This window comes from Qipengyuania sp. SM2512 (assembly GCF_054954005.1).
In genome coordinates this window covers 612,286-667,992 of sequence record NZ_CM143134.1, presented here as the reverse complement: position 1 = coordinate 667,992, position 55,707 = coordinate 612,286, and the positions used below count along the sequence as shown (strand labels likewise).

48 protein-coding genes, 4 tRNA genes, 3 rRNA genes and 4 pseudogenes (2 of these 59 cut by a window edge) are annotated in these 55,707 nt (G+C 62.2%); 32 read left to right on the top strand and 27 right to left on the bottom strand.

Annotation, left to right across the window (positions count from 1 at the left end; translation table 11 throughout):
* Positions 1-108: the beginning of an NAD(P)H-dependent flavin oxidoreductase gene (locus ACQ5J0_RS03430; RefSeq protein WP_462569124.1), read on the bottom strand. It extends 1,035 nt beyond the left edge of the window; the window shows 108 of its 1,143 coding nt (coding positions 1-108); it begins with the start codon at positions 106-108; the stop codon falls past the left edge of the window.
* Positions 109-150: 42 nt separating this feature from the next.
* A complete protein-coding gene (locus ACQ5J0_RS03425) occupies positions 151-891 on the bottom strand; it encodes a FadR/GntR family transcriptional regulator (RefSeq protein ID WP_305930731.1) in 741 nt (246 codons plus the stop codon).
* A gap of 182 nt (positions 892-1,073) precedes the next feature.
* On the opposite strand from ACQ5J0_RS03425, the gene ACQ5J0_RS03420 reads away from it, so the two are divergent.
* Positions 1,074-2,336 (top strand): cytochrome P450, encoded by a 1,263-nt coding sequence (locus tag ACQ5J0_RS03420; RefSeq protein WP_462569123.1) that lies wholly within the window; start codon positions 1,074-1,076, stop codon positions 2,334-2,336.
* A 36-nt stretch (positions 2,337-2,372) separates the two neighbouring features.
* The gene (locus tag ACQ5J0_RS03415) at positions 2,373-2,699 is read left to right on the top strand and encodes a 2Fe-2S iron-sulfur cluster-binding protein (RefSeq protein ID WP_462569122.1); all 327 of its coding nucleotides are present in this window, start codon (positions 2,373-2,375) and stop codon (positions 2,697-2,699) included.
* Positions 2,700-2,790: 91 nt separating this feature from the next.
* On the opposite strand, the gene ACQ5J0_RS03410 is transcribed toward ACQ5J0_RS03415, so the two are convergent.
* The 4 genes from ACQ5J0_RS03410 to ACQ5J0_RS03395 all read right to left on the bottom strand — a co-directional run bounded on the left by ACQ5J0_RS03410 (position 2,791) and on the right by ACQ5J0_RS03395 (position 6,841).
* On the bottom strand, positions 2,791-3,561 hold the full coding sequence (locus tag ACQ5J0_RS03410; RefSeq protein WP_462569121.1) for an NUDIX hydrolase: 771 nt from the start codon (positions 3,559-3,561) through the stop codon (positions 2,791-2,793).
* Between the two features lie 129 nt (positions 3,562-3,690).
* A complete protein-coding gene (locus ACQ5J0_RS03405; protein ID WP_462569120.1) occupies positions 3,691-4,476 on the bottom strand; it encodes a MipA/OmpV family protein in 786 nt (261 codons plus the stop codon).
* Between the two features lie 391 nt (positions 4,477-4,867).
* Positions 4,868-6,454, bottom strand: coding sequence for an ABC1 kinase family protein (locus ACQ5J0_RS03400; RefSeq protein ID WP_462569119.1), 1,587 nt, complete (start codon positions 6,452-6,454; stop codon positions 4,868-4,870).
* Positions 6,455-6,460: 6 nt separating this feature from the next.
* Entirely contained in the window at positions 6,461-6,841 is a 381-nt protein-coding gene (locus ACQ5J0_RS03395; RefSeq protein ID WP_462569118.1) for a MarR family winged helix-turn-helix transcriptional regulator, read from the bottom strand.
* Positions 6,842-7,076: 235 nt separating this feature from the next.
* Here ACQ5J0_RS03395 and ACQ5J0_RS03390 point away from each other — a divergent pair, with 235 nt between their 5' ends.
* Genes ACQ5J0_RS03390 through ACQ5J0_RS03380 form a run of 3 tightly spaced genes read left to right on the top strand, consistent with a single transcriptional unit; the run spans position 7,077 to position 11,258 of the window.
* The gene (locus ACQ5J0_RS03390) at positions 7,077-8,204 is read left to right on the top strand and encodes an HlyD family secretion protein (protein ID WP_462569117.1); all 1,128 of its coding nucleotides are present in this window, start codon (positions 7,077-7,079) and stop codon (positions 8,202-8,204) included.
* Positions 8,201-9,772, top strand: coding sequence for an MDR family MFS transporter (locus tag ACQ5J0_RS03385; protein ID WP_462569116.1), 1,572 nt, complete (start codon positions 8,201-8,203; stop codon positions 9,770-9,772). Before ACQ5J0_RS03390 ends, ACQ5J0_RS03385 begins: the two co-directional genes overlap by 4 nt.
* A gap of 7 nt (positions 9,773-9,779) precedes the next feature.
* Positions 9,780-11,258, top strand: coding sequence for an efflux transporter outer membrane subunit (locus ACQ5J0_RS03380; protein ID WP_462569114.1), 1,479 nt, complete (start codon positions 9,780-9,782; stop codon positions 11,256-11,258).
* 14 nt (positions 11,259-11,272) lie between these two features.
* Here the strand turns inward: ACQ5J0_RS03380 and ACQ5J0_RS03375 are convergent, their stop codons facing one another.
* Together ACQ5J0_RS03375 and ACQ5J0_RS03370 are read right to left on the bottom strand one after the other, a co-directional pair.
* Positions 11,273-11,668 carry a hotdog fold thioesterase gene (locus ACQ5J0_RS03375; protein ID WP_462569113.1) on the bottom strand — a complete coding sequence of 132 codons (396 nt, stop codon included), beginning with the start codon at positions 11,666-11,668 and terminating at the stop codon, positions 11,273-11,275.
* Positions 11,665-12,435 (bottom strand): alpha/beta fold hydrolase, encoded by a 771-nt coding sequence (locus ACQ5J0_RS03370; RefSeq protein WP_462569112.1) that lies wholly within the window; start codon positions 12,433-12,435, stop codon positions 11,665-11,667. Before ACQ5J0_RS03370 ends, ACQ5J0_RS03375 begins: the two co-directional genes overlap by 4 nt.
* Here ACQ5J0_RS03370 and ACQ5J0_RS03365 point away from each other — a divergent pair.
* On the top strand, positions 12,379-12,549 hold the full coding sequence (locus tag ACQ5J0_RS03365; protein ID WP_462570159.1) for a hypothetical protein: 171 nt from the start codon (positions 12,379-12,381) through the stop codon (positions 12,547-12,549). The genes ACQ5J0_RS03370 and ACQ5J0_RS03365 overlap by 57 nt on opposite strands.
* Before the next feature lie 164 nt (positions 12,550-12,713).
* Here the strand turns inward: ACQ5J0_RS03365 and ACQ5J0_RS03360 are convergent, their stop codons facing one another.
* Complete coding sequence (locus ACQ5J0_RS03360) at positions 12,714-13,322, bottom strand: TetR/AcrR family transcriptional regulator (RefSeq protein WP_462569111.1); 609 nt, start codon at positions 13,320-13,322, stop codon at positions 12,714-12,716.
* Positions 13,323-13,539: 217 nt separating this feature from the next.
* On the bottom strand, positions 13,540-16,491 hold the full coding sequence (locus ACQ5J0_RS03355) for a TonB-dependent receptor (RefSeq protein WP_462569110.1): 2,952 nt from the start codon (positions 16,489-16,491) through the stop codon (positions 13,540-13,542).
* A 393-nt stretch (positions 16,492-16,884) separates the two neighbouring features.
* On the opposite strand from ACQ5J0_RS03355, the gene ACQ5J0_RS03350 reads away from it, so the two are divergent.
* Both ACQ5J0_RS03350 and ACQ5J0_RS03345 read left to right on the top strand, forming a co-directional pair.
* Positions 16,885-17,373 (top strand): VTT domain-containing protein, encoded by a 489-nt coding sequence (locus tag ACQ5J0_RS03350; protein ID WP_462569109.1) that lies wholly within the window; start codon positions 16,885-16,887, stop codon positions 17,371-17,373.
* Between the two features lie 174 nt (positions 17,374-17,547).
* Positions 17,548-18,300 (top strand): class I SAM-dependent methyltransferase, encoded by a 753-nt coding sequence (locus tag ACQ5J0_RS03345; protein WP_462569108.1) that lies wholly within the window; start codon positions 17,548-17,550, stop codon positions 18,298-18,300.
* 299 nt (positions 18,301-18,599) lie between these two features.
* On the opposite strand, the pseudogene ACQ5J0_RS03340 reads toward ACQ5J0_RS03345, so the two are convergent.
* Positions 18,600-19,421 (bottom strand): annotated as a pseudogene (locus ACQ5J0_RS03340) (IS110 family RNA-guided transposase); the annotation flags it as partial.
* A gap of 36 nt (positions 19,422-19,457) precedes the next feature.
* Here ACQ5J0_RS03340 and ACQ5J0_RS03335 point away from each other — a divergent pair.
* The 3 genes and pseudogenes from ACQ5J0_RS03335 to ACQ5J0_RS03325 all read left to right on the top strand — a co-directional run bounded on the left by ACQ5J0_RS03335 (position 19,458) and on the right by ACQ5J0_RS03325 (position 23,696).
* Positions 19,458-20,006, top strand: coding sequence for an exopolysaccharide biosynthesis protein (locus ACQ5J0_RS03335; RefSeq protein WP_462569107.1), 549 nt, complete (start codon positions 19,458-19,460; stop codon positions 20,004-20,006).
* A gap of 81 nt (positions 20,007-20,087) precedes the next feature.
* Positions 20,088-20,852: pseudogene (locus ACQ5J0_RS03330) on the top strand ([protein-PII] uridylyltransferase); the annotation flags it as partial.
* 99 nt (positions 20,853-20,951) lie between these two features.
* Positions 20,952-23,696 carry a TonB-dependent receptor gene (locus ACQ5J0_RS03325; protein ID WP_462569106.1) on the top strand — a complete coding sequence of 915 codons (2,745 nt, stop codon included), beginning with the start codon at positions 20,952-20,954 and terminating at the stop codon, positions 23,694-23,696.
* An 84-nt stretch (positions 23,697-23,780) separates the two neighbouring features.
* Here ACQ5J0_RS03325 and ACQ5J0_RS03320 read toward each other — a convergent pair.
* A pseudogene (locus tag ACQ5J0_RS03320) lies at positions 23,781-24,386 on the bottom strand (YggS family pyridoxal phosphate-dependent enzyme); the annotation flags it as partial.
* A gap of 50 nt (positions 24,387-24,436) precedes the next feature.
* On the bottom strand, positions 24,437-24,715 hold the full coding sequence (locus ACQ5J0_RS03315) for a site-specific integrase (protein WP_462569105.1): 279 nt from the start codon (positions 24,713-24,715) through the stop codon (positions 24,437-24,439).
* A gap of 64 nt (positions 24,716-24,779) precedes the next feature.
* Between ACQ5J0_RS03315 and ACQ5J0_RS03310 the strand changes: the two are divergent.
* Positions 24,780-24,926, top strand: a pseudogene (locus ACQ5J0_RS03310) (IS3 family transposase); the annotation flags it as partial.
* A gap of 254 nt (positions 24,927-25,180) precedes the next feature.
* Here ACQ5J0_RS03310 and ACQ5J0_RS03305 read toward each other — a convergent pair.
* The gene (locus tag ACQ5J0_RS03305; protein ID WP_462569104.1) at positions 25,181-25,486 is read right to left on the bottom strand and encodes a hypothetical protein; all 306 of its coding nucleotides are present in this window, start codon (positions 25,484-25,486) and stop codon (positions 25,181-25,183) included.
* Between the two features lie 169 nt (positions 25,487-25,655).
* On the opposite strand from ACQ5J0_RS03305, the gene ACQ5J0_RS03300 reads away from it, so the two are divergent.
* Entirely contained in the window at positions 25,656-25,829 is a 174-nt protein-coding gene (locus ACQ5J0_RS03300) for a helix-turn-helix transcriptional regulator (RefSeq protein ID WP_462569103.1), read from the top strand.
* On the opposite strand, the gene ACQ5J0_RS03295 is transcribed toward ACQ5J0_RS03300, so the two are convergent.
* Positions 25,826-27,139: a tyrosine-type recombinase/integrase gene (locus tag ACQ5J0_RS03295; RefSeq protein WP_462569101.1), complete on the bottom strand. Its 1,314-nt coding sequence runs from the start codon at positions 27,137-27,139 to the stop codon at positions 25,826-25,828. The genes ACQ5J0_RS03300 and ACQ5J0_RS03295 overlap by 4 nt on opposite strands.
* Positions 27,140-27,297: 158 nt before the next feature.
* A tRNA-Ser gene (locus ACQ5J0_RS03290) sits at positions 27,298-27,388 on the bottom strand.
* A gap of 215 nt (positions 27,389-27,603) precedes the next feature.
* Here ACQ5J0_RS03290 and ACQ5J0_RS03285 point away from each other — a divergent pair.
* Together ACQ5J0_RS03285 and ACQ5J0_RS03280 are read left to right on the top strand one after the other, a co-directional pair.
* On the top strand, positions 27,604-28,458 hold the full coding sequence (locus ACQ5J0_RS03285; protein ID WP_462569099.1) for a DUF1134 domain-containing protein: 855 nt from the start codon (positions 27,604-27,606) through the stop codon (positions 28,456-28,458).
* A gap of 104 nt (positions 28,459-28,562) precedes the next feature.
* Positions 28,563-29,744, top strand: a complete 1,182-nt coding sequence (locus tag ACQ5J0_RS03280; RefSeq protein WP_462569098.1) for an amino acid aminotransferase — start codon at positions 28,563-28,565, stop codon at positions 29,742-29,744.
* A 189-nt stretch (positions 29,745-29,933) separates the two neighbouring features.
* Here the strand turns inward: ACQ5J0_RS03280 and ACQ5J0_RS03275 are convergent, their stop codons facing one another.
* The 6 genes from ACQ5J0_RS03275 to ACQ5J0_RS03250 form a co-directional block, all read right to left on the bottom strand.
* Complete coding sequence (locus tag ACQ5J0_RS03275; protein ID WP_462569097.1) at positions 29,934-30,551, bottom strand: riboflavin synthase; 618 nt, start codon at positions 30,549-30,551, stop codon at positions 29,934-29,936.
* A gap of 129 nt (positions 30,552-30,680) precedes the next feature.
* On the bottom strand, positions 30,681-31,652 hold the full coding sequence (gene ribD, locus ACQ5J0_RS03270; protein WP_462569095.1) for a bifunctional diaminohydroxyphosphoribosylaminopyrimidine deaminase/5-amino-6-(5-phosphoribosylamino)uracil reductase RibD: 972 nt from the start codon (positions 31,650-31,652) through the stop codon (positions 30,681-30,683).
* Positions 31,633-32,115 (bottom strand): hypothetical protein, encoded by a 483-nt coding sequence (locus ACQ5J0_RS03265; protein ID WP_462569094.1) that lies wholly within the window; start codon positions 32,113-32,115, stop codon positions 31,633-31,635. The genes ribD and ACQ5J0_RS03265 overlap by 20 nt, the downstream gene beginning before the upstream one ends.
* Positions 32,116-32,188: 73 nt before the next feature.
* Complete coding sequence (locus ACQ5J0_RS03260) at positions 32,189-32,932, bottom strand: M48 family metallopeptidase (RefSeq protein WP_462569093.1); 744 nt, start codon at positions 32,930-32,932, stop codon at positions 32,189-32,191.
* On the bottom strand, positions 32,929-33,399 hold the full coding sequence (locus tag ACQ5J0_RS03255) for a YcgN family cysteine cluster protein (protein ID WP_462569091.1): 471 nt from the start codon (positions 33,397-33,399) through the stop codon (positions 32,929-32,931). Before ACQ5J0_RS03255 ends, ACQ5J0_RS03260 begins: the two co-directional genes overlap by 4 nt.
* Complete coding sequence (locus ACQ5J0_RS03250) at positions 33,387-34,001, bottom strand: SCO family protein (protein ID WP_462569089.1); 615 nt, start codon at positions 33,999-34,001, stop codon at positions 33,387-33,389. The genes ACQ5J0_RS03255 and ACQ5J0_RS03250 overlap by 13 nt, the downstream gene beginning before the upstream one ends.
* Before the next feature lie 114 nt (positions 34,002-34,115).
* On the opposite strand from ACQ5J0_RS03250, the gene ACQ5J0_RS03245 reads away from it, so the two are divergent.
* The 5 genes from ACQ5J0_RS03245 to ssb all read left to right on the top strand — a co-directional run bounded on the left by ACQ5J0_RS03245 (position 34,116) and on the right by ssb (position 38,235).
* Positions 34,116-34,706, top strand: a complete 591-nt coding sequence (locus tag ACQ5J0_RS03245; RefSeq protein ID WP_462569087.1) for an ankyrin repeat domain-containing protein — start codon at positions 34,116-34,118, stop codon at positions 34,704-34,706.
* Positions 34,707-34,750: 44 nt separating this feature from the next.
* The gene (locus tag ACQ5J0_RS03240; protein WP_462569085.1) at positions 34,751-35,392 is read left to right on the top strand and encodes a COQ9 family protein; all 642 of its coding nucleotides are present in this window, start codon (positions 34,751-34,753) and stop codon (positions 35,390-35,392) included.
* A gap of 63 nt (positions 35,393-35,455) precedes the next feature.
* Complete coding sequence (locus ACQ5J0_RS03235; protein ID WP_462569084.1) at positions 35,456-35,722, top strand: FeoA family protein; 267 nt, start codon at positions 35,456-35,458, stop codon at positions 35,720-35,722.
* Complete coding sequence (gene feoB, locus ACQ5J0_RS03230; protein WP_462569083.1) at positions 35,719-37,566, top strand: ferrous iron transporter B; 1,848 nt, start codon at positions 35,719-35,721, stop codon at positions 37,564-37,566. Before ACQ5J0_RS03235 ends, feoB begins: the two co-directional genes overlap by 4 nt.
* Before the next feature lie 117 nt (positions 37,567-37,683).
* A complete protein-coding gene (gene ssb / locus ACQ5J0_RS03225; RefSeq protein ID WP_462569082.1) occupies positions 37,684-38,235 on the top strand; it encodes a single-stranded DNA-binding protein in 552 nt (183 codons plus the stop codon).
* Positions 38,236-38,257: 22 nt separating this feature from the next.
* On the opposite strand, the gene ACQ5J0_RS03220 is transcribed toward ssb, so the two are convergent.
* Both ACQ5J0_RS03220 and ACQ5J0_RS03215 read right to left on the bottom strand, forming a co-directional pair.
* Positions 38,258-38,794, bottom strand: coding sequence for a YceD family protein (locus ACQ5J0_RS03220; protein ID WP_462569081.1), 537 nt, complete (start codon positions 38,792-38,794; stop codon positions 38,258-38,260).
* Positions 38,791-39,315: a ubiquinol-cytochrome C chaperone family protein gene (locus tag ACQ5J0_RS03215; RefSeq protein WP_462569080.1), complete on the bottom strand. Its 525-nt coding sequence runs from the start codon at positions 39,313-39,315 to the stop codon at positions 38,791-38,793. Before ACQ5J0_RS03215 ends, ACQ5J0_RS03220 begins: the two co-directional genes overlap by 4 nt.
* A 215-nt stretch (positions 39,316-39,530) precedes the next feature.
* Between ACQ5J0_RS03215 and ACQ5J0_RS03210 the strand changes: the two genes are divergently transcribed.
* From ACQ5J0_RS03210 to ACQ5J0_RS03190, 5 genes are all read left to right on the top strand, one after another.
* Complete coding sequence (locus ACQ5J0_RS03210; protein WP_462569079.1) at positions 39,531-40,010, top strand: outer membrane protein assembly factor BamE; 480 nt, start codon at positions 39,531-39,533, stop codon at positions 40,008-40,010.
* 82 nt (positions 40,011-40,092) lie between these two features.
* Entirely contained in the window at positions 40,093-40,668 is a 576-nt protein-coding gene (gene hslV, locus ACQ5J0_RS03205) for an ATP-dependent protease subunit HslV (protein ID WP_462569078.1), read from the top strand.
* A 70-nt stretch (positions 40,669-40,738) separates the two neighbouring features.
* Complete coding sequence (gene hslU, locus ACQ5J0_RS03200; protein ID WP_462569077.1) at positions 40,739-42,040, top strand: ATP-dependent protease ATPase subunit HslU; 1,302 nt, start codon at positions 40,739-40,741, stop codon at positions 42,038-42,040.
* A 644-nt stretch (positions 42,041-42,684) separates the two neighbouring features.
* Positions 42,685-43,005: a DUF6968 family protein gene (locus ACQ5J0_RS03195; RefSeq protein WP_462569076.1), complete on the top strand. Its 321-nt coding sequence runs from the start codon at positions 42,685-42,687 to the stop codon at positions 43,003-43,005.
* 182 nt (positions 43,006-43,187) lie between these two features.
* Positions 43,188-44,153: a hypothetical protein gene (locus ACQ5J0_RS03190; protein ID WP_462569075.1), complete on the top strand. Its 966-nt coding sequence runs from the start codon at positions 43,188-43,190 to the stop codon at positions 44,151-44,153.
* Between the two features lie 108 nt (positions 44,154-44,261).
* Here ACQ5J0_RS03190 and ACQ5J0_RS03185 read toward each other — a convergent pair whose 3' ends face one another.
* Positions 44,262-46,082, bottom strand: a complete 1,821-nt coding sequence (locus ACQ5J0_RS03185) for an ABCB family ABC transporter ATP-binding protein/permease (RefSeq protein WP_462569074.1) — start codon at positions 46,080-46,082, stop codon at positions 44,262-44,264.
* 72 nt (positions 46,083-46,154) lie between these two features.
* Positions 46,155-47,168 carry a retropepsin-like aspartic protease gene (locus tag ACQ5J0_RS03180; protein WP_462569073.1) on the bottom strand — a complete coding sequence of 338 codons (1,014 nt, stop codon included), beginning with the start codon at positions 47,166-47,168 and terminating at the stop codon, positions 46,155-46,157.
* A gap of 132 nt (positions 47,169-47,300) precedes the next feature.
* Between ACQ5J0_RS03180 and ACQ5J0_RS03175 the strand changes: the two genes are divergently transcribed.
* On the top strand, positions 47,301-48,137 hold the full coding sequence (locus ACQ5J0_RS03175; protein WP_462569072.1) for a glycosyltransferase: 837 nt from the start codon (positions 47,301-47,303) through the stop codon (positions 48,135-48,137).
* On the opposite strand, the gene ACQ5J0_RS03170 is transcribed toward ACQ5J0_RS03175, so the two are convergent.
* The gene (locus ACQ5J0_RS03170) at positions 48,076-49,635 is read right to left on the bottom strand and encodes a lipopolysaccharide biosynthesis protein (RefSeq protein ID WP_462569071.1); all 1,560 of its coding nucleotides are present in this window, start codon (positions 49,633-49,635) and stop codon (positions 48,076-48,078) included. The two genes, ACQ5J0_RS03175 and ACQ5J0_RS03170, sit on opposite strands and share 62 nt — an antisense overlap.
* Before the next feature lie 658 nt (positions 49,636-50,293).
* Here ACQ5J0_RS03170 and ACQ5J0_RS03165 point away from each other — a divergent pair.
* From ACQ5J0_RS03165 to ACQ5J0_RS03140, 6 genes are all read left to right on the top strand, one after another.
* Positions 50,294-51,782, top strand: a 16S ribosomal RNA gene (locus ACQ5J0_RS03165).
* Positions 51,783-51,977: 195 nt separating this feature from the next.
* Positions 51,978-52,054: transfer RNA gene (locus ACQ5J0_RS03160), tRNA-Ile, on the top strand.
* A 15-nt stretch (positions 52,055-52,069) separates the two neighbouring features.
* A tRNA-Ala gene (locus tag ACQ5J0_RS03155) sits at positions 52,070-52,145 on the top strand.
* Positions 52,146-52,428: 283 nt separating this feature from the next.
* Positions 52,429-55,222, top strand: a 23S ribosomal RNA gene (locus tag ACQ5J0_RS03150).
* Between the two features lie 144 nt (positions 55,223-55,366).
* Positions 55,367-55,481 (top strand): 5S ribosomal RNA (gene rrf, locus ACQ5J0_RS03145).
* The 16S, 23S and 5S rRNA genes sit together here with 3 tRNA genes alongside, the layout of an rRNA operon.
* Before the next feature lie 208 nt (positions 55,482-55,689).
* A tRNA-Met gene (locus ACQ5J0_RS03140) sits at positions 55,690-55,707 on the top strand (it continues 59 nt past the right edge of the window).

Genomic DNA, 55,707 nt, shown 5'->3' with positions numbered 1-55,707 from the left:
ATTCGAAACGGCAGCCGCGAGCGCGGGAACGCTCGCCCCGCCCATGCCGGCGAGGAGGATCGGATATTCGATCCCGAGAATTTCGCAAATGCGGCTCTTGAGTGCCATCGTTGTCTTCCTCTCCATCCCGCGACCGTCCCGGACGCGTAGCTAAATGTGTCCCCACCGGACCTTCTGGCTCACCAGTTCCGGGCTTCTCTCCGCGAGATAGGCGGCGGACCCCGACACAAGACGGGCCATGGAGTTCCGCGCAGCTTCGCTATCGCCGGTGCGAACGGCCTCAAGAACGCGGCGCAGAAATCGCAATTGAACAGCTCGTTCCTGCGCCGAATAGCCCAGCGAGTGCGAGAATTCGCGGGTCAGCAAATGCATCGCCGAAGTCAGCAGGCCGAATAGGGGATTGCCGCTGGCCCAGCCCAAAAGGTCGTGAAAGCGGCGATTCAATTCCTCGAACCTGCTTCCTTCGACATTGCGCTCGAGCTCCTTGAGGCAATCCGCAAGGGCGCTCAGGTCGCCAGTGGTCGCTCGCTGGGCGGCGTAAGCGGCAACATCGGGCGCGATCGCTTCGCGCAGTTCGAGCAGCCCCCGCAGGTCTGCCTCCATGAAATGCAGGATAAGCGAAAGACTGTTAGCAAAATCGCCGGTTTGCGGACGTGCGACGACCGGACCGCCGCCGCGCCCCAGTTGCAGATGAATGACGCCCTGGAGTTCGAGGAAGCGCAGCGCCTCTCGCAAGGTTGCCCGGGCAACGTCATATCGCGCAAGCATTTCATCCTCGCGCGGCAACCGGTCCCCCGCAATATGGGCTCCAGCTTCGATATCGCGAACAATGTGCTGAGCGAGCGAGAGCGCGCGCTTGGTCTTCTTCGTGACATCGGCCCTCGGCCGCATCTGTCGATTAGCTCCCATCAAGAATGCTTATAAGACTTAAATCGCAACCCTGTCCACACTTCCTTCCGAAGGGTGTGGCACTGAGGGTCGAGAAATTAAAGATTATAAGGATTATTGACGACTAGGGATGGGCGGCCTACCTTTCGCCAATGCCGACGAGTAGCCACGACGAAGGATGGGACATGGAAACCGCCACGATTGAACTGGATTCGGCAGAAAAGATCGCGTCCATCCCGATCGACGAGATCGATGTTTCGCGACCAAGCCTGTTCCAGAAGGACACCATAGGTCTGTTCTTCGATCGCCTGCGGCGTGAAGACCCTGTCCACTACTGCCGGGCCAGCTACGTCGGGCCCTACTGGTCGATCACCAAGTTCGACGACATCATGGCGGTCGATACCAACCACAAGGTTTTTTCGTCGGAGGCGAAACTGGGCGGCATCGCAATCCAGGATATGCATTCCGTCGAAGGCGCGCTTGAACTCGAAATGTTCATCGCCATGGACCCGCCCAAGCACGACCAGCAGCGCAAGGCAGTCACTCCCGCGGTCGCGCCCTCCAACCTGCTGCTGCTCGAGCCGATTATTCGCGAGCGCGCAGGCGAAATTCTCGACACGCTACCCGTTGGCGAAGAATTCGACTGGGTCGACAAGGTCTCTATAGAATTAACCACGATGACCCTGGCGACCTTGTTCGATTTTCCGTGGGAAGAGCGACGCAAGCTCACACGATGGTCAGACGTGACAACGGCCGCGCCCGAAACTGGAATCGTGGAATCCTACGAGGCACGGCGAGCTGAGCTCATCGAATGCGCAATGTATTTCAAAGGCCTGTGGGAGCAGCGCATCAACGAAGAACCGAAGAACGATCTGATTTCGATGATGGCTCATTCGCCTGCGACTCAGGACATGCCCTTCCTGGAATTTCTCGGCAATCTCCTCCTGCTTATCGTTGGCGGCAACGACACCACGCGCAATTCCATCAGCGGGGGCGTCCTGGCGCTCAACCAGAACCCGGATGAATACCGCAAGCTGAACGAGGACCCTTCGCTGATCGCCAGCATGGTGCCCGAGATCATCCGCTGGCAGACCCCGCTGACCCATATGCGGCGCACTGCCGTTCAGGATTGGGAGATCGGTGGCAAGCAAATCAGGAAAGGCGACAAGGTCGTCATGTGGTACTTGTCGGGCAACCGGGACGAGACAGCGATCGACAGGGCCAGCCAGTTTATTGTCGACCGCAAGAACCCTCGTCATCACCTGTCCTTTGGTTATGGCATACATCGCTGCATGGGCAACCGCCTTGCCGAACTGCAACTGCGGATCATCTGGGAAGAGATTCACAAGCGGTTCGCGCAAGTCGAAGTAACCGGCGAGCCCGAACGCCTGTTTTCAAACCTCGTTCGGGGAATCACCAAGCTACCGGTTCGGCTGCACGCACGCTGACCGGCTGCCCCCGCGAGCAAATATACGGAGTTCAAGATGGTAAAGGTAACGTTCGTTTCCAGTAAGGGAACGCGGCGCGAGGTCGAGGTGGCCAAAGGCGAAACCGCGCGCGAAGCGGCGCTCTTCAACGATGTGCCAGGCATAGACGGCGATTGCGGCGGTGTCTGCGCCTGCGCGACATGTCACGTCCATGTCGATCCCGCGTGGATCGACAAGGTAGGTCGCCTGGCGGACGACAGTATGGAATTCGACCTCCTGCAGTTCGCCGAAGGGACGAGCGAATACAGCCGTCTTGCTTGCCAGATTCCAATAATGCCAGAGCTGGACGGCTTAGTTCTGCACGTCCCCGAGCAGCAATACTGACGGATCACTTTGAGATTTTCGATGAGGTCTCAGTAGCGGCCCCCGATGTACGGAGGCACCAGCAAAGCTCGGGCTTCTTGCAGGCCGGCTTTCAACCTACAAATTCGTAAGCGGCACCATATCCCGCGTTCTCCGGGATAGTGAGGACGTTCTTGCCGTCGCGCTCGACGATCTCAGGTAGGACCGTCACCATCTCGCGGGCTTCAGCCTGTGCAACGCAATCTTCCGCGCTCGTTGCTTCTGCCAGCAATTGCAGGTTCAGCCGGGTCGGGAAAATAACCGTTCGCTCTCCAGCTTCTCCCATTTGCAGCGCCCTGCGCGGCGAAAGCCATTCCGCGTCGACGGTTTCGTATCCGTCGCAGGCGGCAATCTGCCGGTCGGGAGCGCGGACAACGTAGAAATGGGTGTCGAAGCGCTTGTGCATGAATGCTGGCGTAACCCACCTTGCAAACTGAGTAAGCCGGTCGAGCCGCAGTCGCACGCCGGCGTCGCGCACGATGTCTAAAAATCCCTGAGTCCCTCGCTCTACCGCCTTGCGGCTTTCAAGGTCGCAGGCGCCCTCAAATGTCGTACCGTCGCTATTTTCGGCCAACAGGATTCCTGCTTCTTCATAAGCTTCACGGATGGCAGCGATCCGCAAGGTCCGTTGCGTGTGATCGAAGGAATCCCAACCACTGCAATGATCGATCCATTCAGGAACTGCATCGCCGGCTGAGGGCTTGCCACCGGGAAACACCAATGCGCCAGACGCAAAATCGATCTGGTGGTGCCGTTTTACCATGAGAACCTCGAACTTCGGATCGTCGCGCAGCAACAGCATGGTCGCGGCAGAAACCGGATCGACGGGCGTTCGCAAATTCATCCAATTCTCCTCGTGAAGCGTGCCTCTTCAAATTCCTTACGCGCCGGGATCGCTGCGGCAAAGGCTTACGGTGGTGCCGGCGGTCATACGGAGCGGCGACTGCTACCTGCCGCCCCTCATCATCGGGCGTTACGAGCCGGCTGCACCGAACGTATAGGTCAGGCCAAGCCCTCCAGAAATCTGATCTGGTGAACCAACTATTCGCACTACCGGCGAGTCGGCAGCGTCACCCACAAGTCGATCATACTTCGCGTAGCTATAGACTCCCCAACGTTTGGTGATTTGCTGCACATAGCCGAGTGTCGCCCCAACCGACAGAATCCCTCCACCCGCCGAGAACGCTGGCAGGCCGGATACCGAATCGGGAGCTACAGAGAAGTAAGCGCTGTTGTAGGTCTCGTCCGCGAAGGTAACACGAGGGCCGGCTGAAAGGAGCCAGTCGTCCCCCCGACGGGCCACGAAGTCGGCACCGATATTCCCGACCCACCCCTCGTGGCCTCCCAGGCCTTTTCGAAGCTCTGAGCGTAGCCTCACGTTTTCAGACAGATCGTATTGAAGGAACACACCCGGCTCGACCGTGAACCCCACTTTCGGGAGGTCCACGCTAACGTCCGCAGCAGACCGGCTGCCCTCAAAGTTCAGGGCGGGGCCGATGGTCAGTTGCTGAAATCTAACAAGAGGGAATCCGAAACTTTCATCCGGTGCTTCGAATTGAAAGGGATCGGTGCCGCGCGCGCGAGCGACATCGACAAGCGGACGAAAGCTCAGGTCATCGGAACCCGGATAGCTGGGCACAAGCTGACCGCCGAGCGCAATCCGCGTGCGGCGTGGTTTCTGATCATCCTGGGCAAGCGCAGGTTGAGCCGCTGCAAGGAGCAGGACTGCGGTAGCACCGCAAATAGAGACGAAGTTCATTAAAATGCTCCATAACAACATAACCCAAGATTGAGCCTGGAATATATCTGTCCAGTTGATGCCTTACAATAATCGCCGTCTTGGACCGGACGCCGAGCAACCTTATGTGAGTAGTGACCTCTATGTTTCTTAGCGCTGGGATAAGAACGGCGCCATTTTTTAACCATGAACGCGTTGAGCCAATCGGCTGCTCACCGATTTGTACTGGGTCTAAAGAAGCAGGCCCTTGCTTCCATTTGGGTTGCGTTCTCCTATCCAGGCGGTGGTCCCAAAACGGGTTTGGATCGTTTCAGCAAGAGTCTCTCCGTCACTTATCAGGTATGCGCCCGAGGCACTTGCCAAGCGCTGGCCAGTTCCGCCCTGTTCCTGCGGACTTGAAATAACGGCTGCGCTACCACCTCCAGAGAAGGACGAGACCGGCAACTGCCAGTGATGCACCAGCTAGCAGCCAAGACTGATCAACAAGCAGCGCGGAGGCAACGATCAATGCAGCGGCTACCGGCCCTTTGGCGGACTGATCTCGATGGTGGCTGGCCGCGAGCCGTTCGACACTGATCGGATCGAGTTGGACCGGCAGATAGCCAGATTTTGCGATTGAGCTCGCGTTCGCAAGTATACCGGGCAGGGACGCCGACAATCCCAGCAGTTGACGGCGGATTTTCTTCAGCCCTGACCGAGCACTGCCAAGTGAGAACCGCTCTGAGAGAAGCTCCATCATAATCGGCCGGGTTTCCTGGGCAATGTTGTACTCGGGTGCCAGCGATCGGACAAACCCTTCGGCCGTCAGCAAGGTCCGCAGAAGAATGGCTAGATCGGGCGGGAGGACCAGCTGGAAATCCCGTAACAAGTCGAATACTCGCGAGAAGATCTGCGAGAACTCGATACCGGAGAGCACCGCCCCCTTGAACTCTCCAATCAACTGATCGAGATCTAGCGCCAGTGCAGCGCGATCCACTTTAGGCTCTCCCGCCCATGCGAGAAGAACATCAGCGACCCCGCTGGTTTCCTCGCCGGCAATCGCGAGCACAAGCCGAACAATCTCGCCGCGTCTGGCCTTGGTGAGCGTCCCGACCGATCCAAAATCGATGAATCCGACATCCTGTTCGCCGATCAGGAAAACATTACCGGGATGCGGGTCGCCGTGGAATTCACCGTTCAGAATGATCATGCGCAGGACTGCGTCGGCATAGCTTTTGGCGAAACGAGCCACCTGTGGATCGCCAGAGGAGTTGGCCAGCGAAGAAGCCGGCCGGCCGTACAGGCGTTCCTGTACGTTGACCCGGAGCCCCGTTAGTTCCCAATGGATGGCCGGAGTCTTGACCCCAATGGTATCGAGATAGGCGCCAATCCGCTCGCACGCTCTGGATTCCGCAGCGAGGTCCATCTCCCAGGCGAGATTGCGGCCGAAGGTACGCAGAAACTCGGCTGGCCGGTAGCGAGCAATGTCTGGCGACCGTGCTTCCGCGATCCCGGCAAGGCGTACAAGGAGGCGCACATCAGCCTCCATCCGAGCGGCAGTGCCTGGCCGCCGAACCTTCACGATGACATCGCTTCCGTCCCGCAGTTTGGCGGAATAGGTCTGCGCTATGGAGGCGGAGGCCAAAGGCTGTTCGTCGAATTGCACAAAGTCGTTCCGCCAGTCCTCACCCCAGCTTGAAGCAAGAACGGGCTCGATATGCGCGAAAGGTACTGGCGACACCTGATCGTGCAGGGTTGAGAATGCCGTGATCCAGTTTTCGGCAAACAGATCGCTGCGCGTGGCGAGGAGCTGCCCCAGCTTTATACCCACCGGCCCGATGTCACGCAGGAACGCGACCACTGCGGCTGGGCGAAATTCGCGGGTGTCAATAACTGGGCTGGTAGAAGGAATAAACCCGAAGGCTCCCGCGAGGTTCTTGGCCCCGTGCCTTACAAGAATCTGGCCGATCTCCGCAGCGCGAGCCATACTGCTTATAGGCTTTTCAGGAAAAGAAGACATGTTTTTTTAATCTGCCTCGTTCCGTTGTTGGTCAAGATTTGCCGATACCCTCGCAAGAATGTCTCTCAATGTACGTTTCTCATCCGCGGCAATGTCGCGCCAGAGCAGGTCATGAAGCCGATCAGCGGAGCCCCTTAGTTCGGGCAGGAGGTCATCAAGCCGCTCAGTGAGAATGAGCTGCCACGCTCGCCGGTCCTTTTTGGCTCGAACCCTTTCCATTAGCCCTCTGCCACAAAGACTTGCGACCGCTTGGCCGATAGTCGCTGATTCCAGTTCCAGTTTCTTCGCTATTTCGGCCTGCGTGAGGACAGGGTCGCGAAGAAGTTGTCCGATGATCCGCCACTGTGTCTGATTGAGACCGATCCTGGCGACCCGTGCATCGTACATCCTTCGGGCTCCCCGACTGATCTCGTTCAAAAGATAGAGAATGCGGTCATCATCGGTTAATACCTTCCGCCGACGCTGAGACCGTGTCACGGTATCTGGGTTTTCGTCCATAGGACTGTGTAGTCCGATCGCCTCGGATGCCCAAACACAAACTGCTAAAACACTTTACTATATGACGCACGGCCTATAGGCGCGTGGCCCGTTCACCTCTTACTGAAGCTGCCGAAAGAGTCAGATGACCGATACCTCCAACGAACCGGAGCAGGAGGGCACAACCCCAACGAACCCGCGATCGCGACGTAGCTTGCGCGTCGTGTTAATCATTATTGGTCTTGCCGTCCTGCTTGGCGGGGGCTGGTGGTACTTCCGGCACGTTACCTACGGCCAGTACATGCAGTCGACCGACAATGCCTATGTCGCTGTCGACAGCGTCGTTATCTCTTCCAAGGTAGCGGGATACGTCGAGGAGGTCTTCGTGGGGGAGAACGAGCAGGTTGCTCGCGGCGGGGTCCTCGTACAACTGGATTTGCGGGATTATCAGGCGCAAGCTCAACAGGCACGCGCGCAGATTGCCGCGACGCTCGCCGGGGCAGACACAATCCGGTCTCAGGTTACCGAGCAGGACGCGGCCATCCGGCAGGCGCGAGCGCAGCTTGCCGGTGCCCGCGCCTCGGTCGACCTCGCGAACGACCAGGTGGCGCGGTATCGACCGTTGGCCGCCACCGGAGCCGAACCGCGGGAAAAGCTCGAACAGTATGAGGCGCAGGCGCGGCAGGCGCGCGCCGAACTCGCAGCTGCGCAGGCGGCGGTTTCTGCCGCGACGGCTCGCCGGGCGACCCTGTTCGAGCAGATTGGCCAGACCCGGGCGCAGGCCGACGCTGCGCGCGCGCAGCTAGAAACAGCCGACCTTACGGTTGAATCGACCTTGCTGCGCGCCAGCAAGGCAGGCCGGGTCGGCGATCTCTCGGTGAGGGTGGGCCAGTTCGTGCAGCCGGGTCAGCGTTTGATGACGGTGGTTCCGGTAAGCGCGATCTACGTGACCGCGAACTTCAAGGAGACGCAGGTCGGCCTGATCCGACCCGGCCAGAGCGTCCGGCTCGAGGTCGACGCCCTGCCCGACCTTGGAATTGCGGGACGTGTCGACAGCATATCGCCGGGAACGGGAGCGGAATTTTCAATCCTCCCCCCCGAGAATGCCACCGGCAATTTTACGAAGGTCGTTCAGCGGATACCCGTCCGCATAGCTATTAAGGCTCCTCTTGAAGTTCGGCGTCTGCTCGTTCCCGGCATGTCAGTCGTGGCGACCGTTGACACCCGGAATGCGGCAGGTGAACTGGAAGAAATCTCGAGCCGGACGCAATGACCGAGGGACTGGCAGCCCCTGGCACTCCCGGAAGTCCGGTCGCGGGCCGGAAAAACGCGGACGCGACCGCCTGGGTTGCTGTGGCCGCGGGCGCGCTCGGCGCCATGCTCGCGACGCTGGACATATCAATCGTCAATTCGGCTCTGCCTGTCATACAAGGTGAGATCGGTGCCACAGGCGCTGAGGGCACCTGGATCGCCACCTCCTTTCTCGTTGCCGAGATTGTCGTCATTCCTCTGAGCGCCTGGCTGGAACGCCTTTTCGGTCTGCGAACCCTCCTCATCATCGCGGTCAGCGCGTTCACCGCCTTTTCGGTGCTGTGCGGGATTGCAACCGACCTTACGACCATGATTATCGGCCGCACGGGCCAGGGCTTCATGGGCGGAGTGCTCATTCCAACGGCAATGACCATCGTCGCCAAAAGGCTGCCGCCGCATCAGCAGCCGATCGGGATGGCTTTGTTCGGCATGACCGTGATCCTCGGGCCCGTGATGGGGCCATTAATCGGCGGGTGGCTGACTGAAAATTTGAGCTGGCACTATGCCTTCTTCGTCAACGTGCCGGTTTGCGGTGTGCTGCTGCTCCTGCTGTTCGTTGGTCTGCCCCACGAGAAGCCGAAGTGGGAATATCTCACCGACGCGGATTGGGCGGGCATTCTCGGGCTCATCCTGGGGCTGGGCGGCCTCACGGTTGTCCTCGAGGAGGGCCACCGCGAGGAATGGTTCGATTCCTCGCTCATTCGCTGGCTCACGGTCATCACAATCGTCGGATTTGCCTCGCTAATCTACGGACAGGTGAAGGCACGCAAGCCGGTCTTGAAGCTGCAGCTCCTGTTCAATCGACAGTTCGCCAGCGTCGCGATCATGGCGCTCGCCCTGGGCATGGTGATGTATGGTTCGACCTACGTCATCCCGCAGTTCCTCGCGATCATTTCTGACTACAACGCGCTTCAGACTGGACTGGTCATCTTCTGGATGGGCGTCCCGGCCTTCCTGTTGATGCCTGTGCTTCCCTTGATGATCCGAAAGATCGACATTCGCATCGCCGTCGGCGCCGGCATGTTGCTGATGGCGGTCAGCTGCTTTGTCAGCACCAGCCTTACAGCCGAATCCGGGGGTGCCGTTTTCACCGAGAGCCAGCTCCTACGCGGTGTCGGCATGATCCTGTCGATGATGTTCCTGAACCAAGCGACAGTGGCTTCGGTTGCCAAGGAGGACGCTGGCGACGCTTCGGGGATTTTCAACGCGGCCCGCAATCTTGGTGGCTCTTTCGCTCTTTCAGCTCTGGCATCGTTCCAGGACCAACGAATCTGGCATCACAGCCGGCGAATGGAAGAGACGCTGAATGCGAACAGCGTTTCGCTGCAGGCCTATCTCGACGGGCTGGCGCGAAACTTCGGCGGCATGGAGGGGGCGATGGCCGTCCTGAGCCGCACCCTCCAACGCGAGGCGTTCATAATGACCTACAATGACGTCTTCCTGGTGATGGGGGTCCTGACCCTCGTGACGGTTCCGCTAGTCCTCTTCCTGAGGCCGCTTCCAAAAAATGTCTCCCTTTCGATGCACTGAGCCCAACATGATGCGCCGTTCAATACCATCGCTTCTACTCATCGCCTTGCTGGCTGGCTGTACGGCTGGGCCGGACTACGCAGGCCCTCCGAAAATATTGTCGGCGGATACGGGCCATGGGTTTGTCCGCGCTGGCGAGGACGTAGGCGTCTTGGACCCGGCCCTGGCCGAATGGTGGGTGCTGCTCGACGATCCTGAACTGACACGGCTGGTCGAAACTGCGTTGTCCGAAAATCCGTCGCTCCAGGCAGCGCAAGCGCGCATCGCGCAGGCCCGGGCATCGGTCAGGCAGGATCGGGCGGGCAGAATGCCAGCGCTGGGAACACAGGCCACCACTATTCAGGGCCGGCTTCCCGGCCTCGACATCCAAGGAGGGCCACCCCCCTCCTCACAGCAACCCGATCCGGAGGCGGGAAGCGACGACGCCCTCAGCTTTTACAATGTTGGTCTCAATGCCAACTGGGAGCTGGAGTTTGCGGGCGGCTCGCGGAGGCGTATCGAGGCCGGCAACGCGCAGGCTGCGGCAACGGTCGCCAATGCGGAGGACGCAAAGGTCCAGCTGACCGCCGAAGTTGCCAATAACTACGTCAACTTGCGGGAGGCTCAGTTCCGCGCCGACCAATACCGGACGCAGATCAAGCTGCAGGAAGAAATCCTGGCCCTGACTTATCAGCGGTATCAGCAGGGGGCGCTGCCGCTGTTCCCAGTGGGCAACGCGAACGCCGAGCTGGAGGTGCTCAAGTCCCAGTTCGCCGAGGCGGAGGCCGACATTGCGGTCCTGCTCGACGCGCTTGCCATACTGTCCGGCCGGATTCCCGGATCGACTGCCGAAGAACTCGGGACGCCGCGTGATATCCCTCTGCCACCGGAACAAGTCACTGTCGGCGAGCCGGCAAGTCTCGTGGCGCGTCGGCCCGACATCAGGGCAGCTGAGCGCACTCTCGCCGCTGCAACGGCCAGGATCGGGGTGGCCGAAGCGGCAAGGTTCCCGAAACTGTCCTTCATGGGGATTCTGGGTCTTGGCGGATCTTCCCCCGACGACATCTTCGATGTGGGTGAATTTTCGGCATTGGCGCTACCTCGCCTGGAATGGAACTTCCTCGATTTTGATAGGGTAGACGCGTCGGTCGATCGCGCCGGGGCTGTCCGCGACGAAGCTGTCGCCAACTACCGTCAAACCGTCCTCTCGGCGCTACAGGATGCCGAGCGAGCTCTGGCACGATTTGGCCAACAACGGGTCGCACTGGCAGCCCGCGCTCAGATCAAGAGCCAGGCCGATAGCGCCGCTGATCTGAATCGCCAGCGCTTTGCGGCAGGAGCGATCTCGAGGGCTGACCTCAATCGAGCGCTACGCGACCAGCAGCAGGCTTCGGCAGACCTCGCCCGGGCAAAAGGCGCCCTTACTCTGGCTTGGATCGCACTGCAGAAGTCGCTGGGCTTGGGGTGGCAAGGGCCTGTTTCGAGATCAACAGTTCCGCCGCGCTGATTAATTGATCCGGTTCACGAGAAGTAGGCGCCCCTGCCGCTGGCGACCAACTTGCCGTCGGGTCCGAGAATCTGGGTTTCCGCCACCGAAATCTGTCGCCCGATCTTCACGATCTGTCCGTGAGCAGTGAGAGGGCCTGTGGTTGCAGGACGGTGGTAATCGACGTGCAGATCGGCCGTCGCTTTCGCCGCGGAACCCCCCGCAATCAAAGTATAAAGCCCAGTGAGGTCGACCAGTGAAGCCAGGACCCCTCCATGCGCCGACCCAATCATAGGGTTCGACACGATCTCTTCGCGCCATGGCATGGTGATCGCGATTCCCTGGTCGGAGGATGTTGCAATCTCCAGCCCAAGCCATCGGTGAAACGGCGCGATATCCAGCATTTCCTGCAGGCGCTCTCGATCGATCATGGCTCCCTCGTCCCATGTGGCTGAGTCGTATCGGATGAGTGATGGCGCCCTAGGAAATCGACGATAGCGGCGGAAAAGGCATCGTTCGCATCGCCCACGACCATGTGCGTGGCATCGGCAATATCGGTGTATTCTGTATGAGGTACCAGTTGGCGCAGATGCGAAACGGCCTCTTTGGAAACAAGATCGCTCGAAGCGCCGCGGATGAGATGCAGCGGAAGTGCGAAATTCTTCGCGGCTAGGCTCAGCTGTGCCGACTGCCGGTCCTGATTGCCAGGATCGCTTCGTCTGGTAGCCGCGATATTGCGGATGAAAGCGGGGTCCCAATGCCAATAAAAGCGGCCATCCTCTTTTTGCCGCAGATAGCTTTTGAGGCCATCGCTTGCGCCGCGCCTGGCACGATGCGGCATATAGCGAGCGATCACGGCCGCCGCCTCCTGCGGTGAAGCGAAGCCGCTATCGACATGCTCTTCCATGAAGCCGATCACTCGCATCACGCCGTCGGACTCCATGCGCGGAAATATGTCGACCAAGGTTAGCGAGGCAAACGTGCCGGGTGCGAGTTCGCCTTCGGCGAGAATTCCTGCCATTCCGCCTAGCGAAGCCCCGACCAGGGCTGGGCGACGCCGCATAAGAGACGCGATGTTGACCAAGTCAGCCGCAAAATTTCGGACCTCGTAAGCGCCCTCAAGGGCCCAGTCGCTATCTCCATGCCCTCGAAGATCGACCGCAATCGTGCGAAAGCCTTCTTGAGCGAGATCGCACATTACGCGCCTCCACGCCCGCCGGGTCTGACCGCCCCCATGGGCGAGCAGGACAGGCATCGCGTTCTGGTCCCCGTAGGCTTCAGCGGCAAGACCAATTCCTGCCTCACCGTGTAAGATCATTGCTTCCGTCTGCACTAAAGCATCACCTTTTATGACTTAACGGCTCTTCCTCGACTGCGAACCGTGTATCCGGGATGGCGATCGCTTACTCGATCCACACGGCACGGTCCTAAATCGGCGGCATCTGGCTGCCCATCCGCCGTTATCCCCTCAGTCATTCAGGCACCATAGCGCGCCATGAAGGTGTCGTGAGCCGCGCGGGCGACACGCTCGCATTGGGCGACAGGCACTTTCTCATGCGAACCGAATAGGCGGTTGTCGAAAATAGACACTTTGCATAGTTCGACGAGCTGCTGTGCAGCGATTTGCTCATCCTCCACGGTCAGTTCGCCACGGCCGCACCATACACGCAGAAGCACCCTGACCTTTTCCGTCCCTCGGCGCGGACCGGCGTCCATAATCGCCGCTGTCGCGAGTGGGAAGCGTTCGAACCCCCCTACTGCAATACGACATAAATGCACGGCACTGTCGTGCCGTCCAAATAGATCAGTCAACTGATTTGCAACTACGAGCAAACCTTTTCGCGCAGACAATTCAGCCAGCCTTGGCTCGGCGATTTCGTTGCGAACACTTCTAAGGGCGTTTTCTACAGTCGCGACATAGAGAGCGCCCTTGTTTGGAAAGTGACTGTAAAGTGTAGGCTTGGCAACTTTTGCTTCTCGTGCCACCTGCTCCATGCTGGTGCCATCAAAGCCTTCCCTTACAAACACCCGGGTGGCGCCTGAGAGGATCGCCTCGTGCTTTCGGGCTTTGACGGCTCCATTCATCAGTCTGCTACCAGCCCAAATCGTTACGTTACTAATATCAGCACCCCGCGGTACGACGTTCGCAGCCGTTGACCAGCCCCGGTCGTTTGGTGGCTTGTCCGGGAATTTGCCAGCATGAACGGCAGAGATTTCCCGCTCATGCTGTACAATCGCACTATCCTGCTCCGCCGAAGCTAACATCCTACATTTACACGGCATTCCCGTAAGCTATCGGATTTCAGAATTTCGCTCCAACTGCGATTCCATAACGCCGCGGGTCTAGAGTATAGATGTTGGTAAAATTACCGGAAGATGCATCGGTCACATACAATCCGGTAATGGAATTACTATCAAAGATGTTTTGAACAAATCCCCGCAAAAACCAGCGATCATCAGCACTGTTCAGCTGAACCACGGCATTCGCTTGGACGAATGGTTCAATGCGATTGATTCTCCCGTTGAAAATGTTCCCGTACTGCTTGCCGGTTAAGGCCAGATCCATCCTGGGCACCAAAGTCATGCCGTTGCTGAGTTCGACTGTGTACTGCGCACCCATCGAAACCTTGAGGTTGGGGGCCTGAGGCAGGGTGTTGCCTTTGATATTCACCTCCACGCCCGGACTAAGAACCTGAATTCCGCTACTCTCAGGGATGGCATTTTCCAGGACGTCGCATATGCCGAATGCACCGCTGGAGGCGATATTGCCGTCAGCAGGAAACTCCTCGGGACCCCGGAGTCCCAAAGCTGCGTTGACTGCTGCGACGAACCCATCAGCAATACCGGGAGCAGGCCCCGTGACGGCGCAGTGCGCCCCATTGCTGATATCCTTGATTATCACCGCATTCGGATCCCCGCCTCCGGGATCACGCGGATTGGAGAAAAATTGATCGCCAGCGACCTCGGCGTTCAGGTAGCTGAAGTTCAAATTCACCAGCAGATTACGGTCCGGCCGCATGACAGTTTCCAGCTCTAACCCCCAAATATCGGCGTCGATTGTATCATTCACTGAAGTTCTGGCAACAATCCGGCTTAGCTGAAGTCCGCTATACTTGTAATAGAAAGCCGTGGCATTCAACTGCAGGGCCCCGTTCGCAAAGACGTTCTTGGAACCTATTTCAAATGCATCAATCGATTCGGACCCGAAGCTTTCGCTCACTTCAAAGATCGGAGAGAGTGGCGGATTTATGCCGCCCGATTTGTATCCCCTGGAATAGGAGGCGTAGACCGTATTATCTTGTGTGATCGCGAAGTCCAGAACGGCTCTTCCCGTAATGTCGTCAAAGCCGACTTCGCGAAACTGAGCCAGCTGAGGGCCAGGCTGGCCGGGGTCGGCGTCGAAAAGCCCTGAAGGGCTTACAAGAGGGGTTATTGGGCTCTCGAACGGATCGCCATTGTTCGAATAGGGATTCAGGAAACTTATCAAGGTGGTGCGTGCGGTGACATCTTTCTTGTCGTTGTTATAACGCAGGCCACCCGTAAGGGTGAGCCGATCGGTCAAGTCAATATATACTTCGCCGAAAATCCCGTAGCTATCAAGATTGGCTTCCAGAGAATTGTTCCGATACATCGAAGGCCCGAAATAGGAGGGTGGAAGCCCTCCCGACAAGGAGCCGAATGATCCCAGGATAGCGCTCGCATAATCCAGCGCAAAAGAATTAACGTAATAGCTGTTGTCGGTGGTTTTGGATTTCGCATAAATCCCACCGACCAGAAAATTGAATGGTCCATCAAAGTCGCTTGCGAGGATCAGCTCGCCACTCCAGGATTCTCGCTGTTCGGCAGAACGGTCGAAGGAGAGGGGAGTCTCGGAACAAAGCGAGTTTCCTTCGAAAGCACCACGGTTGCCGTCATCATTATCGGAAGTACATAGGGGCCCCTGCGGTCCGCCCGGAAAGAGTGCATCGACTATTGGCGAGAAATAGCCTGAAGACCCTGGAATGAATGCGGGAGCCGGAGGCGCAAGGCCAGTTGGCAGGCCATTGGCTCCGAAGAAGGCAAGTGTGTTCAATGCCGGTGCGAAGCCAGCCCGGTTCTGGATCCCGAGAAAGTAATCCTGCCGCGAATCCACCCGGGTATCCTGATACAGGCCTGTGGCAGTTAACGTCATTGCGCCAAAACTTTGTTCCAGTCGTGCCTGGATCTGCAGTTCATCCGCGAAGTAGAAAGGTGTATAGGCGGTGTTCACGGCCCTGACATCGTCGGGCTTGTCGAACCCGGCGAATGCATCAGGGCCATACAAACTCCCGAGCCCGAGCACTGCGGGAATGCCTTGAATAGCGAAGAATTCAGAGGAACTAAGCGTGGCCCCCACGGTGGAATTTGCATTGGTGATGTCGTAGTCGAGACGATTGTTAAGACAGCCCAGTACTCCCAGTGGATCTCGCTGGCAGGCCTGCTTCTGGTTCCTCAATCGCGTATCGTTCTCACGGAAGTAGTATCCCATGATATCGAAAGTTGTGTTCGGGCCGGGCTCCAAACGCAGGGACCCGCGCACAGCATACATGTCGCGATCATCGATGTCGGAACCGTCGTACAAGTTCGTGGTATAGCCATCTCGGTTCAGATATACTCCGGCCAGCCTGACGCCGATCGTATCTCCGATCGGAATGTTTACCATTCCCTCTGCTCTTATGCTGTTGAAGTTGCCATATTCGAATTCGGCTTCAGCGCCGAATCCTGACAGGTCGGGTTTTGCGGTAACCACGTTCACAACACCGGAGGTCGCGTTCCTGCCAAAGAGCGTTCCCTGGGGTCCGCGAAGGACTTCGATGCGTTCAAGGTCGAAATATTCCGTTTCGAACAATCGGGTTCCAAAGAGGGGCGATCCGTTGACATGTATGGCGGTCGCGGCGTCGCAGGTCACGCCGACGCATAAGTCGCCGATGCCGCGGATAGTGAAGGAGGCGGAGGTGAAATTGCCTTTCGAAAACGACACATTAGGCAGGGTCAACTGGAGATCGGACGCGTTTTCGATCTGCTGGCTTTCGAGCGCTTCGGCGTCGAACGCGCTGACTGCGATCGGCACCTCTTGCAAGCTCTGCGACTGGCGCTGGGCCGTCACGATAATGACGTTGCCCGTTACAACCTGCCCGTCATCGGCATCCTGGCCGGATGCAACCGGTTGAGCACTCAATACTTGTGGCAACACCAATAATGCGGCGCCCGCCAGCCAGTAGGTTTTTTTCTGCATGCTCGTTCCCCTCTCCATAGAAATTTACCCATTTTTGGGCCTGCTCCCTATTGCCCCAAAAGGGGGCAGCTCGGCGAGCTGCCCCTAGTCTGAGGAGAGGTTAAATGAGAAACAATCTCATCCGCCTCCGGGACAGAGGTTATGCTTTTCGGAAAATCTGGTAAAGTAGTTTATTGTCAGGCAAGGGAGAACGCGGAAGCGGACCAAAGTTGGGCAGTGAAAAATGCCAAGGCCGCGTTTGATCCGCGACATACGATGATACGGCAGTTTGATACCCGAGGATCGGTCTCTGGCACCCCGCTGCTTCACCGGTGCCCTCCACTGGGAAAGTTCCCCTATTCCCTCCACATGGATCCGTGGGAACGCTAAGCGATTTTCAGGCGAGTCTTGTTTATGGATTTTCACATCTCCCCCTTATTAACACTCGACAAGACCGAGATAATCCTCGCAATGCCCTTGTCAGAAGTCTGGCTGGCTATGGCATTCTTGGGCTTGGCAGCTTGTATTTACGCTACTGGCATACCCGGCGCACTCGTACCGGTTTCCTTTTCCTCGGGTGCGCTTCTAGGCGAGACGATTGCCATCGCAGCGGTCGCCGCAGGCGCGCTTTTTGGATCGGTCATCCTTTTCTGCGGGCTAGCGCGGGGAACGAGTTCTATCTCGCAGCATCGGTATGGCCGCCACATCAAGAGGTTGGATGACGCAGTTTCAAGGGGTGGGATTTTACCGATTATTGGACTTCGCCTGATTGGCATCCCGCATCTGGCCGTGACGGGAGTTTGCGCATTGGCCTCTATAAGCCTGCGGCGTTATGCCATTTCGACGCTCGTTGGAGTTCTTCCCGCGATTGCGATAGCGGCGACTGCCGGGGCTGCGCTCTAGTCGCACTGGACGATCGCCGAGCCTGAAAACCTGCGTATCAAATGCCAAACCAGGGGGCAATACACGCTGTCAGGCTGTATCGCCTCGATTCCGGCGCAGAATATCCATTTTCCACCTCGTATGAGAGGGGCGGCAGCCGCCAGGCGTCTGCTCAACCGATTCGGGACGCACAGAATGACGACAAAGCTTCTCACAGGTATTTTATCCAAGCCGGTCGCATCGAGTTCGCAAGCTCGGCTGACCCTTACCGAACGGGCATTCCAGATTGGCTTTGGGGCGATTCAATGGCCCTGGTTGCTCAAAAGCCTTTATGGCGGAACACGCCACTCCAAGTTCGCTCTCCTGGAACGACTTGGCCTTGACCCCGATGCACTTCCTCATCTTGGCAGCTGGAAGGCGGACACTCACTTCCTCCATCGCATTGTTGACCTGGCTGAAGAGCGCCAACCCGCAAATGTGGTCGAACTCGGCTCTGGAGCCACATCCCTTGTCATCGCAAGTGCGCTTAAGAAAAACGGGAAAGGGAGACTGCACAGCTACGATCAACACTTGCCGTTCGTTGGGGAAATGGCGAAATGGCTTTCAGGTTACGACTTGGATGCGGCCTTTCACCATGCACCCCTTTTTTACCGTAGCGACCGCTGGCCCGGATTATGGTATGCCCTTTCCCAGCTTCCAGATGAAATTGATCTGCTTGTAATCGATGGACCGCCTTGGTCTGTACATCCCTTTGCGCGAGGAATTGCAGACTGCCTCTTCGACAGGATTTCCCCAGGCGGCATAATAATGCTGGACGATGCTGCAAGGCCCGGTGAGCGCTTGATTGCCCGCCGGTGGCGTAGCGAGTGGCCTGAGTTCAGCTTCAACTTCGAAGGCGAAGGATCGAAAGGATTGCTCATCGGTCGCAAATCTTTCGAGAGAGGTTAAGCCGGCCAACGGTTTCGAGATACCGCCTGAAAGCTTCCGAGTTGCATGCGGATGCTTTTTTCCAGTTCCTTGCAGAAAAGGATGGTTGGCTGGTGTCCGCCGATCGTAGATTTCTGTCGGTTGAGAAGAGTGGAGACGCTGGGTGCGCTGACATGACATCACATGGCAAAGACGCTTTTTTCCACTATGCGCGGTTTTCGCGATCACAGCGCAGGCACCAAAGCCATCGCTCCCTGCTTGCTGACTTTAAGTCGCAGTAACCGGAATTCTACACGCTGCCGAGCGTGCGGGCGATCTGGTTACACCGCGACAGGGTAGCCGCGTTTGAAGGTTTCGCCCTTTCGCAGGGCTGTCCAAGCGATCCGCGCCAGCTTATTGGCCAATGCGACCACCACCGCATTGCGGTGGACGCCGCGCTCGATCATTGCCTTCAGCCAGCGCCCCAACGTTGTGTCCCTTTGCGACAGCGAAGGCAAAGCCGCTCGCGCGCCATGTATGAGCAGGGTGCGCAAATAGGTGTCACCGCGCTTTGAGATGCCGAGCAGCCGTGGCTTGCCGCCGGTGGTATGTTGTCGGGGGACCGAACCAAGCCGGGCGCCAAGATCCCGAGCTTTGGTAAAGCTGCTTGCATCGCCTACCGCCGCAATCAGCGCGGTTGCGTTCAACACCCCGATGCCGGGGATTGAAGTCAGCCTCGTGCGGCAGGATCATTGCGTGCGAGTTCGACGAACTCGCCATTCAACGCCTCGATCCTTGCGTCCAGTTCGCGCCATTCGCCGCGCAGTTCGCGTACCAGTTGCCGCAGGCGCGGTGACAATGTCGTATTCCCATCGGCCAGCATCCCATCGATACAGTTCCAGCTTGCGGCGCCCGACCGGGAAGATTGTCCCGCGCTCCAGCAGGATCGCTCGCAACTGGTTGATCTGGTTCGTGCGTTCGGCCACGAGGCGCGAGCGGTCCCGGTCGAGAGTCTGAATGTCCAGCTGCTCCTGGGTGTTGAGCCCGACGAAGCGCATCGTCGGACGCGAGGCCGCCTCGGCGATTCCTTCGGCATCGCGATCATCATTCTTCTGCGCCTTCACATACGGGCGCACGTATTCCGGCGACATGAGCCGGATCTCATCAAGAAGCTTGGCCGCAAGTCCTTCGCCTCGCTCATGCTCATCTTCTCCCTGATCTCAACCTCTCCCGCGCGCGGGATCCCCGGCGCTACTGCAATGGTCGCAGCAATTGTGTTCATTCTGGTCGTGCAGATGATTGTAGGTCGTGATTGTGTCTGGCTGCCCGACTTCATCTCCCGTCACCAGCTATCGACGGCACAGCTTTGCAAGGGGATCGGCTGGCTGCGCAAGCCGGTCTACTTCGTTGAGGGCTTCCTCAAGCCGCGGCTCGCGTTCCCTTTTTCACCGGCCATGGATCTATCTTCCGCTCTTCCTTATCCTTGGTCTCACCCTGTTTATGCCGTGCATGGAGATCGTCCCAACCTCCGGTTCGATTGCAACGGCTGTAATCGCACTTTTCGCCGCCGGTCTACTGTCGCGCGACGGCGCTCTCGTGGTCGCCTCACTTCTCCTGTTGGCCGGTATCGCTATAGCCGTTTGGCCGCTTGGGTTTGCGCCATGAGTTCGGACGGTCCTCCGAACGAGGTGCCGGCGAATGGGCATTTGCAGTCATTCTTCTCTCATTCTCTGCTTAGCGACATCTGAAATGAGGAGCCTGCTCTCCGCGCGCCGCTCATGGGTGCTGGCTCTGCTTTTCTGGTGTCGCGGCATCTTTATAGGACGTAAGTCGCCGAACTGCTGGGCGAGCGCACCGATCTGGCGGACAGCGTCGGCAAGCGCTTCGACGATTCCTACTGGATCGCCGAGGCGCCCGATATCGTCGCGCCCAATCTGGTGCATTCCGAGGCCGCGCGCAGCGCCGATCACAAGCTCTCGATCCGTTGCGAATATTACGAGGAGCGCGTCGCAACGCTGGTGACGGTGATCGCGGCCGACCGTCGGGGGTTGTTCTATCCCATCGCCGGGCGGGATCCATCTGGCGGGCGCCAACATCATCGATGCGCGCATCCACACAACCCGATCGGGCTGGGCTGTCGACAATTTCCTGATCCAGGACCCGCACGGGCGGCCGTTCCGCGAGGCGGCGCAGCTCGAGCGGATCGAACGCGCGATCGAGGATGCGCTCGCCAACCGCATCGCGCTCGAGCCGCGGCTGGCGCAGCGTCCGCTGCCGCACCACCGCTCCAAGGCCTTCGATGTCGACCCGAGGGTGGTGTTCGACAACAAGGCCTCGAACCGCTTCACCGGGATCGAGGTCAACGCCCGCGACCGCTCGGCGCTGCTCAACCGGCTGGCGCGCACGCTGTTCGAGGAGGGGCTGGTGGTCCATTCGGCGCATATCACCGCCTATGACGAGCGCGCGGTCAATACCTTCTACGTCACCGACGTCACCGGCTCGAGATCACCACCGAAGCACGGCTGACGCGGATCGAGCAGGCCCTGCTCGAAGCGGGGAGTGATGCATTACAGGCACGGTTGGAAGAAGCGTAACATCCGTTTGTCGGGCGAGTCTTGCAACTTCCATGCGCGTAGGCAAGGATACGCGTCATAAACCTAAAAAGTAAAAGTCGAAGCAGGAGAGAGAAGCCCATGAAAACCCGTTATGCATCACTGCGCGTGCTCGCCCTTCTCGGTGCGGGCGCCGCGCTCGCCCCGGCCGCCGCGATGGCGCAGGATCAGACCGACACCGATCTGATCGAGAACGCCGATGTGGTGGATTCCAACGTAATCGTCGTGACCGCGCAGGGCCGTGCGCAGGTGCTTGCCGATGTCCCGGTCGCGATCAATGCGGTTTCCGCCGAACAGCTCGAGCGTTCGGGGACCAACGACATCCGCGAACTAACCCAGGTCGCGCCCTCGCTGCTGGTCTCCTCGACCGGCAATGAAGCCAACGGCTCCGCGCGTATCCGCGGCATCGGCACCGTGGGCGACAACGCCGGGCTCGAAAGCTCGGTCGCGGTGTTCGTCGACGGGGTCTACCGCTCGCGTTCGGGCAATGCGCTGAGCGAGCTCGGCCCGCTCGACCGGATCGAGATCCTGCGCGGCCCGCAGGGTACGCTGGGCGGTCGCAATTCCTCCGCCGGCCTGATCTCGATCTACACCGCGCAGCCCGAATTCACCTTCGGCGGCCACGGCTCGATTTCCTATGGCAATTACGACGCGATCCGCGCCGAGGCCGGCATCACCGGCCCGCTCAGCGAAACCATCGCCGCGCGCATCGACGGGGTCTATTCGCGCCGCGACGGCTTCTACAACGATGTCGTCAACGACACCGACGTCAACAATCGCGACCGCTATCTGGTGCGCGCGCAATTGCTGTTCGAACCGACCGAGGACATCAGCTTCCGGCTCGTCGGCGACTATTCCAAGAAGGACGAGGCCTGCTGCGCGGCGACCTTCGTCCAGACCGATTTCGCCCCGCTCGCACGGCTGAGCGACGACATCCCGCCGCTCTCGGCCGAAGCCAAGTTCGACTATCCCGGCTCCGCCACCCCGGCGCTGACCAGCACCGCCAACCCGATCATCCCGGTCCTCCTCGCTCTCGGGCAGAACCCGATCGCGCTCAACGGCGGCACCTTCAACCGCGACATCTACGTCAGCCCGGGCCGCACCTATCAGGGCGAGACCGAGGATTTCGGCGTCTCGGGTGAATTGAACTGGAGCTTCGGCGACACGACGCTGACCTCGATCACCGGCTACCGCGAATATTCCAACTTCCAGGCCTCGGACACCGACTACACCCAGATCGACATCCTCTACCGCGCCCCGACCGAGGATGCCGGTGCGCGCGAGTTCAAGACCTTCACCCAGGAACTGCGCCTGTCCGGTTCGGCCTTCGACGACCGCGTCGAGTGGCTGGTGGGCGGTTTCTACGCCAACGAGAAGCTGCAGTCGCGCGACAATCTGCGGTTCGGGACGCAATATGGCGCCTATGCTCCGTGCCGGATCATCAATGCGATCAACACGGCATTGACCGCACCCGGGGCCACCGGGTGCATCACGGCCGGCGGCCGGGGGGCGCTGCTGGCCGCCAATGGCGGCGCGGGGGCCTTCGGACCCGCGACCCCGCTGATCTTCGCCGGGCTGGACAATCTGGCGACGCTCAACGATCTCGGCGGCACCGGCGATGTCTACAACCAGAAGAGCGAGAGCTTCGCGGTCTTCACGCACAACATCTTCCACATCACCGACAATCTCGATCTGACGCTTGGGCTTCGCTACACCAACGAGACCAAGGATTTCGACGCCACCTTCGGCAATGACAACACCGTCTGCCCGACCAACCGGGCGCTGCTTTCGCCGCTGCTGGGTACGGGTGCGGGTCCGCTGGCGGCGGGCATCATCGGCCTGTCCTGCCAGGGCAACTCGACCTCCGAACTCGACGGGATCTCGCTCGCCGACAGCCGCGACGAGAACGAGTTCACCGGCACCGCGGTGCTCAGCTACAAGCCGACCGACGACCTGCTGGTCTATGCCTCCTATTCGCGCGGCTACAAGGCGGGCGGTTTCAACCTCGACCGTTCCGCGCTGGCCGAACCGGTCTTCCTCGACGTCGACAATATCGACATCAGCCGGCTGCAGTTCGACCAGGAAACGGTCGACGCCTTCGAACTGGGCGCGAAATACTCGACCCGCGAGTTCGGCCTCAGCGTCGCCGCCTTCCGCCAGGAATTCACCAACTTCCAGTTAAACACCTTCAGCGGGACGGTCTACTTGGTGCAGAACGTCAACGCCTGCAGCGACGATCTGGGCGGCACCGACCAGGATGGCAGCGTCGCCACCGGCGCCTGCGCTGCGGACAATGTCATCCCCGGCGTTGTGGCTCAGGGGATCGAGATCGAGGGCACGCTCAACCCCTCGCCCGATTTCAACGTCACCCTGGGTCTGACCTATGCCGACACCAGCTTCGAGAACGATCTGATCGGCAATGACAGCGGCGCACCGCTCGATCCTGCGCTGCGTCTGCTGCCGGGCGACAATATGTCGAACGCGCCGGAAATCACGGTGACCAGCTCGGTGTCGTGGACCCCGCCGATCGGCAGCAGCGGGATGCGGGGACTGGTGTTTTTCAACACCCGCCTGGTCAGCGACTACAACACCGGTTCGGATCTGCTCTACGGCAAGGAACAGGACAGCTACATGATCGCCAACGGCCGGATCGGCCTGACCAATATCGCCGGCCGCTTCGCGATCGAGGGCTGGGTCCAGAACATCTTCGACAAGGACTACACCCAGGTCGCGTTCAACACGCCGTTCATCGCCGAGCAGCAGACCTATTCGGCCTTCCTCGCCGAACCGCGCACCTACGGGATCACGCTGCGCGGCGAGTTCTGACGCAGGGCCTCACAGGCACAACAGGAAAGGGGCGCTCTCGGGCGCCCCTTTTCGTTTGCGGGCTCTGCTTGTCGCGAGGCTCGCTCAGCCGCCGCGGGCGCCGAACAGCGCGCTGCCGACGCGGATATGCGTCGCGCCGAGCTGGATCGCGGTCTCGAAATCGGCGCTCATTCCCATGCTCAGGCCCATGCTGCGACCTGAAGGCTGCTCCTCCGCGAGCCCGTGATCGCGCGCCAGCTTGTCGAGCAGCGCGAAGAAGGGCGCGGACTCGATATCCTGCGGCGGCAGGCACATCAGCCCGGCGAGCGGGATATCCGCATCGCGCGCCTGCGCCAGCAGCGCGGGCAGCGCGCCGATCGGGCACCCCCCCTTCTGCTCCTCCTCGCCGACATCGACCTGGACGAAGCAGGGCACCCGGCGCCCGCTCCTGTCGAAGGCCTTGGCCAGCGCCTTGAGCAGGCTGGGCCGGTCGAGAGAATGGATGCAGTCGAACAGCATCGCGGCCTCCTCCGCCTTGTTGGATTGCAGCTGGCCGATCAGATGCAGCCGGGCATCGGGATAGCGCTCGCGAAGCGCGGGCCATTTGTCCTGCGCCTCCTGCACCCGGTTCTCGCCGAAGACGCGCTGGCCCTGTTCGAGCAACGGGAGGATGCTCTCGGCGGGATGCGTCTTGCTCACCGCGACCAGGGTCTCCCGCTAGAGGGGCGGCGGCGCCCTCTCGTCAAGTTGCGGAAATCGGTTCAGAGAAAACCCTCTCCAGCGTACTCCCTGAAGCGCTCGTGGTCGCGGACATATTCGGCGACTATATCGATCGAAGCGTGCCGGCTGTGCTCCTTCATCTTGAACAGATTGGCGTTCTGCCGCCCTGCCTCGGTCAGGAATCCGGCGCGCAGCGAATGTCCGGAGAACTTTTCGGGCGGGTAGCCGGCGGCGGCGGCCGCCTTGACCACCAGCGCCACGCCCTGCGCGCTCATCGCCTTTTCGGTGAGCCGACCCTGCGGGGTCAGCTTGCGGAACACCGGTCCCGAGGTGATCGCGGCCTTATCGAGCCAGGCCTTGTAAATGGCGGACGGGCTCGAGCCAGCGCCGGCTCCGGTGCTTGCTCTCCCGAACCAACGCTGTAGCCTGGACTTTGTGCACGACCAGATGTCGTCTGGGCGACGGTTCCGCGTGCTCAACATCGTCGGCGATGTGACCAGGGAGTGCCTGCGAGCGGTGCCAGACACATCTCGGGTTCAGGCGGTTGAGCTGGTGGGCAGTTTTTAGGACCACCACGTGTCCGAATGTTTGACCGTCTTGAGGACGCAAACCGGTCGTCCATTTGCGGTGAGCAAAAACGGTGTTAGCGTCATCGAATGGCAGACAGCATCATCCCCTGGTCGCCCTATGAAGGACGGACTCCGATTGTCTCCCGTGGCCGTAAGGCCCTCACGGCCGCATTCGCCGATCTGGTCCAATGTCGCACGGGATTCCCCTCGTACGAGTTACCCGAGATCTTCGCTGATGATGAGGATGAAGGGGAGAACGACGCTGCACGGGACCTTGTCAGGCTCAATGCCGAGCACGCGACGCGGATGTTTGTTGCCCGTCGCATCGACACCTTCGCCCGTCCGATCGTAGGCGGCGAACCCGAGGCAGTACCCGCAGACTACTGGGAGCTTGATGACCCGCTGCCCCGTTTTGCGACCGGAGCCTTCAATCTTGAACGGTGGTTTGACGCGCGGGCAGAACCGACACACCGAATCTTCGTCGATAGTCGGCAGTTCGATGAGTGGCTGGCTGGCCTCCAACCATTGGGGCCACTGACCAACCGGCAGATCGAGGAAATTGTCGATCCGCAGTTAAGGGCGGGGAGAGCCGTCACCAAGCGCAAGATGGCGGATCGCGTGTTGGCAGATGCTGGCGACGAAGACCACCTAGAGGTTCTTCCTATTCCCCCCGGCGTAGGACCGGTTTTTTTTGTCGGTAGAGGAAGTAAGCGCACTGATCGGACGCAGTCGCTCGACAATCTATCAGGACGAGAAAAACGGTATGTTCCCGAAGCTCGTCAAGCTCGGCTCCAGCACGCGGTGGTTGAAAACGGAGGTGCTGGCCTGGATCGAAGAACAGGCTGCGAAGCGCGACCGAGGCTAACGCCGCTTGCGGCGCGGACTGTTGACGATCTCCACCGCCGAGATCGCACCCTCCATGATTATATCCGCCCAACGCTGCGCGAGTTCGCGTCGACGCGCCATGTACGCTGCCCGATTATACCGCAGCTCGGTTGCACTCATGCCCTTAGGTGTATGTGCCAACATGAGGTCGATGATTAGCCGATCAGCCAGCAGACGGACGTCAGTCCCGACTTCGCGTTCGGCCTGCTCGTTCATAATGGTCGAAAAACTTGACCGCCATCCGTGTGGCACGTGCCGACCTTTGTAGCCTTCTCGATTGTAGAGATAGCCGATGGCATTTTCGCTTATCGGAGTGAGGCCTGAGCGTGCTCCCGGAAAAACCAACGGAGATCTCCCGGTAAGCCAGCGAACCCCTCGCAGTGTTTCTACCGCCTGCACCGACAATGGAACGGAGTGGGTAAATGCTTCGTCGCTGCGCAGATGCAACTCCTGCTTGATCTTCTCCGCCGGCACGGTCCACAGCGCCTCCCTGATATCGCTATCGACATCGCCCCAATCGACGCCGGTGATATCTTTCCATTCTATATTACGCACCATGCCAGGCCGTTGCGCGGTCAATGCAAGAAAGCGGGCAGCCAGTCGATTAACGGGCGAGGCGCCGGCGCGGTCGATATCCCCCATCAACGTACGGATTGCAGCTACAGTGATTAACGCTGGGTATCGCTTCGATGGCGGTAGTGGTTTCAGCGCGTCGTTGATATCGACAGCAGGGTTCTCAACCTTCGCACCTTCGGCATTGGCGTACCTGTAAACTGCAGCAACGCGTTGCTTGATGCGGCGCGAAGTTTCGATTGCGCCGCGGTTCTCGATTCTGCGCAAAATCGAAAGAAGTGTGGGCTTGTCGATTTCGGCCAGCGGCATGGCACCAAGATGCGGGAACACATCGCGCTCGAGGCTTGTGATGACATCCTCGGCATGAACCGGCTTCCAGCGTGGGAGTTGGAGCGCGTGCCACTCGCGCGCGACAACTTCGAACGATTTGGCCGAACTGCTGTCGCCTAAGAGTCGACCTCGCCTCGCAGCATGCCGGGGGTCGCGACCTTCTCGTAGGATCCTCTTCGCCTCGTCCCGCTTTTCACGTGCATCCGCCAACGAGACCTCGGGATATGCGCCCAAGGTAAGCAGCTGCTCTTTTTTGTCGAAGCGGTATTTGTATCGCCAGCTCTTGTGGCCCTTCGCCGACACATGAAGATGGAGGCCGCGACTGTCGGTTAGCTTGTAGGCCTTACCTCTCACGTCCGCAGCGCGAACTGCTTTGTCCGTAAGCATCCGATACCCCCAATCCGTAGAACCATTACCCCCAAACTACCCCAACTCACGTTTGGCTAAGGGCGGATGGAGCCGGACGGCATAGAGGTCAGAAACCCCGGAGGAGTAAAGCTTTTTAGCCCATTTCGGTCGGGATCGGATCGGCCTGGACAGGCTAGTGGCGGAGACGGAGGGATTCGAACCCTCGATACCCGGTTCGGGTATGGTTCCTTAGCAGGGAACTGGTTTCAGCCACTCACCCACGTCTCCGCGACGGACGCATCACGGCCGCGAGGGGCGCGCTATAGCCAGAGGTTCGCACCGCTTCAAGGGGCTTGGCAGGGGGATGGGCGATTAGTGTTCGCGCGGCCGATCCGATTCGTCTCGCCGCGTTTTCGATTCGGTTCATCGCTCACTCATTGCCGGCCGGCAATTGGAGGACTCTTGACGAAATGCCGATCCACGCCCGCAGGGAGGGGCGCATCATGACCAGACCCGCCAGCCTAGCCCGCCGCTTCACCGCAGTCGCCGCGACTGCCGCCGCCACGCTCGGCTTGTTCGCGAGCCCGCTTTGGGCTCAGGTCGAAACCGTCGACCCGAACGATGCCTATCAGTACCCGATCGACGGCGACCTCGAAGAAGCGCCCGGCGACCAGTCGGTCTATGCCGATCCGCAGCCGGCGGCTCCTCCCGCCGCGACCTATTCCTCCGATCCGGTCGTCGACGCCGGGCCCGCGGTGGCGCCAAGCTGGAGCGAGCCCGCAGCTGCCGAGTACGATGACGGCGCCTATTATGCCGCCCCGACCGCCCCGGCGGCCACGACCGAAGCGATCCCGCCGGTCGTCGCCAATGCCGATCAGACCTATCGCGAAGACGATCTTATCGGCGCCGCGCAGGGTGTGTTCGGCGACGGCGCCAAGGAAGTTGCCACGCTGATCCGCCGACTGCTGGCCGACCAGGGCGAGCCCAATGCCTATATCGTCGGACGCGAGGCGAGCGGTGCCTTTATCGTCGGCGCGCGCTACGGATCGGGGACGCTGTTTCACAAGGTAGAGGGCGAGCGGCCGGTTTACTGGACCGGCCCCTCGATCGGCTTCGACGCGGGCGCCAATGCGGGCAGCACCTTCGTGCTGGTCTACAATCTCTACGACAGCGAAGAATTGTACGAGCGCTATCCGGCGGGCGAAGGCCAGCTCTATGCGGTCGGGGGTGTGACCGCCTCCTATATGCGCAAGGGCGACGTGGTGCTGATCCCGATCCGCGTGGGGGCCGGGCTGCGGCTGGGGATCAACGCGGGCTATATGAAGTTCTCCAAGGAGCAGCGCTGGCTGCCCTTCTGATCGCTGGCATCGAAAGGCCGGGCTTGCCCGGGCGATAGAATAGCTGGACCGGGCGCAGGCGTTTTCCTGTTGCCGCGTTCCACCGCTACCGGCATGGACGCGGCATGCTCGAACAGCTCCAGCCCCAACCCGCCGATGCGCTGCTCGCGCTGATCAAGATGCACGAAGATGACGAGCGCGAGGACAAGATCGACCTCGGGGTCGGGGTCTATCGCACTGGCGAGGGTGCCACCCCGGTGTTCTCCGCCATCAAGGGTGCGGAGACCAATCTGCTCGAACAGCAGGTATCCAAGAGCTATCTCGGCCCCGAAGGCGATATGGGCTTCGTTCAGGCGCTGATGCCCTACATCTTCGGCGAGAACGCGACCATGGGCGGACGCATCTCCGGAATGCAGACCCCCGGCGGAACCGGCGCCGTCCGGCTGGCCGCGGCGCTGGCGCAGCGCGCCGGGGCGAAGCGCGTCCATCTGGGTATCCCGAGCTGGCCGAACCACGCCCAGATCCTCGAGGATCTGGGAATGGAAGTGGCGGCCTTCGACCACGCAAATGCCGACGGCAGCGCCGATCTCGCTTCGCTGATCGCGGCGATCGACGGCGCTGGTCCCGGCGATCTGGTGCTGCTCCACGGCTGCTGCCACAACCCCACCGGGATCGACTACACACCCGAGGACTGGGAAGTCATCGCCGAGGCGCTGGAGCGCAATGGCGTGCTGCCGCTGCTGGACATAGCCTATCAGGGTCTGGGGCTCGGGCTGGACGAGGATGTCGCAGGGGTGCGCAGCGTCCTCGCGGCGGTCCCCGAGGCGCTGATCGCCTACAGCTGCGACAAGAATTTCGGCCTCTACCGCGACCGCGTCGGTGCCTTCTACGTGATGGCGCAGGATGGCGGGACGCTCGACACGATCCTGTCCAACGCCAATGCGCTGGCGCGGGCGACCTGGTCGATGCCGCCCGACCACGGCGCTGCGGCGGTGCGGATCGCGCTGCGCGATCCCGATCTGACGAGCGAGTGGCGCGCCGAACTCGATGGCATGCGCGAGCGGATGCGCGATGTGCGCCGCCGGCTGGCCGCAGCCGACGGCGATGCGCCGGGGCTCAATCTGGCCGCGCTGACCGAGCAGAACGGACTGTTCGCCGTCTTGCCGCTGGACCGCGACCAGATCGCCGCGCTGCGCGAGGAGCACGCGATCTACATGGCCGGCTCGGGCCGGATCAACATCGCCGGTCTGCACGATGGCAATATCGCCAAGTTCATCACCGCGCTGGCGGACGTGACGCAGCGCTGATTCGCTGCGGTCGCCAGGCCGGACTCGGAATGACACAGGTTGGAGTCTCCCCTCCCCTCGGGGAGGGGCCGGGGGGTGGGGAGCGCGCCGCAGGCGCGCGTCCAGGCCATCGGCGTGGTACACCCCCACCCGGCCTCCCCCTCAAGGGGGAGGAGCAACAAGTCGGGTTCAATCCGAAACCGTCAGATTCTAATTCTGCAGGCTCTGCATCCGCTTGAGATAGCGCGCCAGGACATCGATCTCGAGATTGACCGCATCGCCCTCGGCGAGCGATCCCAGCGTGGTGACCTCGGCGGTGTGGGGAATGATGTTGAGGGCGAAATCGCAAGCGCCATCGGTGCGGTCGCGAACGTCGTTCACGGTCAGCGAAACCCCGTCCACAGTGATCGATCCCTTCGGCGCGATGAAGGCGGAAAATTCGGCGCGGGCGCGGATAGCCAGCCGGGTCGAGCCGCCCTCGGTTTTCGCCAGTTGGACCGTGCCGGACGTGTCGACATGACCGGTCACCATATGGCCGCCGAGCTCGTCGCCCAGGCGCAGCGCTGGTTCGAGATTGAGCCGCCGACCTTCCTGCCACATGTTCGCAACGCTGCGCGACACGGTCTCCCCCGATACATCGACCGCGAACCAGGCGTCGCCCGGCTTCCCGCCGCGATCGACCACGGTCAGGCAAACACCCGAACAGGCGATCGAGGCGCCGATATCGATCGTCTCGGGGTCGAAGGGGCAGCTGATCGTCACCCGCCTGTCGGCCCGGTCCTCGACGCTGGCAATGGTGCCGATGGCGGTGACGATTCCGGTGAACATGCTCGTGTCTCCTCGCGCCGCCCGGCGCTTTGCTTGCAGATCTGCCGCTCGCCCTTTGCACTCGAAGCGGGCTCCGACCGCGCTGGTAAGCTGTGCCGTTCGTGCTGCCAAGCGCAGGCGAGGCTGAACTCACCGCCTCCGAACGAAACCGTCATAGCTGTCCTGGCCGAACTGGCGACGCTCGACCAAGGCCCAGCGGCCATGCGCCCCGGCGAGATCGGTCAGGCCGATGTCGCCGATCGCGGGCAAGCCTTCGCCGACGATGATCGGGGCGCGGTAGATATCGAGTCGATCGACCAGATCGGCAGCCAGAAAGGAAGCAGCGGTCATCGCGCCCCCCTCGAGATAGAGATATTGCGTTTCGGGCAGCCCCGCGATGTCCCGCGGCGCCGCGATGACCCGCACCCCGTCGAGCGCGCGGGAGGTCAGCACCACCGGCTCGGGACCGTTGCCCTCGAGACCGGGCAGGCGGACATCGAGCCGGGGCCGGTCCGTGCGCCATGTGCCGCCGCCGACGAGGATCGCATCGGCCAGCGCCCGGCGCGAGTGGACATGCGCGCGCGCCACCTCTCCGGTGATCCAGCGGCTCTCGCCCGAGGGCAGCGCAATCCTGCCATCGAGCGACAGCGCCAGCTTGAGCGTGACATGGGGGCGAACGAGCCGGGCGCGGGTAAGATAGCCGGCCAGGCTCCCGCTAACCTCGGCCAGTTCGATCGCAGCGGTCTCGATACCCGCGTCCCGCAGCCGCGCGAGCCCGCTACCCGAGGTGCGCGGATCGGGATCCTGACAGCCGAAGACCACCCGCGCGACGCCGGCTTCCACCAGCAGATCGGCGCAGGCGGGCCCGCGGTCCGAACGGTGGGCGCAGGGCTCGAGCGTGACGTAGGCGGTTGCGCCGCGCGCCGCAGCGCCGGCCTCGGCCAAGGCGATCGCTTCGGCGTGGGGCCGACCACCCGGCCGGGTCCACCCGCGGCCGACGACGACACCGCCCTTTACGAGGATCGCTCCGACGGCGGGGTTCGGCCGGCTCGACGGACGTCCCCGCAGCGCCAGCCGCGCGGCAGCCGTCAGCCAGCGCGCGTCACTCGCCTGCAGGTTCAATCGCGCTATCCGCCGAGGCATCAATCTGCGGGTCAAGGGGAATGCCCGCGGCTTCGAACGCACGGCGACGCTCGGCTTCCTCGCGCGCCTGGTCCTCGGCGATCTGGCGCTCCATGGCATCGACATCGATACCCGTCGCACGCCCCAGCGTGCGGTACATGTCCTGGATTTCGGCCTCGCGTTCCGCGCGCCGGGCTTCCCACCGTTCCTTCAGTCGCTGATTCTCGATGTTCGAGGCGATGATCTCGGCCTCGCTGCGGCCCTCCGCAAAGGTGGAGATAAGGGAGACTTGCGGACGTGCGGGCGGACCGATCACCTGCTCCTGCGTCACCCAGAACATCAGCACGAAGGTGCTCAGCAGCGACGCCCCCAGTATCGGCCAGCGATAGGGGGTCGGGCGCTTGAATTCGTTCCAGAGATCCTGGAATCCGCCGACCGGGTTGAGACGCGATTTGATCCGCATGGTGCTGAAGATAGGGGCTCTTGCACGAAGTTACCAGCCGACTGTGGCCGGGTTTCCGCGGAGCCGGGATTGGCTATCCGAAATCGGCGTAGAGACCGCGGCCGTGGGTTCGCAGCCAGCCGTCCGCAGCGGTGAGATCGTCCTCGTAGATTTCGCGCAAGAGGCGGTGAAAGCTTGGGCTGTGGTCGAAATGGACGAGATGCGCGGTCTCGTGCGCAACCACCGAACGGCGGATTGCATCGGGTGCCTGCACCAGCCGCCAGTTGACCCGGACCACGCCCTTGCTCGAGCAACTGCCCCAGCGGCGCTGGGCGCGGGTCAGCCGCAGGTCGGGGACCTCGAGCCGGGCGCGGGTGCAATAATGATCGAGATCCGCGCGCATCAGCCGCACGGCCTCGGTTTCGAGCCAGCGGTTCAGCCGGGGGGCCAGGGTGCCGCCGGGTCCGCCGAGCCGGATTGCCTGCTCTTCCAGCGCCGGCTTGCGCGGAGCATCCTCGGCCCAGCGGATAGCGATTTCCTCGCCGCGATAGCGGATCGTGCCGCGCGCGATCGGATCGGCCGCCTGCGGAACCTTGGCGAACTGCGCCTCGAGCCAATCGCGGCGGACCTTGGCGAAAGCCACCGCATCGGCGCTGCGGCACCAGCGCGGCAGGGTGATCCGCACCGCGCTGCCATCGGGGGCGAGCCGCAGCGTCAGGCGCTTGGCGCGCGGGTGACGGTTGAGCGCGATCGGCACGGCGCGCCCCGACAATTCGATCGTCGGCGCTGCGGCGGGCTTGGCGGGCCGCCGATAATCGTCGCGCAGCCACTCGATCATGCGGCGTCGTCCCACCCGGCGCCGGCCTCGTCGTCCCACTCGACGACATGGTGTTCGAGCGGCCCGGCATCCACTTCGCTAACCACGCGGCCCGCGACCGAAACGCCCGCGCGAACCACCGCCTCGCGGTCGCCCGAGAGCAGATAGTGCCAATCGGGCAGCGGGCGGCCTTCGGCGCGGCGGCGATAGGCGCAGGTCGATGGCAGCCAGGGCACGCTGTCGACGATCTTGAGCGTCAACCGCAGACAGTCGGGCACGAAGCTCTTGCGGTTGGGATAGTCGCGGCAGGTCGCACTGGCGCAGTCGAGCAGGCGGCAGGCAACGTTGGTCTCCTCGATCCTGCCGGTGTCCTCGTCCTCCATCTTGTGCAGGCAGCAGCGCCCGCAGCCGTCGCACAGCGCTTCCCATTCGGGCCGGCTGAGCTCGGCCAGCGGGCGCTCCCAGAAGCGCTCCCTCAGCGCACCCATTTGTCCAGCTCCTCGGCCACCGCTTCGGGCCCCAGATCGGTGGGCAGGATCGCCAGCGGCTCGCCGGCGGGGCCGAACAGATAGGTGTAGCCCAGATGATCCATCAGATAGCCGCCACCGGGCTGCACTTCGCCCTTCGAAAAGGTCGTGCCGAAGTCGCTGGCGACCTGCTTGAGCACTTCGGCTTCGCCGGTCATGCCGATCAACCGCGGGTGGAAGCTGTCGGTGAATTCGCGCAGCACCTCGGGCGTGTCGCGTTCAGGGTCGACGCTGATGAAAAGCGGCTGCACCTGGGCGCCGCGTTCGGGATTGGCATCCTCGAAGCGCTTCAATCCCGCCATCGCGCGCTGGACATCGGTCGGGCAAATGTCGGGGCAATAGGCATAGCCGAAATAGAGGATCCGGTACTGGCCGTCGAAATCGCTCCAGCGCACCGTGTCCCCGGTCTCGCCGGTGAGCTCGAAGGGGGCGCCGATCGCGGCGCCCTTAAGCGGCGGTTCGCCGGCATCGGCGGGAGGGCCTGCGGAATCGCAGCCGGTCAGGGCGGCGAGCAGGAGCAGCGGGGCGGAGAGGGCGAGCGACAACGCTTTGCGGTGGGCCATGGCGTTGCAATTCATGCTCTGCTAACGCTGGCGGCACAAGGGCTGTGCCCTGTGCAAATGCGAAAAACACGCGAGGTAGGTCAGGTGAAGCTGCGGGTCGGAACGAGATACGGATTGGCTGCTGCGCTTGCCGGAGCGTTGCTGGCGGGTCCCTTGGCGGGGCAGAATTTCTCCGAGGGCTATCAGTTCCTCAAGGCGGTCGAAGACCGCGAAGGCACGACGGTGACCGAAATGCTCGACCAGCCGGGCACGGTGATCGCCAATTCGCGCGACATCACCAGCGGGCGCACCGCGATGCATATCGTGGTGGAACGCCGCGATCTCACCTGGATCCGCTTTCTTCACAGCAAGGGCGCCAACCCGGACATCGCCGACAAGAAGGGCATCACCCCGCTGCAGATCGCCTCCAATCTCGGATTTATCGAGGGCGTCGAGGCGCTGCTCGAAGCTGGCGCGCGGGTGGACCAGAGCAATGCCGCGGGCGAGACGCCCCTGATCTCCGCGATTCACCGGCGCGACGTTCCCATGATCCGCTTGCTGCTCGACAAGGGCGCCAATCCCGATCGCAACGACAATTCCGGTCGTTCGGCGCGCGATTATGCGGCGCTGATCGTCGGCGGGAGCCAGATCACGGATGCCATCGCGCAGGCCGACAAGGATCGCAGCGACGACGGCACACAGAAATCCTACGGGCCGAGCCTCTGATCATGGCAAGCAAGGCTCCAGACCCGGCGGTAGCCCCCGCAGACATGACGCTGGACGAACTGCGGCTGCATCTCGCGCCGCTGCTCGCCGATGCGGCGGTGTTCGACGGCTGGAGCGATGCCGCACTCGCCATGGCGGCGCAGCAGGCGGGCGTCGATGCCGATGTCGCGCGGCTGGCCTACGAGGGCGGTGCGATGGACATGATCGCCGCCTGGATCGAGACGATCGACGCGGCGATGGCCGTGGCCCTGCCGCCCGAAAAACTGGCGCAGATGAAAATCCGCGAACGGATCCGCAGCCTGGTCCAGTTCCGGCTGGACGCCGTGGCGGGGCGCGAGGAAGCGCTGCGCCGCGCCATGGCGATCATGGCGATGCCGCAGAACGCCGCCAGCGCGCTGCGCACCGGCTGGCACAGCGCCGATGTCATGTGGCGGCTCGCCGGCGACACTGCGACCGATTACAACCACTACACCAAGCGCGCGACGCTCGGCTCGATCTACGGCGCGACGCTGGCCGTATTCCTCGATGACGAAAGCGAGGGCAAGGCCGAGACGCGGGCCTTCCTCGATCGCCGTATCGACGGCGTGATGCGGTTCGAGAAGATCAAGGCCAAATGGCTCCATTCCGATCGCGACCGCTTCAGCGTGACGCGTTTTCTCGGGCGGCTGCGTTATCCTGCGCGTTGACGCGCTCTTCCGCGCTATTGATAATCGGTTGCAATTAGCGTCTGCCTCTGGCAGCGCGCGTCAATGACACTGGATGGGCTCGAATACGACAGGCCGGCACGGATCGTGGCGGTCGCTTGGGATCGGCTGGCGAGCGACGAGGCCAAGCGCCTGCGCGCGCTGGGCGTTGACGAGGGCGCCGAACTCGCGGTGATTCACCGCGGTGTGTTCGGCACCCGCGACCCGCTGGCCCTGCGACTGGGCAATATGACCATCGCGCTACGCCGTTCGCACGCGCTCGCGATCGAGGTCGAACCGCTCGGCGCCGCCTCGCATGAGGCAGCGGCATGAGCCGGCATCGCACCGCCGCGCTGGTCGGCAACCCCAATTCGGGCAAGAGCGCGCTGTTCAACGCGCTGACGGGTGCGCGCCAGAAGATCGCGAATTATCCCGGCGTCACGGTGGAGCGCAAGGCGGGCCGCTTGACGCTGCCCAGCGGCGAATCGCTGGAACTGCTCGATCTGCCCGGCTCCTATTCGCTCGATTCGGCGAGCCCCGACGAGGAGGTGACCCGCCAGGTCGTCGAGGGCAAATTCGAAGGCGAGAAAACCCCGGACGTTCTCGTCCTGGTGCTCGATGCCGCCAATCTCGAACAGCATCTGGTCTTCGCGCAGGAAGTGCTCGAGCTGGGGCGCCCGACGGTGGTCGCGCTCAACATGGTCGATCTCGCCGAACGCGACGGGCTGACGCTCGACCCCGCGGCCCTGTCCGCGGCGCTGGGCGTGGCGGTGATTCCGACCGTCGCGGTGCGCCGCAAGGGTATTGCCGAGCTCGGCCAGGCGATCGCCGAGGCGGAGCGTCATGCCGACCAGGAGCCGCTGGGCCATTGGCATCTTACGCAGACCGAGCGGCGGCTGTCGGCGAAGCATATCGCGCGCGGCGCAATCCTGTCGAAATCGACGCGGCACACGGTCGAGAACGGCTTCGACCGGGTGCTGCTCAATCCCTGGATCGGGCCGGTCATCCTGTTCGCGCTGCTGTTCGTGGTATTCCAGGCGGTGTTCGCCTGGGCGACACCCTTCGCCGATGCGCTCGAAGGGGTGGTGGCCGTCCTGAGCGACTGGGCCGTCGCACTCCTGCCAGAGGGTCTGGTGCGCGACTTCGTCACCGAAGGCGTGCTCGCCGGCGTCGGCTCGGTCGTCGTCTTCCTGCCGCAGATCGTGATTCTGTTCTTCTTCATCCTGCTGATGGAAGCGAGCGGATACATGGCGCGCGCCGCGTTCCTGATGGACCGGCTGATGGCGGGCGTGGGCCTGTCGGGCAAAAGCTTCATCCCGCTGCTCTCCAGCTTCGCCTGCGCCATCCCCGGGATCATGGCGACGCGCTCGATCTCGGATCCCAAGGACCGGCTCACCACGATCCTGATCGCCCCGCTGATGACCTGTTCGGCGCGGCTCCCGGTCTATGCCGTGATCATCGCGGCCTTCATCCCCCAGACCACCGTCGGTCCGGGCGTCGGCCTTCAGGGACTGGTCCTGTTCGTGCTCTATCTCGCGGGGATCGTCGGCGCGATGGTGGTGGCGCTGGTCCTGCGCGGGACGGTGGCGAAGGGTGCGGCGAGCGGTTTCATCATGGAAATGCCGCGCTATCAGATGCCGCGGCTGCGCGATCTCGCCATCGGTCTGTGGCAGCGCGCCTGGGTGTTCCTGCGCCGCGCGGGCACGATCATCTTCGTCGCCACGATCGCTTTGTGGGTGCTGCTCAGCTTTCCGCAGGCCGAGCCGGGCGAGAGCCAGCTCGACGCCAGCATTGCAGGCACGATCGCCGACGGCCTCCACCCCATCCTCGCGCCGATCGGCTTCAACCGCGAGATCAGCCTGGCGATCATTCCGGCGATGGCCGCGCGCGAAGTGGCGGTCTCCGCGCTGGCGACCACCTACGCGGTCCAGGCCGATGACGAGGAGCTCGCCGCCGCGGGGGTCACCGAGCGGATCGCCGATCTGTGGACCCTGCCGACGGCGCTGGCCTTCCTCGCCTGGTTCGTCTTCGCGCCGCAGTGCCTGTCGACGATTGCGGTCGCGCGGCGCGAGACCAATGGCTGGAAATGGCCCATCTTCATGGTCGTCTACCTGTTCGTGCTGGCCTATGTCTTCGCGGGACTGACCTATTGGAGCGCGCTGGCGCTGGGCTGGTAGCCGAGTTCACCGCACCCCGCATGCGTGTGAGTGCTGTGCACACTGTGGGTCTCCGGACTGGCGAGGCGGGCCGCCGTTCGATAGGCCTGCGCGAGAACAGACAAAGGACGCGAATCGATGGCCGGTAGCCTCAACAAAGTCATGCTGATCGGAAACCTCGGGGCCGATCCCGAAATCCGCAGCTTCCAGAACGGCGGCAAGGTCGCGAACCTGCGCATCGCGACCAGCGAGCAGTGGAAGGACAAGAACACCGGCGAGCGCCAGGAGCGCACCGAGTGGCACACGGTGGCGATCTTCTCCGAAGGGCTCGTCAATGTGGTCGAGAGATTCCTCAAGAAAGGCAGCAAGGTCTTCGTCGAAGGCAAGCTGCAGACCCGCAAGTGGCAGGATCAGAACGGCCAAGACCGCTATTCGACCGAGATCGTCCTGCGCGGCTTCGACGGCACGCTGACCATGCTCGACGGTCCCGGCGGGGCTGGCGGCGGCGGCGCGGGTGGCGGACAGCGCTCGGGCGGCTATGGCGGCCAGTCTTCGGGCGGCGGCCAGTCCTCCGGCGGCGGCGACAATTGGGGCGGCGGCTCGGGTGGCGGTTCCGGGGGAAGCTCCGGCGGCGGCGGTTCGAGCGGCGGCTCGAACTACGACGATCTCGACGACGACATTCCGTTCTAGGAAGCTCTCGCCGGCGCCGCGCTCAGTCCTTCTTGAGCGCGGCCAGTGCGGCAAAGGGGCCGCTCGGCGCCGCGTCGAGCAATCCCGCCTTCTCGCGCGTGGTCCCGGCATCGGGACCCTCGGCGTAGGGATCGATCGCGAGCCCGAAGCTCTGCGCGACCGCCTCTCCCAGATCGAACGCCTGGCCCTCGTAATAGATCTCGTCGGGTTCCGAAGTGTCGAGTTCGATTTCCTCCTCGGGATCGAACTCGGGCTCCTCGCTGGCGGGGACGAAGCGCATCGACAGCGGTTCGTCGATCCGGTTGCGGAAAGGCTCGCCCGAGATCGCGCAAAGCTGCACGATCGAAGCGGTCAGCCGGCCCTTCGCCATCACGGTGCTGCCCTCCGCCGCAAAGCTGACCTCCGCCTCCAGCGAGCGGACCCCGTCGATTGCGAAGCGGCGCGCCAGCGCGGCACGCTCGGCCTCGTCGGCCTCGATCCTCAACGGCTCGCGCGGCAGGCGATCGAGCTTCACGATCCGTTCGAATTCGCCCTGTTGCGATCGGTTGGCCGCGCTCATGGCATGGTCCCTTCCAGCAGGCGATCCGCATCGGTGGCAGCCAGCCGGGCCTGCAGGTCCAGCAGACGCTCCGCGAGCAGCTCGGCGCGGCTCTCGTCCGCCAGCGTGACGTTGCGACGAGCCGCCGAGGCGAGCGCATCGTCACGCTCCGCTGCCTCTTCGCCCAGCGCCTCGCGATAGGCGCCGATCCGGCCACCCAGCGTTTCCATCAGCCTGCCGATTTTCTTGCCCACCATCAGGTCGCCGACGCCGGACTGGCGCAGCTGGCCGTCCATATCCTCGACGAAGAGTTCGGTCAGCAGCCCCGTCTGCGCGGCCAGCATGCGGTCGTTCTCCATCCGCAACAGCACCAGCGAAAGGGCCGCGGTGATCATGTCGAAGCGCCCCTCCAACGTATCGGCGACGCCGCACTGCGCATACCATTCGGGCTCGCGCGCGATTTCCACGGTACGGTGCCACAGCGGGCGCAGCGCTTCGCGCGGATCGGCGCGGGGGCGAAAGAGGCGGGAAAGAAAGGTCATGGAGCTCCGGATTGGCAGAGGTGTCGGCGACACCATGTTCAGCGGCAATTCAAGCCGCGGCTTTCAAGCGCGGCGTTGCGGGCCCTGGTGCCGTCCATGCCAAGCTCGCGCATTGCAAGCGAGCGCACGGCGGCTTAAGGCGGGCGCAAGGCATATAGGAAGCGCGGCGGCCCCGGCCAAGCCGCGCCATGGCAATTGGAGTTCGAGTGAGTCTCATGCGCGCAAACGGTCGCCTCGCCGGCAAGGCATTTCTGGTCGCGGGCACGGTGCTTGCCCTCTCGGCCTGCACCTCGATTCGCGAACCGCGCGGCTATATCGTCGACGGTTCGCTGGTCGACGTGATCCAGCCCGGCATCGACAACCAGCGTTCGGTCGAACAGACGCTCGGCCGGCCGACCTTCACCAGCCAGTATGGCGATCCGACCTGGTATTACGTCTCCAGCACCACCGGCCGCCGGCCCTTCGTGCGCCCGACGATCCAGCAGCATTCGGTCCTGGCGGTTACCTTCGACGCGGCGGGCAATGTCGTCGCCTCGGATCGCAGCGGCATCGACAAGGTGGTCTATCTCTCGCCCGAGAGCGACCAGACCCCGACGCTGGGCCGCGAGCGCAGCTTCCTCGAAGACCTGTTCGGCAACATCGGCACGGTCGGTGCGCCGGGTGCCGGCGGTGCCGGTCCGGGCCCGGGCGGCTGAGGTCGCAACCTCGCCCGTGCGCTTGACCGGCCCGCTTGACCGGCCCGCTTGACCGAACCGGCGCGCTCCCCATATCGCTCGCATGGCTGACACAGATTCCCGCCACGGGCTGACCCCCTGGCATTCCACCACCATCATCGGCGTCAAGCGCGGCGGCACCACGGTCATTGCCGGAGACGGACAGGTCTCCATGGGCAACACCGTGATGAAGCCCAACGCCAAGAAGGTCCGCCGCATCGGCGCCAAGGACGACAAGGGGGTGGAAACGGTGGTCGCCGGTTTCGCCGGCGCGACCGCCGATGCCTTCACCCTGTTCGAACGGCTCGAGAAGAAGCTCGATCAATACAACGGGCAATTGCTTCGCGCCGCGGTCGAGATGACCAAGGAATGGCGGATGGACAAATATCTCCGCAATCTCGAGGCGCTGATGATCGTCGCCGACAAGGACAATCTTCTCGTCCTCACCGGCAATGGCGACGTGCTCGAGCCCGAAGGCGGGATCGCCGCGATCGGCTCGGGGGGCAATTTCGCGCTCGCCGCGGCCAAGGCGCTCACCGATTACGAGGACGATCCCGAGAAGATCGCGCGCAAGGCCATGGCGGTGGCGGCGGATGTCTGCGTCTTCACAAATGGCAATGTGACGCTCGAAACCGTCTGACCCCGCATTCTACCCCGCGCCGGCCACGCCAAGAACAGGCCGCGCGAATCCAAACGGAAACGTCGATTCTATGATCCAGGCCCTCACCCCCAAGGCGATCGTCGCCGCGCTCGACGAGCACATCATCGGCCAGAAGGAAGCCAAGCGCGCGGTCGCCGTCGCGCTGCGCAATCGCTGGCGCCGCCAGCAGCTCGGCCCCGAACTGCGCGACGAGGTCACGCCCAAGAATATCTTGATGATCGGCCCCACGGGCTGCGGCAAGACCGAGATCAGCCGCCGGCTCGCCAAGCTGGCCGAAGCGCCTTTCGTCAAGGTCGAGGCGACCAAGTTCACCGAGGTCGGCTATGTCGGCCGCGATGTCGAGCAGATCGCCCGCGATCTGGTCGAGGAAGCGATCAGGCTCGAGAAGGAGCGCCGCCGCGAGGCGGTGCGCGAAGCCGCCAGCGAGGCGGCGATGGACCGGCTGCTGGTCGCGCTGGTGGGCGACAATGCGTCCGAAGCCACCCGCGAGGCGTTCCGCGAGCGGATCGTCCAGAACGCGATGAACGACACCGAGGTCGAGATCGAGGTGCGCGATGCACCCAACAAGTCGATGGATATCCCCGGCATGCCCGGCGGGGTCGGAATGATCGACCTGTCCGACATGCTCGGCAAGGCGATGGGCAAGTCGGCCGCCAAGCGCCGCAAGCTCAAGGTCCCCGATGCCTGGGACAAGCTGGTCGAGGAAGAGGCCGAGAAGCGGATGGACCAGGACGATGTCGCCCGCGTCGCGCTCGAGAACGCCGAGACCAACGGGATCGTCTTCCTCGACGAGATCGACAAGATCGCGGTCAGCGACGTGCGCGGCGGATCGGTCAGCCGCGAGGGCGTCCAGCGCGACCTGCTGCCGCTGATCGAGGGCACCACGGTGGCGACCAAATACGGCCCGATGAAGACCGACCACGTGCTCTTCATCGCCAGCGGCGCCTTCCACGTCGCCAAGCCCTCGGACATGCTCCCCGAACTCCAGGGCCGGCTGCCGATCCGGGTCGAACTGCGCGCGCTGACCGAGGCGGATTTCGTCCGCATCCTCTCGGAAACCCGCGCCAATCTGGTCGAGCAGTACAAGGCCCTGATGGGCACCGAGGGTGTCGTGCTCGACATCCGCGAGGAGGCGGTGGCCGAGGTCGCCAAGATCGCCGCGCAGGTCAACGAGAGCATCGAGAACATCGGCGCCCGCCGGCTGCAGACGGTGATGGAGCGGCTGCTCGAAGACATCAGCTTCGAGGCGGAGGAGCACTCGGGTGAGACGGTGACGGTGGATGCCGCCTACGTCCGCGAACGGCTCGACGATCTCGCGGGCGACAAGGATCTGAGCAAGTACATCCTGTAGGCTGAGCGGGGACATCCCCTCCTCTCGTCATTGCGAGCCGCCGCAGGCGGCGCGGCGATCCACGGCCGGAGATCTCCGCCCGTCCCGCCCGCCGCGTGAGCCCGGAGCTCACGCCATGGATTGCCGCGTCGCTTACGCTCCTCGCAATGACGAGAACGGGGGCTAGTGCGTTTGAGCGCGAGAGCCGTCCGGGGGCATCGGAAAACCCCGTGCGTTCGTCCCGATGGGTAGCGAGGTCCTCCCCTCCCCCTCGGGAGGGGCCGGGGGTGGGGGTACGGCGCGCGTAGCCACGAGCGCCACCGGCAGTCACGCCTCCGCGGACACACCCATAACCTCGTCATTGCGAGCCGCCGCAGGCGGCGCGGCAATCCATGGACTGCGCCTGCCGCCCGGCACCCACGCAGTCGCTCAGCCGCGACGTTACGCCCTGGATTGCTTCGTCGCTGCGCTCCTCGCAACGACGAAAGCGGGGCCCGGGATCAAGCACGGGGCGACTCAGGGGGTCGCCCCACACCGATTTGCCAATGTCGCGAGGTTGTCGATCAACGGGCGAGGGCCGTTCGCTGTAATTCTTTGTAAAAAGCCGCCTCTCGGCAAACGACCCGATTGCAGACATTGTCGCTGGGTGGCATAAAAGTGATCTAATGGCATTCGTCGAACGCACTTTTTCAGCACCGGAGGGCGAAGTATTAGCGCACTTCGAAGCGCCATATCTCGCCCCCGGAGGTGAGTATCGCTGCCGTTGGCGGATCCAATGGCCGGACCGAATCAGCAGCCAGGAAACTGCCGGGATCGACAGCATCCAAGCTTTGATGCTTGCAATGCGGAAGGCTCGTCTGGATTTAGAAGAGAGCGACCAGTTCAAGGCCGGAACCCTGACCTATTTGGACCAAACCGATCTGGACCTGCCGCCAGGCTGGGGTCTTGGCCCTCTGTATGATTCTGGCCGACCTCCGGTCGAATAAGCGCGAACCACCCAATCTCGGCCGTTCGAGGTTCGTCGAAAGCTCACCGGGAGCGGACATGCAGCTCGCGGCGGCTCGTTCCCCTCCCGGTCCATCGTCGAACTACCCGGCAACCGGCTCGCCACCCCGCTCTGCCCAAAAACCACTTTCCTACACGTTCCTTTTATGTTCCAAACTCGCGGATGAGCACATATCGCGAGTCCCCGGGCCACTCCGAGCGCCCCGATAGCCCCGCCACCCGTTCCGCCTGCGCCGCGCGCGACGGGCCGTCCGCTGCCGATCTGCTGCCCTTACCCTCACTCGCACCCGCGCTTCCCGCGGTGTCCGGCACAACAGCGCCGGGCGAGGCGGGCGAGCCCGGGACCAGCCTCACGCCGCATATCGACGCGCACGGGTTCGATCCGGCCGAGTACAAATGGATCCCGGTCCGCCGCCGGCCGCGCAAGGACGGGTGGTCGGAAGCCCGGCAGCGATTGTTCATCGAGGCGCTGGCCGACAGCGGCTGCGTCCAGACCGCGGCGACTGCCGTGCAGATGAGCGTCCAGAGCGCCTATGGCTTGCGCCGCGCACCGGGCGGCGAGGCCTTCGCGGCGGCATGGACGGCGGCGCTCCAGCAGGGCGCGCTCAAGCTTGCCGATGTCGCCTTCGAGCGCGCGCTTATGGGGACGCAGGAGCCGGTGTTCGACCGCGCCGGGATCGCGATCGGCTGCAAGACCCGCTACAGCGAGCGGCTGATGATGTTCCTGCTGCGCGCGCATCTGCCCGAGCGCTATGCGCACGCTCACCGCGCCCAACCACCCGCCGGGCTTCCCGCCGAAGCGCCCCATCCTCCACCCGCCCCGTCGCTCGCCGCCGCTCTCGCCCGGCTCGAACCGGCGCTGCCGCCCGAGCCGCACGCGCTGATGCCGCCCGAGGAGCTCGACGTGGAGCTGGAGGTCGCCGACATCATGCCGGGCCAGCTGCCGCAGCGCTATTGCCCGCTGCCGCCCGAGCCCCCGTCCGATCCGATGCCGCTGGGCGAGGAGTTCGAACGCCGGCTCGAGGCCGCCAAGCACGGCTGCACCATCGGGCCGGACGGGGAGATGGTCGCGGACCCGCCCGCCGCCAAGCGCCGCGCCAACGCGCCTTCCAGGCCTAAACTTCCCTAAACTTCCGCGGCTCGGGATGGCAAAGCTAGCGTCTCCCCTCCCCGCGGGGAGGGGCCGGGGGTGGGGGAGCGCGCCGCAGGCGCGCGTCCAGGCTATCGGCGGCAGCGATCAATCGGCGGTTACGGCCTCGGGACGACGCTCCGACGCCTGACGCCGCCACATCTCGGTATAGAGCCCGTCGTGCCGCAGCAATTCGGCATGCGACCCGGTTTCGGACACGCGGCCCTCGTCGAGCACGATGATCCGGTCGGCCGAGGCGATGGTCGAGAGGCGGTGCGCGATCGCCAGCGTGGTGCGGCCTTGAGAGACCCGCTGCAGCGTTTGCAGGATGTCCTGCTCGGTGCGCGAATCGAGCGCGCTGGTCGCCTCGTCGAGCACCACGATGGGCGGGTTCTTGAGCAGGGTGCGGGCGATGGCGACGCGCTGCTTCTCGCCCCCCGAGAGCTTGAGACCGCGCTCGCCGACCTCGGTGTCGAAGCCTGCGGGCAGGCGCTCGATGAAGGGCAGGATCGCGGCATCGCGCGCCGCCTGCTCGATTTGCTCGGGGGTCGCGCCCTCCTGGCCGTAGGCGATGTTGTAGCCCACGGTGTCGTTGAACAGAACGGTGTCCTGCGGGACGATGCCGATATTCGCGCGCAGGCTGTCCTGCCGGACGTGAGCGATATCCTGCCCGTCGATCAGGATGCGCCCGCTGTGCGGATCGTAGAAGCGGAACAGCAGCCGCGCGATCGTGCTCTTGCCCGCGCCCGAGGGGCCGACGATGGCCAGCGTGGTCCCGGCGGGCACTTCGAAGCTGAGCCCGTGGAGGATGGTGCGATCCGCATCATAGCCGAACACGACATTGTCGAAGGTGACCGAAGGGCGGCCGACCACCAGCGCCGGGGCGCCGGGGACGTCCTCGACCTCGACCCCGGTGTCCATCAGGTGGAACATCTGCGCCATGTCGACCAGCCCCTGGCGGATCGTGCGATAGACCACGCCGAGCAGGTCGAGCGGGCGGAAGAGCTGGAGCAGATAGGTGTTCACGAAGACCAGATCGCCGACGGTCAGATCGCCCCGGCTCCAGCCCCAGACGGTATAGGCCATCGCGCCCGCCATCAGCGCGTTGGTGATCAGCGCCTGGGTGATGTTGAGCAGGCCGAGCGAGGTGTCGGACTTGATCGCCGCCTCGGAATAGGCGTGCGCGGCGCGCGAGTAGCGCTCCTCCTCGCGGTGTTCGGCGCCGAAATATTTGACCGTCTCGTAGTTCAGCAGCGAGTCGACCGCGCGCGACAGCGCGGTGCCGTCGAGATCGTTCATCTCGCGGCGCAGATCGGTGCGCCATTCGGTGATCCGCTGGGTGACGAGGATATAGGCCACCACCGCCAGCGCGGTCGCGGCCACCAGGCCGAGGCCGAAGTTGAAATAGAAGATCAGCCCCACCGCGATCAGCTCGATGAAGGTCGGGGCGATGTTGAACAGCAGGAAATAGAGCATGGAATCGATGCTCTTGGTCCCGCGCTCGATGATCTTGGTGACCTCGCCGGTACGGCGCGAGAGGTGGAAACGCAGCGACAGGCGGTGGAGCCGCTGGAACACGTCGACCGCCAGATTGCGAGTCGCTTCCTGCCCGACGCGCTCGAAGACGATGTTGCGCAGATTGTCGAATACGGTCGCGGAGAAGCGCCCCAGCCCATAGGCCAGCACCAGCGCCAGCGCGACCATCACCGCCTCGTTGGCTGGCGTCGACATGGCATCGACCGCGCCCTTGTAGGCGAAGGGAAGGGCGAGCATCACGCCCTTGGCGAGCAGCACCAGCAGCAGCGCGATCGCAATCCGCACCCGCAGCTGCGGATTGCCGCGGGGCCACAGGTAGGGAAGGAAGCGCCGCAGCGTGGCCCAGCTCTCGGCGTCGCGGGGGGTGCTGGAATTTATCGTGTCGGGAGGCATGCACCGTTCATTTGGGGCGGCTTGGCGCCATGCACAAGCGGCGCGCGAACGGCCGGGACCACCGAGCGCTGCTCAGGTGCCGATCCGCGAGGGCTGGAATATCTGTCTGGTCGTGGCCGTCGCCCGCGCCGAATCGGGCAGGTCGAACAGGATTCGGCGGTCCGCGAAATCGATTGCGACCCGGTCGAACGCGCGCAGGTTCTGCATTCCCAGGATCAGGGCGGGTCTGTCGGCCAGGCCGAGCTGGGCGAACACCGGGCTGTCCGCATAGCCGATTGGGACCATCCCCATCGTCAGCCCGCCGATGCGGATGGTTTCGGCAAAAGCCAGATCGCTGCGCAGTTCGAAGCCGTGGACGTCGGTGGTGAGCAGTTGGTCCCGGTGCCTGGCGCGGAGCCGATGGCGCAAGGCGGCGTTGCCGTGCGAATTGGCCGCTCCGGTATCGATTATGATCGCGGTGCGCACCCCGTCGATCCGGGCATCGGTAATGATCATATGCCCCAGTTTGCGCCGGGCGCGGACGACGATCTCGTAGCCGGTCGACGGCGCGGTGTGGGCCTCGGCGACCGAGATCCGATCCTCGCGGAAATCCATCAGCACCCTCAAGGTCTGCAGGCTGTCGAGCCCGAGGATGCCGTCGGCCCCGACGTGGCGGGCCTCAAGCAGCGGGGCGTTCAGCCCGTCGAACCCCCGGTTGGCGAATTCGAGACCGTCCAGATCGATGGTCTCGACCATGCGGCTGCTGCCCATCGCCACGAGCAGTGCCCGCCCGGACGGGACCAGAGGCACCCGGTCGGTCACGCGATCGGTCACCACCGTGGCCTGCGCCCCGGTGTCGATCAGAAAGCGGAACGGCCCCACCCCGCCGATCGTGACCGGGACCGTCATCCGCAGATAGCGATCGAGGTCGACGGCGAAGTCCTCGATCAGGGTCATGGCGTCGGGAAGGGTCGATGCCGGCGTGGATTGCTGCGCTTCGGCGAGAGCGGAATTCGCCAACGGCCCCGCCACCGAAGGGGTCGGATTCGCCATCGACAGCAGGAGCGCGGCCGCCAGCGCTCCGCACCTGATCGTTCTGCGCGCCATGACGCCTCTCCAATGGGCGGGTTAGATCATGCACCAATGGCCAAAAAACGGCGAAGCGGGCTTTGCGAACCTTCTTTGCCGCGGGGCGATGCGCTGGTAGATCCGCGCCACCATGATGCGAGCCAGCTTTCCATGACGACCCAGATCGCGGTGCTCGCGCATAACGAGGAGCGCCGGATCGCGCTGTGTCTCGACAGCCTGCCGCTTGGCGAGCCGGGGATTGCGATCGCGGTGGTGGTCAATGGCAGCACCGATGCGACGAGCGAGATCGTGCGCGGCTATACGGATCGCGGGGTCCGGCTGGTCGAATATGCCCACGGCGGCAAGGCGCGCAGCTGGAACCGGTTCATGCTCGACGAGGCGCCCGAGGCGGCGAGCTATGTCTTCGTCGATGGCGATGCGCAATTGCTACCCGGGACCGTCCAGAGCCTGGTGCGCTGCCTGCGCGACAACCCGCGCGCCAATGCGGCGGCGGGCATGCCGCGCAACGGGCGCCGGGCGGCGCATTACCGACAAATGCTGGCAGAGGAACACGGGCTGTTCGGCGATTGCTACGCGCTCAGCGGCGGGTTCGCCGCGCGGCTGCGCGCCAGCGGGATACGGCTGCCCGAGGATCTGGTCGGCGACGACAGCCTGATCGCGGCCCTGGCCAACAATGATCTCGGCCGCGACGCCGATCGCCGCGAGGATGCGGTGGTGCCCTGCGACAAAGGCGGCTTCCTGTGCGAGCCGACTGCGCTGACGCCGCGTGGCTTGAGGTCGCAGGCGCGCCGGATGGTCAACTACTCGGTGCGCCATTTCCAGAACCGGATCATCAGCGCGCTGATGCAGAGCGAAGGTCCCGCGGCGCTCCCGCAGCGGATGGCCGAGCTCTATCCCGAATGGCTGCCCCGGCTGCGGCCGCGGCTCAGCCCGCTGTGGTTTGAATTCGACCGCCGGGCTCTGGCGCGGATGCGGGCCGCCGCCTGATCATCGCCCAGCTGTCGTGGATCACGCTGCGCCAGCCAAGCCAGATCACCGCCGCATAGGTCGCCGCGCCCGCCGCGCCCAGCGCCGCCAGCCTGAGCGGAGCGGGCCACACGGGCAGGATTTCCCGCAACGCGATCACCGCGGCGGCCATTGCCGCGCAGCCGACGATCGCGGGCCAGATCGACTTGAACCACTCCCATACCGAGACCTCGACCACGGGCAGGGTCAGCGCAAGCGTGAAGGCGAGCAACAGCGGCGAGGCGACCCACCAGGCATGGACCAGCCCCAGCGCGCCATATTCGACCCCGATCAGAAAGCCGGTGGTGAACAGCACGGCCCCGGCCAGGCTGGTGAAGACATAGATGCGCGCGCGGCCGGTGGCGTTGGTCGCGGGCGTGCAGATGATCTCGAGCGAGCGCAGCGGCATGACCAATGCCAGGCCGGCGACGATCGGCACCATCGGCATCCATTTCTCGCCGAACAGTGTGGCGATCGCCTCGGGCGCGGTCAGCGCGAGGCCGATATAGATCGGTCCGGTGATGATCGCGACGCTGCGCATCGAGCGCAGGAAATAGGGTGCGGGGCTATGACCGGCCTTGTAGAGTTCGGAATAGGCGGGAAAGGCCACCTCGTTGAGCGGCGGGAGGAAGCGGCCGGTGACGATAAGGGTGAGGAACAACGCCTCGGCATAGAGGCCCAGGTCATAGGGTTCGAAGGTCCGCCCGGCGATGAAGATGTCGCTCTGGCTCTGGACGATCCACAGCAGCTGGCACAGCGTCATCGCCCCGCCGTAGCTGACCATGGCGCCCGCCCCCCTGAGATCGAACACCGGCAGGGCGAGTGGCCAGGCCGCGATGGTGACGCCGATGGCGCGCACCGCGAAAGCGACGATCGGTGCCCAGACCAGCGCCCATACACCGTAGCCGTACCAAGCCATTGCCAGCGCGGTGACCGCGCCGGCGATCGAGGCGATCATATTGGCGATCGCCTGGGTGCGGAACGAAAGCTCGCGCGACAGCAGGGCGCTGGGCAGCGCGATGAAGGGGGTGGTGAGGAAGAGCAGCGCCTGGATGTGGAGCATGTCCGCCACCAGCGGCTCGCCGTAATAGAGCGCGGCATAGGGCGCGATCAGGATCTGCGCCGCGGCCAGCCCGAAATTGAGCACCAGCAGCAACGCGAAGGCCTGGCCGATATCGCGCTTGCCGATGCTGTCCTGCTGGATCAGCGAATTGGCGAAGCCCCAGCCATTGAGGAAGGCCAGCGCTGCGAGCACCACCTGACTCATTGCGAACAGCCCGTAGTCGCTCGGATCGAGCAACCGGACGACCAGGAGCGTGGAACCCCAGGTGATGATCTGTGCGATGACCTGGCTGCCATAGCGCCACGCCAGAGCATTGCGCACCCGGACGCCAAAGCCATCGGGGGCCGCCCCGGACGAGCCAGGGGCCTTATTGCCGGGGTGCGGTGGCCCTTCCGGGCGCTCTTCGGCGCTGTCCATGTACACAGGCGTAGAATCGAATCGTCGGGAAAGCGAGGCGCATGACGGGGTGGGAGTATCGGTTTCGGCGTGACCGTAACGCGCAGGAGCGATTCACCAGGCTCCACTCGCCCGCGAAATCGGGCGGAAGAACCGCCTTTGTCGCTGGATTGCCCCTCTTGAAGCCCTCCGGAGGCTACCCACATGACGCTTTCGGGACAGGCTGAAGCCCGCGGATTCCTGCCGTTTTTTCGGCTTCACGAAACAAAATTGCAAAAATCCGTTGACCCGACTCAGAGGTCCCCATATATGCCCTCTCACCGGAGCGAAGCAGCCCACTCAAACGGGTTCGACGCTCTGGTCGCCAACATAAACGGATAGCCGGTCCCCCGGTGTAAATCGGGGATACGATTGCTGTCCGCTTTATCATGTTGGTGCGCTCTTTGACATTGTTGAAATTTGATGAAGGGACATGTGGGCGACGGCGCCCGGTCCGGGGGTTTTAAGGCTCCGGATACCGGTTTAACTATGCCGATTGCCACATCCTATGCGGGTCACAGCCTGCGTAGCGATGATGCATGTTCATTCGTATCCATTACGTTTGATGTGCAGGTATCGGCTCCTTGAAGCTTATGCCTTGCCGGATTGCGGTTTACCGTGCCGGTTTGGTGTATGACACAAACTTGAGAGTTTGATCCTGGCTCAGAACGAACGCTGGCGGCATGCCTAACACATGCAAGTCGAACGAGACCTTCGGGTCTAGTGGCGCACGGGTGCGTAACGCGTGGGAACCTGCCTTTAGGTTCGGGATAACAGTTGGAAACGACTGCTAATACCGAATGATGTCTTCGGACCAAAGATTTATCGCCTTTAGATGGGCCCGCGTTGGATTAGGTAGTTGGTGGGGTAAAGGCCTACCAAGCCGACGATCCATAGCTGGTCTGAGAGGATGATCAGCCACACTGGGACTGAGACACGGCCCAGACTCCTACGGGAGGCAGCAGTGGGGAATATTGGACAATGGGCGAAAGCCTGATCCAGCAATGCCGCGTGAGTGATGAAGGCCTTAGGGTTGTAAAGCTCTTTTACTGGGGATGATAATGACAGTACCCAGAGAATAAGCTCCGGCTAACTCCGTGCCAGCAGCCGCGGTAATACGGAGGGAGCTAGCGTTGTTCGGAATTACTGGGCGTAAAGCGCGCGTAGGCGGCTTATCAAGTCAGGGGTGAAATCCCGGGGCTCAACCCCGGAACTGCCTCTGAAACTGGTAGACTAGAATACTGGAGAGGCGAGTGGAATTCCGAGTGTAGAGGTGAAATTCGTAGATATTCGGAAGAACACCAGTGGCGAAGGCGACTCGCTGGACAGTTATTGACGCTGAGGTGCGAAAGCGTGGGGAGCAAACAGGATTAGATACCCTGGTAGTCCACGCCGTAAACGATGATAACTAGCTGTCCGGGCTCTTAGAGCCTGGGTGGCGCAGCTAACGCATTAAGTTATCCGCCTGGGGAGTACGGTCGCAAGATTAAAACTCAAAGGAATTGACGGGGGCCTGCACAAGCGGTGGAGCATGTGGTTTAATTCGAAGCAACGCGCAGAACCTTACCAGCCTTTGACATCCTAGGACGACTTCTGGAGACAGATTTCTTCCCTTCGGGGACCTAGTGACAGGTGCTGCATGGCTGTCGTCAGCTCGTGTCGTGAGATGTTGGGTTAAGTCCCGCAACGAGCGCAACCCTCGTCCTTAGTTGCCATCATTCAGTTGGGCACTTTAAGGAAACTGCCGGTGATAAGCCGGAGGAAGGTGGGGATGACGTCAAGTCCTCATGGCCCTTACAGGCTGGGCTACACACGTGCTACAATGGCATCTACAGTGGGCAGCTATCACGCGAGTGTGAGCTAATCTCCAAAAGATGTCTCAGTTCGGATTGGACTCTGCAACTCGAGTCCATGAAGGCGGAATCGCTAGTAATCGCGGATCAGCATGCCGCGGTGAATACGTTCCCAGGCCTTGTACACACCGCCCGTCACACCATGGGAGTTGGATTCACCCGAAGGTGGTGCGCTAACCTGCTTGCAGGAGGCAGCCAACCACGGTGGGTTCAGCGACTGGGGTGAAGTCGTAACAAGGTAGCCGTAGGGGAACCTGCGGCTGGATCACCTCCTTTCTAAGGATTGGTACGAAAGCGCCGGAGCTAGCCTCTGGAAGTGCTTCGCACCTTTTCAAAGAAACATGCCGTCGTCCTCATGTCCTTTCATCACTGGAGAAACGCCGATCGCGAGATCGGTGTTTGCGCCTGAGCTGGCTCACGCCGCCCGCGGCTTGCCATTCGCAAGAATGGCGGCCTGCCTGGTGACGGGATGGGCCTGTAGCTCAGTTGGTTAGAGCGCACCCCTGATAAGGGTGAGGTCAGTGGTTCGAATCCACTCAGGCCCACCATCTTCTTTTGGTTACGGGGCCTTAGCTCAGCTGGGAGAGCACCTGCTTTGCAAGCAGGGGGTCATCGGTTCGATCCCGATAGGCTCCACCAGCCAAAACATTCTCCAGGATGAAACGAAACAGATCCGGCCCAGGGTTTTCCCTAGGCGTCGGTAGTGAGAGGATTTGCCTCTTGCGTCTTTGACATTGTGAATGGGTTTTTAAATCGATGCCGTGGCGGTATCGTCGCAAGGGTTTGCGGCCTTCGGGTCACAGAACCGCGCGATCGATATCATCACACAATCAATTAATGATTATCTGGCTGAGATAATCCTCCATGCCGTCGCAAGGACGCGCAGCCGTTATGCAGGGCTGTCGTTGATGGTGTGGATTCTCAAGCGTGAGGTAAGAGCATTTGGTGGATGCCTTGGCATGTACAGGCGAAGAAGGACGTGGCACGCTGCGATAAGCGTCGGGGAGATGTGAGCAATCTTTGATCCGACGATTTCCGAATGGGGGAACCCACCTTCACCATTTCTTCCAGTCTTCCTTCGGGGAGGCCGGGCGAGGTGGATAAGGTATCACTAAGTTGAATAAGATAGACTTGGTGAAGCGAACCCGGGGAACTGAAACATCTCAGTACCCGGAGGAAAAGACATCAACCGAGATTCCGTTAGTAGTGGCGAGCGAACGCGGACCAGGCCAGTGCCTTTCATTGAATTAGCAGAACACTTTGGGAAGAGTGGCCATAGCGGGTGACAGCCCCGTATGCGAAAGTGATGTGAAAGGACTCGAGTAGGGCGGGACACGTGAAATCCTGTCTGAACATGGGGGGACCACCCTCCAAGCCTAAATACTCGTACATGACCGATAGCGAACAAGTACCGTGAGGGAAAGGTGAAAAGCACCCCGATTAGGGGAGTGAAACAGTACCTGAAACCGAATGCTTACAAGCAGTTGGAGCCTCCTTGAGGGGTGACAGCGTACCTCTTGCATAATGGGTCAGTGACTTAATCTAACATGCAAGCTTAAGCCGTTAGGTGTAGGCGCAGCGAAAGCGAGTCTGAATAGGGCGACTGAGTATGTTGGATTAGACCCGAAACCCGGCGATCTAGGCATGACCAGGTTGAAGGTGCGGTAACACGCACTGGAGGACCGAACCGTTTAATGTTGAAAAATTATCGGATGAGTTGTGTTTAGGGGTGAAAGGCCAATCAAGCCGGGAAATAGCTGGTTCTCCGCGAAATCTATTGAGGTAGAGCGTCAGATGTATGCCGATGGGGGTAGAGCACTGGATGGGCTAGGGCTGCGCGAGCGGTACCAAACCTAACCAAACTCCGAATACCATCGAGACTTGTCTGGCAGACAGACGGCGGGTGCTAAGGTCCGTCGTCAAAAGGGAAACAGCCCTAACCTACAGCTAAGGTCCCCAAGTCATCACTAAGTGGGAAAGCATGTGGGAATCCCAAAACAACCAGGAGGTTGGCTTAGAAGCAGCCATCCTTTAAAGAAAGCGTAACAGCTCACTGGTCTAATTAAGGGTTCCTGCGGCGAAGATGTAACGGGGCTAAAGTGATGCACCGAAGCTTAGGGTTTGGATCTTCGGATCCAAGCGGTAGCGGAGCGTTCCGTAAGCGGATGAAGCCGAAGGGTAACCGACGGTGGACGTATCGGAAGTGCGAATGCTGACATGAGTAGCGATAAAAAGGGTGAGATGCCCTTTCGCCGAAAGACCAAGGGTTCCTGCGCAACGCTAATCGGCGCAGGGTGAGCCGGCCCCTAAGACGAGCCCGAAGGGGGTAGTCGATGGGAACCACGTTAATATTCGTGGGCCTGAAGATGTGTGACGGATTGTGGAAGTTGTGTGTTCTTATTGGATTGAGCATGCAGCCAAGTGGTCCCAGGAAATAGCCTCTTCATATAGACCGTACCCGAAACCGACACAGGTGGTCAGGTAGAGTATACCAAGGCGCTTGAGAGAAGTATCCTGAAGGAACTCGGCAAATTGCCTCCGTACCTTCGGAAGAAGGAGGCCCTCTCACTGGGCAACCAGTGTGGAGGGGGCACAGGCCAGGGGGTAGCGACTGTTTATCAAAAACACAGGACTCTGCTAAGTCGGCTTCAAGACGACGTATAGGGTCTGACGCCTGCCCGGTGCTGGAAGGTTAAGAGGAGGAGTGCAAGCTCCGAATTGAAGCCCCAGTAAACGGCGGCCGTAACTATAACGGTCCTAAGGTAGCGAAATTCCTTGTCGGGTAAGTTCCGACCTGCACGAATGGCGTAACGACTTCCCCACTGTCTCCAGGATATGCTCAGCGAAATTGAATTCTCCGTGAAGATGCGGAGTACCCGCGGTTAGACGGAAAGACCCCGTGCACCTTTACTGCAGCTTCAGAGTGGCATTAGGAAAGAGTTGTGTAGCATAGGTGGGAGGCTTTGAAACTTGGGCGCCAGTCCAAGTGGAGCCATAGGTGAAATACCACCCTGCTGTTTTCTGATGTCTAACTTCGCACCGTTATCCGGTGTAAGGACCCTCTGTGGCGGGTAGTTTGACTGGGGCGGTCGCCTCCTAAAGAGTAACGGAGGCGCGCGATGGTAGGCTCAGGACGGTTGGAAACCGTCTGCGAGAGTGCAATGGCATAAGCCTGCCTGACTGCGAGACTGACGAGTCGAGCAGAGACGAAAGTCGGTCATAGTGATCCGGTGGTCCCTCGTGGAAGGGCCATCGCTCAACGGATAAAAGGTACGCCGGGGATAACAGGCTGATGATTCCCAAGAGCTCATATCGACGGAATCGTTTGGCACCTCGATGTCGGCTCATCACATCCTGGGGCTGGAGCAGGTCCCAAGGGTTTGGCTGTTCGCCAATTAAAGTGGTACGTGAGCTGGGTTCAGAACGTCGCGAGACAGTTTGGTCCCTATCTGCCGTGGGCGTCGATTGTTGAAAGGAGTTGCCCCTAGTACGAGAGGACCGGGGTGAACATACCTCTGGTGTACCAGTCATTCTGCCAAGAGTGCCGCTGGGTAGCTATGTATGGACGGGATAACCGCTGAAAGCATCTAAGCGGGAAGCCTCCCTTGAGATAAGCAATCTTCGAACCGTCGTAGACCACGACGTTGATAGGCTGGGTGTGGAAGCGCAGTAATGCGTGAAGCTAACCAGTCCTAATAGTTCTTTTCGCGCTTGATGAATCCCACCATCATCGACAGCCCTGTCGCAAGACAGGTTGTCCTCGATGTGGAGGATATCGAAAGCCGGATAACGCCCGTCACATCCTTTGGATGTGGCATGCATCGATTTAAAAACCCTCATTCGTTCCGCCTGCTTCATTGCTTGGTGGCCATAGCGTCTGTGACCCACCCGATCCCATCTCGAACTCGGCCGTGAAACCGGACAGCGCCGATGGTACTAATGCTCAAGCATTGGAAGAGTAGGTCGCCGCCAGGCATTGCAGCAGGCGGGACGAATGAGGGGACCCATTCACGCTGTTAAGGGCTGTCCCCAGGGACCGCCCTTTTTTGCGTCTCCGCGATCGCTCTCGATCATGGAGACGGCCAGGCTCCGGTCTCATGAACCCGGATGCCCGGGGCTGCACGGTCTATCCGTCCGGTCCCAGCCCTCGGACCCGCGCGGTCCGCAAGGCTGAACATGGTATCGCGGGGTGGAGCAGTCC

Excerpts from the sequence above, each read along its gene's own strand:
- ACQ5J0_RS03425 (WP_305930731.1), bottom strand. The coding sequence starts at position 891 with ATGCGGCCGAGGGCCGATGTCACGAAGAAGACCAAGCGCGCGCTCTCG.
- ACQ5J0_RS03420 (WP_462569123.1), top strand. The coding sequence starts at position 1,074 with ATGGAAACCGCCACGATTGAACTGGATTCGGCAGAAAAGATCGCGTCC.
- ACQ5J0_RS03415 (WP_462569122.1), top strand. The coding sequence starts at position 2,373 with ATGGTAAAGGTAACGTTCGTTTCCAGTAAGGGAACGCGGCGCGAGGTC.
- ACQ5J0_RS03410 (WP_462569121.1), bottom strand. The coding sequence starts at position 3,561 with ATGAATTTGCGAACGCCCGTCGATCCGGTTTCTGCCGCGACCATGCTG.
- ACQ5J0_RS03405 (WP_462569120.1), bottom strand. The coding sequence starts at position 4,476 with ATGAACTTCGTCTCTATTTGCGGTGCTACCGCAGTCCTGCTCCTTGCA.
- ACQ5J0_RS03400 (WP_462569119.1), bottom strand. The coding sequence starts at position 6,454 with ATGTCTTCTTTTCCTGAAAAGCCTATAAGCAGTATGGCTCGCGCTGCG.
- ACQ5J0_RS03395 (WP_462569118.1), bottom strand. The coding sequence starts at position 6,841 with ATGTACGATGCACGGGTCGCCAGGATCGGTCTCAATCAGACACAGTGG.
- ACQ5J0_RS03390 (WP_462569117.1), top strand. The coding sequence starts at position 7,077 with ATGACCGATACCTCCAACGAACCGGAGCAGGAGGGCACAACCCCAACG.
- ACQ5J0_RS03385 (WP_462569116.1), top strand. The coding sequence starts at position 8,201 with ATGACCGAGGGACTGGCAGCCCCTGGCACTCCCGGAAGTCCGGTCGCG.
- ACQ5J0_RS03380 (WP_462569114.1), top strand. The coding sequence starts at position 9,780 with ATGATGCGCCGTTCAATACCATCGCTTCTACTCATCGCCTTGCTGGCT.
- ACQ5J0_RS03375 (WP_462569113.1), bottom strand. The coding sequence starts at position 11,668 with ATGATCGATCGAGAGCGCCTGCAGGAAATGCTGGATATCGCGCCGTTT.
- ACQ5J0_RS03365 (WP_462570159.1), top strand. The coding sequence starts at position 12,379 with ATGCCCTCGAAGATCGACCGCAATCGTGCGAAAGCCTTCTTGAGCGAG.
- ACQ5J0_RS03370 (WP_462569112.1), bottom strand. The coding sequence starts at position 12,435 with ATGTGCGATCTCGCTCAAGAAGGCTTTCGCACGATTGCGGTCGATCTT.
- ACQ5J0_RS03360 (WP_462569111.1), bottom strand. The coding sequence starts at position 13,322 with ATGAATGGAGCCGTCAAAGCCCGAAAGCACGAGGCGATCCTCTCAGGC.
- ACQ5J0_RS03355 (WP_462569110.1), bottom strand. The coding sequence starts at position 16,491 with ATGCAGAAAAAAACCTACTGGCTGGCGGGCGCCGCATTATTGGTGTTG.
- ACQ5J0_RS03350 (WP_462569109.1), top strand. The coding sequence starts at position 16,885 with ATGGATTTTCACATCTCCCCCTTATTAACACTCGACAAGACCGAGATA.
- ACQ5J0_RS03345 (WP_462569108.1), top strand. The coding sequence starts at position 17,548 with ATGACGACAAAGCTTCTCACAGGTATTTTATCCAAGCCGGTCGCATCG.
- ACQ5J0_RS03335 (WP_462569107.1), top strand. The coding sequence starts at position 19,458 with ATGCTCATCTTCTCCCTGATCTCAACCTCTCCCGCGCGCGGGATCCCC.
- ACQ5J0_RS03325 (WP_462569106.1), top strand. The coding sequence starts at position 20,952 with ATGAAAACCCGTTATGCATCACTGCGCGTGCTCGCCCTTCTCGGTGCG.
- ACQ5J0_RS03295 (WP_462569101.1), bottom strand. The coding sequence starts at position 27,139 with ATGCTTACGGACAAAGCAGTTCGCGCTGCGGACGTGAGAGGTAAGGCC.
- ACQ5J0_RS03285 (WP_462569099.1), top strand. The coding sequence starts at position 27,604 with ATGACCAGACCCGCCAGCCTAGCCCGCCGCTTCACCGCAGTCGCCGCG.
- ACQ5J0_RS03280 (WP_462569098.1), top strand. The coding sequence starts at position 28,563 with ATGCTCGAACAGCTCCAGCCCCAACCCGCCGATGCGCTGCTCGCGCTG.
- ACQ5J0_RS03275 (WP_462569097.1), bottom strand. The coding sequence starts at position 30,551 with ATGTTCACCGGAATCGTCACCGCCATCGGCACCATTGCCAGCGTCGAG.
- ACQ5J0_RS03265 (WP_462569094.1), bottom strand. The coding sequence starts at position 32,115 with ATGCGGATCAAATCGCGTCTCAACCCGGTCGGCGGATTCCAGGATCTC.
- ACQ5J0_RS03260 (WP_462569093.1), bottom strand. The coding sequence starts at position 32,932 with ATGATCGAGTGGCTGCGCGACGATTATCGGCGGCCCGCCAAGCCCGCC.
- ACQ5J0_RS03255 (WP_462569091.1), bottom strand. The coding sequence starts at position 33,399 with ATGGGTGCGCTGAGGGAGCGCTTCTGGGAGCGCCCGCTGGCCGAGCTC.
- ACQ5J0_RS03250 (WP_462569089.1), bottom strand. The coding sequence starts at position 34,001 with ATGGCCCACCGCAAAGCGTTGTCGCTCGCCCTCTCCGCCCCGCTGCTC.
- ACQ5J0_RS03240 (WP_462569085.1), top strand. The coding sequence starts at position 34,751 with ATGACGCTGGACGAACTGCGGCTGCATCTCGCGCCGCTGCTCGCCGAT.
- ACQ5J0_RS03235 (WP_462569084.1), top strand. The coding sequence starts at position 35,456 with ATGACACTGGATGGGCTCGAATACGACAGGCCGGCACGGATCGTGGCG.
- feoB (WP_462569083.1), top strand. The coding sequence starts at position 35,719 with ATGAGCCGGCATCGCACCGCCGCGCTGGTCGGCAACCCCAATTCGGGC.
- ssb (WP_462569082.1), top strand. The coding sequence starts at position 37,684 with ATGGCCGGTAGCCTCAACAAAGTCATGCTGATCGGAAACCTCGGGGCC.
- ACQ5J0_RS03220 (WP_462569081.1), bottom strand. The coding sequence starts at position 38,794 with ATGAGCGCGGCCAACCGATCGCAACAGGGCGAATTCGAACGGATCGTG.
- ACQ5J0_RS03215 (WP_462569080.1), bottom strand. The coding sequence starts at position 39,315 with ATGACCTTTCTTTCCCGCCTCTTTCGCCCCCGCGCCGATCCGCGCGAA.
- ACQ5J0_RS03210 (WP_462569079.1), top strand. The coding sequence starts at position 39,531 with ATGCGCGCAAACGGTCGCCTCGCCGGCAAGGCATTTCTGGTCGCGGGC.
- hslV (WP_462569078.1), top strand. The coding sequence starts at position 40,093 with ATGGCTGACACAGATTCCCGCCACGGGCTGACCCCCTGGCATTCCACC.
- hslU (WP_462569077.1), top strand. The coding sequence starts at position 40,739 with ATGATCCAGGCCCTCACCCCCAAGGCGATCGTCGCCGCGCTCGACGAG.
- ACQ5J0_RS03195 (WP_462569076.1), top strand. The coding sequence starts at position 42,685 with ATGGCATTCGTCGAACGCACTTTTTCAGCACCGGAGGGCGAAGTATTA.
- ACQ5J0_RS03190 (WP_462569075.1), top strand. The coding sequence starts at position 43,188 with ATGAGCACATATCGCGAGTCCCCGGGCCACTCCGAGCGCCCCGATAGC.
- ACQ5J0_RS03185 (WP_462569074.1), bottom strand. The coding sequence starts at position 46,082 with ATGCCTCCCGACACGATAAATTCCAGCACCCCCCGCGACGCCGAGAGC.
- ACQ5J0_RS03180 (WP_462569073.1), bottom strand. The coding sequence starts at position 47,168 with ATGGCGCGCAGAACGATCAGGTGCGGAGCGCTGGCGGCCGCGCTCCTG.
- ACQ5J0_RS03175 (WP_462569072.1), top strand. The coding sequence starts at position 47,301 with ATGACGACCCAGATCGCGGTGCTCGCGCATAACGAGGAGCGCCGGATC.
- ACQ5J0_RS03170 (WP_462569071.1), bottom strand. The coding sequence starts at position 49,635 with ATGGACAGCGCCGAAGAGCGCCCGGAAGGGCCACCGCACCCCGGCAAT.